The sequence below is a fragment of the Hymenobacter sp. genome (assembly GCF_036388155.1).
Taxonomy (GTDB): Bacteria; Bacteroidota; Bacteroidia; order Cytophagales; family Hymenobacteraceae; genus Hymenobacter.
On record NZ_DASVSI010000035.1, the window covers coordinates 1 to 57,671 of the forward strand.

Genomic DNA, 57,671 nt, shown 5'->3' on the forward strand with positions numbered 1-57,671 from the left:
ACTTTGCGAAACCTCTTTTCACTCCGCGAAACCTTGCGCGCTTATTTTATTTCCTCAAAGTCAACGTATTCACCACCTTTGAAGCTCTGTGGCTTCTCCTTTTCTGGAGCCGTGGGCGGAACATAGTCCACCCGGATTTCGCCGGGCGCCGGGGCCGGGCCGGGCTGCGGTACCACAAAGCCGCCGTTGCGCATCTGCTTGCGCACAAAGCCGGCCAGCACCAGCCGCAACACGATGGGCAGCACGTACCGCACCGCAAAAAAGAGAAGAATGAAGATGAGCCAGAAACGCATAAATTCTGAAACGTAAATGCCGCCGCAAGGTACAACCCGCACCAGTTGACGGTTGACCAAGCAACATGTTTCACCCCCGCTTTGGTGCCCTTGGCCCTTACGGCCGCTTGCCCGTGTTTGACCGGCGGCCGGGCTTGCGGCGCAGCTGCTTGGCTACGGCGCCCGCCACCAGTCCGCCCACCGTGTACCACGCCACGGTCATTAGCTTGGTTTGGGGGGTGCGGTTGCTGGGCCCTTCGCCCAAGCCCAGCGGGCCGGGCAGCAGCACGCCGCCCACCCCGGCCGCCATACCCAGCAGCAGCCCGCGCCGAATAGCGTCGCGCCCACTACCCACCAAACTGTAATACAACCCATTACTTATAATATCACCCACCATGGTCAGGCCATACAGCGTGTCATTATCGGGCTGCGGAGCGTCGGCTTTGCCCAGCAGTTTACGCAGGCCGCGCATGCCCAGCACGTCCATGCGCGGGGCATCCTTGGGGCGAAATTGGCGCACCGTTTCGTGAATAGCTGTCAGGGCCACGGAGCCAGCCAAACCGGCCATTAGGGCCTGTGGCACAGAGGTTTTTTTCTTTTTCATGTCCGGTGGTTAGGGTGCGGGGTAAGAAGCAAAACGCCAAAGCCGCAAGCAGGGTTGTTGGAGCCCGTTGCAAACGACGGCGTGTCAACTGGGCTTTCGAGGCAGCGGTTGCGTAAATGACATCAAGCGTTTAAATTGCGGTACCATGGCAGTTTCTCTGTTCCTCGCCCTCGTTCGGTTGGCGCTGGTTGGCGCGCTGTTGCTGCTGAATTTCTCCTGCCTCGCGCAGTGTTTGTGGCCGGCTTACGTGGTCATGCATTCCGGCGACAGCATCAACGGGGCCATTCGCCTGAGTCCAATGCACCAGCAGCAGGCTCGCATCAAGTTCGTGCCTCTGCCCGGAGCCACACAGCTGGTGCTCAGGCCAGAAGAAGTGCGGTCTTACGGCTACATTAAGGGCATCGACACCGTGCGGTACTTGGCGTGCAGCTTTCCCATGGGCACGGTATCGAGCTACACCAAGCTGGTAAACAGGCAGCACCAAGTAGTGAACGGCATGGCCAACCTGGTGATGCGATTGTTTCTTCGGCAGCTTGTGGCCGGCTCCGCGCAGCTCTACGAGCGCAACGTCGTGAACGGAGGCCAGGGCGCCTCCGCGAGCCGGCGCGAGTTGTTGCTCTCCCGCCGGGGCCAGCCAATAGTGAATACCTACTGGTGGAATTTTCCCAAAAACGCCGCTTCTTTCTATTGGCGACAACACTGCCCTAGCGGCCGACCTGCAGCGAGGCCGCTACCATTCGCGCGACCTGCCGCAGATAGTGCGACGCTACAACCGGGAAAAGCCCACCTCACCCACCTCCCCTCCGTAAACAGGAAAATGCGGCGAAAATGCCAACGGTTATTGCCCGCATTTTCAAATCCTGTTTATCTTTGCAGTCCCATCCAAAACGCTGGTCGGGAAACAAGCCGATTTAGCTCAGTTGGTAGAGCAGCTCATTCGTAATGAGCAGGTCGTTGGTTCGAGTCCAATAATCGGCTCAGATTAAGATAACCGGAGCACCCGGGAAACCGCTTCTCACGTCGTGAAAGCAGTTTTCCGGGTTTTTTGCGTCTGGGGGTCTCGGTTCTCCACGACGCGAAGCCGGGGGCTTCCTACGCGAGGAACGTCCCCATGTATGGTTGCCCAATTTATGTTGCGAAGCGACAAGAAAGCCATGGCCGGAAGGTGCCCGCTTGAAACGCGCCGACAAGCACGTAAGCCGGAATCTTGGAATACAGAACGGTAATGTAGCTTGCGGGGCCAACCGTCTATCCCGGCTGGCCTTGTTCTGTTCATGGCTTCCTTCTCCGCCGAATTGCAGGTGGCTGGCCAGCGCTACCCCGTGCGGCACTGCTCCTATGAATTTACTCAAGCCACCGGTGAGCGGGGCCGGGTGAGCGCCAAGGTGCGCCACGGCCTGGTGCGCCTGACCCTGGACGTGCCCCACGACGACGTGCTGCTGGGCTGGGCCGCCGCCCCGCACAAGCCCCTGGGCGGGCAGGTTGTGTTTTTTGACGGGAGAGGCGGGCCGGTGCTGGAAACGCTGGCCTGGGAAGCGGGCGAGTGTGTGGGCTACCGGGAGGACTTTGCCAGTGGCGAGGCCGACGCGGGGGCTTACGTCTGCCACCTGACCATTGCCGCCCCGCAGTTGAGCATGCGCCCCGGCGGGCCGGCCGCGTACGTGTCCCCGGCCCCTGGCGAGCACGGCGGCCCGCAACAAGGGCTGGTTGACCCGTTTGTGGTACCACTGCTGAATGCGACCCCAGCGGCCGAAGCGGTGGCGGAGGCGGTGGCCGAAACGGTAGCGGCCTCGCTCCTGGTGCCCATAGCACTGATACTGGCCCTGATACTGGGCAGCACCACCCCGGCCCAGGCGCCGGGCATTCCACAGCCGCACTTCCCACCCATTAACCCTGATGAGTTGCGCCTGCGCGAACTCGTGGCCAAACACGCGGCTGGCACGCTGGCCCCCGACGAGGAAGCCGAATTGATTGCCTTGCTTGGCAAGGTCAAGGGCATTCACATTCAGCGGTTAGAAAATTTGAACGCATCCGGCCCATTGCGGGGCAACGAGCAGCCGCTGCCAGGCTTCTACCTAACCGACTTAGCCTATACCAAGCGACCGCAGGCGGATGTGACCAAGTTGCGTAGTCAATTTGCTTCCGTGCGAAAGCAGTTCGTTAAAGACCTCGTCGCCGACCCAGCTAAGATTGCGCACCTCAAAAAGGTTGGAATGAATGATGCCGACCTTGAACTTATGGCCAAAGGTGGTGTGCCGAAATCGTACCGCGTGCATCACAAATTGCCACTCGACGACGGAGGCGACAACTCAGTTACCAACTTAATGCTTATTGAAGACGACCCTTGGCACTTGGCTATCACAAACCTCCAAAACGTAAACACGGTGGGGCTGCAACCGGGTCAAACTATTAACTTGAAGTGGCCGATGTACAACGGCGACATCTATCCCTAATTTCATGGAAGCGACTTTAGAAGCTCAACTTAATAGCATCCAGGCAATTCAGCAGGAGTTCGACCAGCAAATGGAATCGCCGGCTCCGGTAGACGAGATAGTCCGCCTGACGATTGCTGCCCGTCAGCAGCTTGAAGGCTACGACGTGCCCCAAGCCTACCTGAACGTATTAGCCGTCACCAACGGTGTCGAGTGGAACGGTTGCCAGCTTTACGCTAGTCGGGACCGAACATTTTTCAATGAAGCCGGCTGTGTTAAATACGCCGTGCGCGGATTAGTTGAGGCCAACGAAGCGTGGCGCATACTCGACTATAACCGCGGGTACGTGTACTACGGCGAGTCTGGCCTCGACTTGTACCGCCACAATCTGGCAACCGACGGGTTTGAAATCTGTACGCGGGTAGGTCTTACGGTAGTGGAAAGCTTTAACACAGCCGGAGAACTACTAACACGTGTGTTTGAATTAATGCTGGAATAATTCTTAACTATGAAGCTGTTTAAAAGTCGGTTCGCTGCTGTAGAGACGCATAGTTGCGTCTCGTCGTTGAATAACATCGGCGTTTTTGGTTCAACTAATAAGACGCAAATATGCGTCTCTACACCGTTCTTCTGACTTTCTAAACAGCTTCTATATGTTGGGCAATTACTCAAGGACGAACAAATAGCTTATGACCTTGCCTTAGCCACCGGCGAGCGGGGCTGAGGGTGGCCAAGGTGCGCCACGGCCTAGTGCAGCTAACCCTGGACGTACCCCACGACGGTGTTTTGCTGAGTTGGGCCGCCACACCGCACAAGCCGCTGGCCGGCCGCGTACGTGGCCCCCCGCCCGGGAACACGGCAGTCCGCCACAAGGGCTGGTTGACCCGTTTGTGGCGCCTCTACTCACGCCTGCGCCGGTGGCGGTCCCAGAGGCGGTGGCCGAAACGGTGGCGGCCTCGCTCCTGGTGCCCATAGCGCTGATATTGGCCCTGATACTGGGCAGCACCACCCCGGCCCAGGCGCCGGGCTTGCCGCCGGTGGACCGCGACGAGGCACGGCTCCGCTACCTAGTGGCGCAGCACGCCGCCGGCTCGCTCCGGGGGAAGAAGCCGAATTGATTGCCTTGCTGGCCAAAGTGAAAGGAATTCGGGTAAGCTCGCTGGCGGACCTGGATGTGATGGGTCGCTACAAAAAGCAGCCCCAGGCACTGCCCGGTTTTCACTTTGAGGAAATTACTTACACCAAACGCATGAAGGCGGACACCGACGCCTTGCGCCGCAAGTTTGACTCGAGCGTGCGGGCCAAGTTCATGAAGAAAATCAGTTCTGACCCGGCCTATGAGCGCCAACTACGGGCAGCTGGATTCGACGACCAAGCACTAAAAATAATGCAGGGCGGCCACGTTCCTACAGGTTGGCAAGTGCATCATAAGCTGCCGCTGGACGACGGGGGGGACAACAGTTTCGATAATTTGCTTTTGATTAAAAATACACCTTACCACAGTGTGGTGACAGGATACCAAAAGACTTATACCGGCAAGTTGCAGCCGGGTCAAACGGTGCAGGTTAAGTGGCCTTCCTATAGCCAGGGAATTGTTTATCCACCCCAAAAGCCCTGATTTTCATTCATGATTCTATCATTTGAAATCTTTACTCTGGTGAACACCGTGCTTGACCGGCTTAAACAGTACGAGGTCAAAAAGCAGCCACCGCTTTCCAAAAAATCCCAGGAGGTGTTCAGGCGGCGCGTAGCGGATACGCTGTCCTACGAGTTGCCACCGGTGTACCTTGGGCTTTTGGCTGTTGCAGACGGACTCGATTGGAACGGCATCGTGCTGTACGCCAGCGAAACGCGGCTGCGTGATGACGATGAGCTTGACGCTCAGGGCCTGTTGGAGGCCAATATTCAGCTTCGCCTCGCCCACACGCCCGATAAGGATTTTGTCTATTTTGCGGAATCCGGGATGGACGCCTACCGACACAACTTGGCGGCAAATAAATTTGAGGTTGCGGACCGGGTGGTGGGCGATTCCGTTTTCGAACCCTTCGACACGGCCGAAGAATTGTTTCAGCACTTGCTGACGAATATGCTGAACGCGGGCGACGATGACGAGTCAGACTTTTAGCCCGTGTATCGGCGCAGCACGGACAGTTTCCAAACTGACCCAGACAAAGCACAGCCCATCTGTGCCGCCGATAATTTCACGATGAAGAGTTGGCGCTGAGACGAGCAAATCAGGCGGCCTGTAGTTACTCTTCGCGGCAGCCCTAACAGCCGTTGTCGAGACAGCACACCTTGATGCGGTAGACCAGCCCAGTGGCGGGGTGACGCACTTGCAGCAGGGCGAGGGGAAGGTGAAACGCTGGGACGAAACGTGGTGGCTGGTGCCGGCTAATCCACCTTGCCAACCATGCCTTACAGGGTTCGGACGGGAGAACTGCTCATCAGGGCCGCTTGATTAGAGCGCCGCGTTGGCATTTTTGGGCGCTTTGCGTTGCTTCCGCTCGGCTTTCATGCGCGGACGCACGCCGTCGTCGACGCCGCGGCCGGTGGGCTGCGGCTGGTACAGGGAGCCCGGCGTGGCGGAGGCCGGGGGCGCGGTTTCCATCTGGTAGCGGTGGGCAATGTTGGCCGACAGGCGCTCGGTGAAGTGGGGTGCTATCTGCTTGGAGATGACCGCGCCGCGGGCCTTCCAGCCCACGGGCAACTCCTGCCGGGGCCGCACCGAGGAGCGCACCATGGCATTCACCACTTTGGAGGGCGGGTCCATGGCGGCCATGCGGGGCGTGCCGCCGCTGTAGTTGGCGGCGTGGCCCCAAAAGGGCGTGTCCACGGCCCAAGGCTCGACGGTTACCACTTCGATGTTCTTGTAGCCTTGCAGGCGCAGCTCATGGTTGAGGGCCTGGTCCAGGTTGCGGATGGCGCCTTTGGTGGAAGCGTACACCGCGTGGTAGGCCAGCGGCACGTGGCTTTCCACCGAACCCAGGTTCATGAGCGTGCCCTGCCCTTGGCGCTGGAACAGCTTCACGGCCACCTGGCTGCCGTAGATGATGCCTTTCAGGTTCACGTCAATTATCTGCGAATAGTCGGCCAGGGGAATGTCCCAAAACTTGCCGATGCCGCCCACGCCCACGTCGTTCACCCACACGTCCACGCGGCCAAACTGCTGCACGGCGGCCTCGGCGAGGCGCTGGACTTGCTCGGGCTTGCTGATGTCGGTGGTGACGACCAGGGCCTGGCCGCCGCCGGCCCGGACCTTGGTAGCCACTTCTTCCAGCACCTCGGTGCGGCGCGCGGCCAGTACCACGTTGGCCTTCATGGCGCCCAGCTGCTCGGCCATGCCCCGGCCAAAACCGCTCGACGCCCCGATGATGACGTAGGTTTTGCCCTGCACTTTGCGCTGCACCGCCGGGCCGGGCTTGGAAGTGGCGCAGCCGCTCAGCACCGCCACAACCAGCAGCCAGCCCATGAGCTGGCGGCCCAGACGGACAAAACACGGACGGAGGACCATTGCGGGTGAAATACTGTAGTTGGGGCTCATGGCAAGGGAAGAACGGGGTGAGTCAGCAGTACCGGTTCCTACCGCTTGCTTTGGCGTAAAGTTGCTACGGTTGAGGCGGCAAAACCTGGCTTCGCGGCAAGCTGTTGTGGATACGGTCGGGCTCGGTTTTCCCAGTTGCTGCCCGCTATTTGCCACGGTTTGAGTGCCGGAACGGTGGCAGGGTGCAGCTTCTCGGATTTCTTTGTGCTTTGCTTGCAAACCCACTCTTCACGCCCAAAAAAATTTATGCACGCACCCGGCCTCATCATTGGCGGCGGCATTGCCGGCCTTACCGCCGCCGTGGCGCTGCAGCAGCGGGGCATTGCCGTGAAAGTGTGCGAGGCCGCGCCCAAAATTCTGCCCCTGGGCGCAGGCATTTGGATGGCACCCAACGCCATGCAGGTGTTCCACCGGCTGGGCCTGGCCGAGAAAATCAACGCCGCTGGCGTCCCCCTGCGCGACATTCAGGTGGTGGACGGGCAGATGCGGCCCATTATGCGCACCAACCAAGACCGGATTCGCCAAAAATTCGGCTACACCACCACGGCCATCAAGCGCGCGGCTGCAAGAGCTGCTGCTGCAAGAGCTCGACCCGGCCCAGGTGCTGCTGGCCAAGGCCTACGTGTCGCTGCGCCAAGAGCCCACCGGCTTGGCCGTGAGCTTCGCCGATGGCAGCACCATCACGGCCGACTTCGTGATTGCCGCCGACGGCATCCACTCCCCCATCCGCACGCAGCTTTTTCCAAGTGTGCGCTTTGCGGGCACCGGGCACGTGGTATGGCGGGGCATGTCGGAGGTGCAGCTTGCCCCAAAGTACAAACAGGCCATCATGGAAGCCTGGGCCGATGGCGTGCGCTTCGGCTTCTCGGAAGTGGCCGATGGCGTAGTCGATTGGTTTGCGGTGGTGAAGCCGGGCCTCGTTGGCCCCGACCGCCACCAGCTGAAGGCTCAGCTGCAAGCCGTCTTTCAGAGCTTCGCCTACCCCATTCCCGCCATTTTGGCCAGCGCAGAGGAGGCCCGCATCATTCGCAACGACATCGCCGACTTCGACCCCATCCGGCAGTGGAGCCAGGGCAACGTCTGCCTGATTGGCGACGCCGCCCACGCCGCCACGCCGTACATGGGCCAGGGCGGCTGCCAGGCCGTGGAAGACGCCTACGTGCTGGCTCAGTGCCTCGCTCAGGAGGCTACCCCGGAGCTGGCCTTCGCCGCCATGCAGCGCCTGCGCCGTAAACGGGCGACGCACATCGTGCGCACCTCGCGCCTCATCGGCCGGGCGGGCTACCTGACCAGCGTGGCCGGCGCTTTCCGCAATTTTGTGATGCGTGCCGCCCCCGCCCGGCTGGTTGAGCAGCAATTCTTCCAGGTGTATTCGCTGAACTACTAAGCGGTGCCCCACAACCTGCGCAGCAGCGGCCAGAGCAGCGCGGTGCTGGCTGGCTACTGAAGCTGTTGGGCTACTGCTTGCGGGTGGGCCAGTTTTTTGAACGAAGCCACCACGCCCGCGGCCTGGGCCAAAAACTCCGGCTCGGCTTCGATGTGGTTGCCCACCACCACCACGTCGGCGCCAGCGGCCAGTGCGGCGTACACCTTCTCGCCCGAATTCAGCCCACCGCCCACGATGATGGGCGTGGCTACGGCCTCCCGCACGGCCGCAATCATGGCGCCCGACACGGGGTTCTGGGCGCCGCTGCCGCCGTCCAGGTACATAATTTTGAGACCTAACTGCTCACCAGCTAGGGCGGTGCAGGCGGCAATGCCCGGCTTGTCGTGCGGCAGGGGCGCGGTGTTGCTCACGTAGGAAGCGGTGGTGGGCCGGCCCGAATCGACGAGCATGTAGCCCGTGGGCAGCAGCTGCAGGCCGCTGGCGCGCAGGCGCGGCGCAGCCACCACGTGCTGCCCAATCAGGAAGTCGGGGTTGCGGCCCGAAATCAGGGAGAGCAGCAGGATGCCGTCGGCGGGACCGTCGAGGTGCAGGCTGTGGCTGGGAAACAGCAGCACCGGCACCGTGGAGTGCTCCTTTAGCAACGTAATGAGGGCAGCCTGGTGCGAACTAAGCACCAAGCTGCCCCCCACGAAAAAGTAGTCGACCGGATGCGCCTGGCTCAGGCGCAACAAGTGCAACAAGCTGGTTTCAGTTAGATTATCCGGGTCGAGCAACACCGCCAGCGCCTTGCGGCCACGCTGCCGACGGGTGCACAGCTCATCATATAGACTGGGAGTGGGTGGACGCATCCGGGGAATCGAGGGAAACAGATGAGGCAACCGGAGCCGCCGCCGAAACGGGAGAGAACCCAGTTTCGGCGGGAGCGTAGCCGGGTGAGGCCGCAAGGTCGGGATTTTTGTGCGCCGGGAAAAACTCGCTCACTTTTTTTGTCACCAGCGCGAGGCCCACGGCGGCCACCTGCCCCACCAGTACCTTGCCGGTATCGGTCTGCAAGAAAGCCTTCAGCACCGAGCCAATCATTTTGGAGCGGGAGTTGGAGTTGGCATTCGCCTGGCCGTCTTCGTTGTCGAAGGCGTGTGAGGCCGGCAGGCGGCGGCTGTCGTCGTAGGGCAAGTCCTGGAAAGGGTCGTCCTCGAAGTCCTCGGTGTCGAACGGCGAGGGTTCGCGGTGCTGGTCCTCGTCGTGGGCAGCGTCTGCGTGGTACGACTGCGCGGCGGGCCTATTGCCAAAGCCAAAGTCGTCGGACTCGTACTCTTGCTCGGGCTGGTCGTTGTGGTCCTGGTCTTGCTGCTCCTGAAACACGGCGGCCGAAGCAGCGGCCGACTTGTAGCTGGTCTTGCTCTTGTAGCGCTTGCCGTTGCCGGCCGTGAAATACTGCGCGCCGAATTCGCTGTCCTGGTCTTGGTCCTGGTCAGCGCCGTCGAAGTCCGGGGTGTCCTGGTCGTCGAAATCCGGGTCGTAGCTCGCGTACTTGTCGTCGCTCCGCTTGCCGTAGCGCTTGCGCTTTTTGCCGCTGAAGGCTTTGGTGATGAGCCAGATGCTGCCGGCCAGGCCGGCGCCCACCAAGGCGACTTTGCCCGCCTTCACCGACTGGTCCTTGATGTGGTCCACGTCGCCGCGCAGGGCACGCTCGTACTCTAACTTCTTGCGTTCGAGAAATTCCTTTTCTTCTTCAAACAGAGGGTTTTGCAAGTCACTCATGGCGGCTAATCTTGGCGTTTGTCAGATTTGTAGATGGTGTCCTTCAACAGTTTGTTGGCGAGGCCTTGGAAGGCGGCTTTGTCAACGCCCACCAGCACCAGTACGAGCAGCAGCAGGTAGAAACCGGCCACGATGCCAAACCCCCACACGTGGCTGTCGAGGGCCTCGTTCAGGGCCAGGCCCGCAAAAACACTGAGGAAGATGACGAACATCAGCGCCAGTATCGCCAGGGTGACGCCGTGCAGGGTACCCACCAAGATGGTGGAAGTTTTTTGCTGAACTTCGAGCCGCACCAAGTCGATGCGGGTGTCGAGGTAGCCGGTCAGGTTGCCAATCAGGCTGTCGTTGCGGGGCGTTTTGGAGGTGTCGTCGTCGAAGGCCATACGGCGAGAAGATAGGGTGGCACAAAAGAACAGGAAGCGTGTGGCGCCGGCCCCTTCCCGAAGAAAAAGGGGCAGACTGCGCCGGTTCTACGAAAAATTCCGGCGCGCGGCTGACTTTTGTGCGGTCCTTTGTGTTTGCTGTCCAGCTGTGAGTCAGAATCATTATCAAGTTCTTGGAGTTGCCGCCAACGCCGCGCCCGCCGACATCAAGCGGGCGTATCGGCAGTTGGTGGTGCGGTATCACCCGGACAAGCACGGCGGTGACGTCCGCTATGAGGACCAGTTCAAGGCCGTTGCCACGGCCTACCGCATCCTCAGCGACCCGGGCCGCCGCGCCACCTACGACTTCCAGTTGGCGCAGGCCGCCCGGCGGGCCGAGGAGCTGCGGCGCCAGCAGGCGCACCGGCCCGCCACCCAGCACGTGTACGGCGTGCCCATGCCGCCGCCCGCGCCGCTGCGCACCCGCCGCCCGGCCGGCAGCCACGAGCGGCACTACCAGCGCATTCCGCGCCACAAAGCGCGCTTCAACCGGCGCGACTGGCTGCTCACGGGCCTGCTGCTGGCGGGCATTCTGCTGTTTTCGCTGGCCGTGAAAGTGACCATGGACCGCGTGACGGCCACCACCAACTACGAAGACGGCCTCCGCGCCTACGGCCAGGGGCAGCTGGCGGCGGCTTACAGCTTCATGGAGGAAAGCCTGCACTTCCGGCCCGACTACGCGCCCGCCCTGCGCCGCCGTGGCGAGCTGGAGCTGCTGCTCAACCACGACGCCAACGCCGCCCGGGCCGACTTTCAGGCCGCCTTGCTGCAGCCCCAGCCCCGCCGCGTGGCCGCCGACCTGCTCTACCGCCTGGGCCGCTGCGAAACCGCCTTGGGCCGCCCCGCCGCCGCCGAGCTCAGCTACACCCGCGCCCTGAAACTCGACAGCACCTTGAGCGGCGCCTACCTGGCGCGGGGCCAGGCCCGCCTGCTCGACCTCAACCGCCCCGAGCTGGCGCTGGCCGACCTCACGCAGGGCATCAACCAGCGCCGACGCACGCAGGCCGGCACGCCCTGGCACTACGTGCAGGTGCGGGGCGTGGCCCTGACGGCGCTGGGCCGCTTCGACGACGCCCAGGCCGAATACTTCCAGGTGCTGCAAGCCCGCCCCAACGACGGCCGCACGCATTTCCTGCTGGGCCGGCTGGCCACCCGCACCGGCAAGCCCGAGGCCGCCTGCGAGTTTTACCGGCGGGCCCTGCGGCTGGGCTACGAATACGCCCGGGAGGCGGAGGCCGAGTGTAAGTGAGGAGACGCAGGGATAAATTAAGCTTAAACCGTCATGCAGAGCGCCGCGAAGCATCTCGCGTGTGGTAGTAATCCAATCATTGAAAAAGCTAGTGGTGGCACGCGAGATGCTTCGCGGCGCTCTGCATGACGGCCTTTTTACTGTTGACTGGGCTAGCTAGTTAACAAACGCAAAGAACCGCTGCTGGCACGGGGCCGGCAGCGGTTCTTTGCGTTTGTTAACTAGCTCAGAAAGTTAGTTAGGCATCAACACCGTGTTCACGACGTGGATAACGCCGTTGCTCTGGAGCACGTCGGCGATGGTCACGGTCGAAACGCCGCCTTTCTCGTCTTTCAGCTCGATGGTTTTGCCCTTGGCCGTGGCCGTCAGGGTGCCACCGCTTACCGTCTTGAGGGTAGCGGTGCCTTTGCCGGCTTTGATGGCCTTCGTCAGGTCGGCGGCGGTCATGCGACTGGCTACCACGTGGTAGGTCAGGATTTTGGTGAGGGTTTCCTTGCTCTCGGGCTTCACCAGGGTTTCTACTGTGCCGGCGGGCAGCTTGGCGAAGGCTTCGTTGGTGGGGGCAAATACGGTGAAGGGACCGGGGCCTTGCAGGGTTTCTACCAGGCCAGCGGCTTTCACGGCGGCCACCAGGGTGGTGTGGTCTTTCGAATTAACGGCGTTTTCCACGATGTTTTTCGTGGGGTACATGGGCGCGCCACCCACCATTACAGTCTTGGCGGCCTGGGCCGAAACGGTGGTGGCAGCACCAACGCTGAACATGGCAACTAGGGCGAGCGAAAACAAAGTCTTTTTCATCAGGATAAGCAGATGCTTGAATGTTGTGAATGATACCCCACTTACGCGCCGACTTGCGCCGATGGATTGCCTCGACTGTATCTTTCTTGACAATGGGCGCCATCCAAAGGAATTTTCCTTTGTGCAAATCGCCTAAACTGGAGAGTGCAAGGCCCCAAAAAAATGCAGCCCAATGCGCTATCCGCGATGATTACGTCTGAGGCTCCTGGCGTCCGCTGCTGCTATCACCAGCTGGCCAAGGCCCACCGCACACGCCTTCGAAACACCGCTTGCTCTTTTGAGTAACTGAGGAGTACTTCTTCCAACGGCCCTGAGGTACTGGCATCAAAAACTATTTCGATGCACTCGAACTCAGTGAACTTATATGATACTCCCATTGGAGTGGGAATCCATCTGATTTGAAAACAGAGGCGCCAGATTACCCGCTCTTCTTCAGGAGCTGTTGGGTTAGAAACTGAATCGATGCATGCCCAAGTCGGTAATTCGGCATAAGTGATTTCCGAATTTTCCCATCTGGCCCATTCTTCGGGCTTCTGCGTGGTTAGCTTTTCCGCATACCACCGCCGAAGGAGGGCCTGTTTTTGAGCAAGCGAAGCTGTCGGCGTTGGCCACAGCAGCATCCCAGCAAACTCGATTCGGCCGGTGCTGGCGTCACGGGGCCAACTCGGTATCTGTTGCGCAAAACATCCACTGGCCAGTACCAGCCATAGAAACAGAAAAGTGGCACCGCGAATCTGCAAACCCATGCGCTAAAGTATATCCTTTTGCAAAAGAAGCCCATAACTATTGGCTGAGCTTTGTGCTGAATAAATACCGCGCTTCCCCTGCATTGGTCTGCCTTTCCCTTTCTGCGAGAGAGTGGCAGCGCGGTTTGCTCTACCTGCTCAAAACATTTGCCCTGCCTCCTACTTGCTGCTACATGCGTCTTTTTACCCTCCTGCTTTTCCTGCTTGTTGCATTTGCCTCCCACGCCCAAAACGTAAGCACCGTGGCCGGTACCGTGCGCGACCGCGCCACCCAAGAGGTATTGCCCGGCGTCAGCATCACGCTGGAAGGCACGGAGTTCGGCACCGCCACCGACGCCGAGGGGCGCTACCGCCTCACGGGCGTGCCGGCCGGCGCCTACAACCTGCGCGCCACCTTCGTGGGCTACGACCCGCTCCTGCGCTCCAACATTGCCCTAAGCAGCGGCAACGTCAACACCCTCAACCTGGAGCTGAACACCGTGCCCCAGGCCCTGGGCGAAGTGACCGTGACGGCCAGCCGCGCCATTCGGGTGGCCACGCCCGAAACGCCCTTGAGCGTGCAGCGCCTCACCACCGAAGAAATCAAAAGCAACCCGGGCGGCAACTTCGACATTTCCAGGGTAGTGCAAAGCCTGCCGGGCGTGGGCGGCGGGGGCAGCGGCGGCACGGCCGGCTTCCGCAACGACATCATCATCCGGGGCGGGGCGCCGAACGAAAACGTGTATTACCTGGACGGCATTGAGGTGCCGGTCATCAACCACTTCCCCACCCAAGGCAGCGCGGGCGGCCCGGCCGGCATCCTCAACGTGAGCTTCATTGAGGACGTGACGCTGAGCAGCTCGGCGTTTAACGCACGGTACGACAACGCCCTGAGCTCGGTGCTGCAGTTCCGACAGCGCGACGGCAATTCCGAGCGCATTCAGGGCAACCTGCGGACGTCGGGCACCGAAGTGGCGGCTACGCTGGAAGGGCCGCTCACCTCCAACACCACGTTTCTGGCCTCGGCCCGGCGCAGCTATTTGCAGGTGCTGTTCAAGCTGATTGACTTGCCCATCCGGCCGGATTTCTACGACTTTCAATTCAAGACGACGACCAGGATTTCGCCCAAAACCACGCTCACTACCCTGGGCCTGGGCGCCATCGACCACTTTGAGGTAGTACCCCCCAAGGAAAGCTCGCCGTCCAAAGAATACATCCTGCGTTCCAACCCCACCATCGACCAGTGGAACTACACCGTGGGCCTGAACCTACGCCGGCTGGTAGACAACGGCTTCGTGAACGTGGCCCTGAGCCGCACCCAGCAGGCCAGCGACGCCAACGCCTTCGAGTACGGTTTTGAGGGCCAGGAAGCCTACCGCAAGCTGGGCGCCCGCACCGGCGAAACCGAAAACAAGCTGCGCGCCGACGTGAACAAGCGCGTGGGCCGCTGGCAGTACAGCTACGGCCTGGTGGGCCAGCTGCAGCACTACGACAACAACCTCGTGCAGCGCCTGCGCAGCGAAGTGCGCGACACCGCCACCGGCCAGCTCGTCAGTCCCGGCGTCACGGTGCGCTTCCAGACCGACCTGGACTTCGTTCGCTACGGCGCTTTTGCCCAGGCCACGCGCACTTATGGCGCCGAAAATCGCCTGACCGTGTCAGCCGGCATCCGGGCCGACGGCACTTCGGCCTTCACGGAAGGCTACCGCCTCGACCGCACGCTGTCGCCCCGCGCCTCGCTGAGCTACGCCCTGCTGCCCACGCTCAACCTGAACGCCTCGCTGGGGCGCTACTTCAAGATTCCGCCCAGCACCATTCTTGGTTTTACCAACGAAGCGGGCAGGCGCGTGAATGCCAACGGCCGCTACATCCGCTCCGACCACGCGGTGGCCGGGCTGGAGTGGCTGCCGGGCAAGGCCACCCGCTTCACGCTGGAAGGCTTTTATAAGAAGTACGCCAACTACCCGGTGTCGGTGCGCGACGGCATCAGCCTGGCCAACTTGGGCGGCGACTTCAATGCCATCGGCAACGAGGCCGTGACCAGCACGGGCAAGGGCCGCGCCTACGGGGCCGAAGCCTTTTTTCAGCAGAAGCTCAGCGGCAAGCTGTTCGCCATCGTGTCGGCCACCGGTTTTCGCTCGGAGTTTACGGGGCTGGATGGCATTTACAAGCCCTCGGCCTGGGACACGCGTTTCCTGGGTTCGGCGCTGCTGGGCTACCAGCTGGGCCGCGGCTGGGAGCTGGGCGCCAAGTACCGCGTGGGCGGCGGCGGGCCCTACACACCCTACGACGAAGAGGCCAGCCGCGCCAGCTACCAAGCCGTGGGCACCGGCATTTTGAACTACCGCCAGCTCAACACCCGGCGCCTCGCCGGCTTCCAGCAGCTGGACCTGCGCCTCGACAAGAAAATCAGCCTGCGCCGCCTGAGCTTCGATTTCTACGTCGACGTGCAGAACGCCCTGCTCACCAAGCCCGTCTCGGTGCCCACCTACACCTTTGAGCGCACTGCCGACAACGCCGGCTACACCACCACCGACGGCCAGCCCCTGCGCCCCGACGGCCGCAACGCCAACCCCATCCTGCTAGCCGATGATGATGCGCTGGTAGTGCCGACAATTGGGTTCATCGTGGAGTTCTAGGATACCCTACTAGGACTAGGTACTTGCGTTTAACACATTAAAATAGCTGGTCATGCTGAGCGCAGCCGAAGCATCTCGCCCGCTCCATCTGTCATGTTGAGCGTAGCGAAACATCTTCTCACGGCTTCTGGCTGGATAAGGTCCTTCGCTGTGCTCAGGATGACAAGAGGCGCGGGCGAAATGCTTCGACTCCGCTCAGCATGACCGGCTATTTTACTTAAGCGGCTACTTTACTTGAGGGGGAAATTGTGATTTAGCTACTGTTGACGACCTACTTACGCTTTCCCACGAAAAACCCCGACTGATTGGGCCAGCCGGGGTTGAGAGACATTTATACCACGGGGCTACTCGCCTATTGCACCACCACCTGGGTTTGCTGCACGAACCCCTCTTGGTGCATGCGCACGAGGTAGAGGCCGGGGGCCAGCGGGGCGCTGTTGAGCAGAATCGGGTTGCCGCCTTTTTGCAGGGAGGTGTGCTGGCTAAATACTTTGCGGCCCTGGCCGTCCATTACTACAATCTCGGCGGCGCCGGGGCGCTGGGCTTCCACGCGCAGGTTGAGGCGCTGGCCTTGGATGAGGGGGTTGGGGTAGGCTTGCAGCCAGAGCGGGGCGGCGCCGGTATTGCTTTTGGTAGCCAGGGCGGTGCGCACCAAGGTCCAACGCTGGGCGGGCTCAAAGCCGTTGTCTTCCCAGACGTTGGCGCGGTAGCCCGGCGCGGGGCTGGCGTTGCCAATTTCCAGCACCTGCGACACGCCGGCCGCGTTGGCCGAGTTTTTCAGGGTGAATTTGTAGCGGCCGTTGCCGTTGGGGTCGGTGATGAGCCAGCGCTGGGCGTCGTCGCCGGTGGCCAGCAAGACGTTCTGTTCCAGCAGCGCGCCAATGGTTTTGCTGAGGCCCACGGTTTGCACGTACATCACCGTGCCCAGGTGGCGCAGCTTGAAGGAGCCGTCGGTTTGCAGCTCGAAGACGTAGCGCTGGGCGTTGATGCCGTTGTCGCCCCACTGCGCCACGGCGGCTCCGGCCGTGGCCAGGTCCCGGTCTATGTCCAGGCACAGGGCGGTGCCCGCCGGCACGCCAAAGGCCGCGGCCGAGCCGTCGGCCACCGTTCCGTAGCGGGTGATTTTGTAGATGCCGCCGTTGGTGAGGGGGCCCTGCGCTGAAGCAACATGGCCAGCGCCCAGCAAAGCAAGCGTAGCCAGTGCGCTAAAGAGTACCGTTTTTCTCATAAGTGTTGGGGTGGGTTTTTGTGAAGAAAAATCAAACGATTTCAGAAAAGCAGGACGCAGATAATGCGCGCTACAGATTTCTAGCAGGTTTGGGAGAAGACAAGTATATGGATTTATTTTCGTTTTTACACAATCGTTTGTGTAAAAACGAAAATTTCTCACTTCCTAGGTGTATAGTCCCAGGGTGAGGTGGTGTATTTTCCGGTTCAGAATTTCGCACAATGCTATGGGACAGATACTCCACGGGTGCGCCCGCACAACTCAGGCAGTACGGGGTGCTATCCAACGTAGTCAGGAAAGCCTACAAGCGCTAGCCGCCCGCCACGGCGTCAACCCGAAAACCGTCGCCAAATGGGGCAAACGCCCCACGGTTCAAGACGCCCGGATGGGCCCCACACCGGCTTCAACGGTGCTCACGGCCGAGCAAGAGGCCGTGGCTGTCGCTTTTCGCCGCCACACGTTGCTGGCCCTCAACGACTGCCTCTACGCCTGGCAAGCCACGATTCCGCACCTTTCGCGTTCGGCCCGGCACCGTTGCTTTCAGCGCCACGGCGTCAGCTGCCTGCCCTTGACGGAAGATGGGCTGCGCGTGCCCAGAAACAAGTTTAAGGACTGCCCCATCGGCTACCTGCACGTCGGTTTTGCGGAAGTGCAATCCGAAGAAGGCCGCCAACATCTGTTCGTGGCCATTGACCGCACCAGCAAAGTGGCCTTTGCCGAGCTGCAGCCGCAGGCCACCAAAAGGGCCGCCGCCGACTTTTTGCGCCGGGTGCTGGCCAAGCTGCCGTACCGGCGGGTGCATGCGGTGCGGACCGACAACGGCGTCCCGTTCGGCAACATGCGCCACCAGCCTTGGGCCTTTCGCCACATCTTCGACCGCGTCTGCGCCGAGCACGGCATCGAGCACCGCTTCACTAAGCCGGGCCATCCCTGGACCAACGGCCAGCTCGAGCGCATGAACCGCACGAGTAAAGAAGCGACGGTCCAGCGCTACCATTACCAGACCACGGCCGAGTTAAACGAGCACCTGCAGGCCTTTTTGCTGGCCTATAACCACGCCAAACGATTGAAGACCTTGCGCGGCCTCACTCCGCACGAATTCGTGTGCGCCCAGTGGCAGAAAAATCCCGTTAATTTTAACCACGACCCGACCCACCTCACGCTGGGACTATACACCTAAACAACCCCGTCACGCCGAAAGCCCGTCATGTAGAGCGCAGCGAAGCATCTCGTGTGCAGTAGCAATTCAATCGATTGGTTTACTACCTCACGCGAGATGCTTCGCTGCGCTCTGCATGACGGATAATTCAGTTCGGCGCTGAAGCACTTTCAGCCCAACAATAACCTACTGCGCCGCTAACTTGTAGCCGCATTAATCTACCCTTCGTGACCTACCCCGACTTCGCCGCCCGCTGGCGCAACTCCGGCGGCGCCGAGCGCGCCAACTACGGCCTCTTCCTGCAAGACCTCTGCGACCTGCTGGGCGTGCCGAAGCCGGCCCCGACCACTGACACTGCCTCCCAGGACCAGTACGTGCTGGAGCGCGCCGTCACCTTCCACGACGGGCCCAAGAAGAGCACCGGCCGCATCGACTTATACAAGCGCGTTATACAAGTGCGGCTGCTTTATATTGGAGACAAAACAGGGCGTAGGCAGTAATTTTACTGGCTTAGATTCCGAAGCACCGGACAAGGACAGGCGTGAACTGGGCCTCAGCCCTGAGAAGCGCCGTTACGGCCACGCCACCCGCGGCACGATAAAATGGGAGCAGATGATGCAGGCCGCCCGCCAGCAGGCCCTGGGCTACGTGCGCGCCCTGCCGCCCGACGAGCCCCGGCCCCTGTTTGTGCTGGTGGTGGACGTGAGCTACTGCATCGACGTGTACGCGAACTTTGCCGGCGTCGGCGATTCCTTCGTGCCCTTTCCCGACCAGGCCCGGTTCCGGCTGCCGCTCTCGGCGCTGGCCGACGAGGGCACCCGCGCGCTGCTGCGCCAGGTGTGGGAGACGCCCCGCGAGCTGGACCCCAGCCGCCGCGCCGCCCGCGTCACGCGGGAGCTGGCCGGCTACCTGGCCGGCGTGAGTGCCCAGCTAGAGCGGGCCGGGCACGCGCCCGAAGTGGTGGCCCAGTTCCTGATGCGCTGCCTGTTCACGATGTTCTCGGAGGACGTGGGGCTGATTCCCAAAACCAGCTTCACGGGCATGCTGCGCACCTACTCCACGCCGAAGCTGCGCGAGTTTCTGCCCGATGCCCTGCGCGGCCTGTGGGCCACCATGGACACCGGCGGCTTCTCGCCCGACCTCAAGGCCCGCCTGCGCCGCTTCAACGGCAAGCTCTTCCACGACGCCACCGCCCTGCCCCTCACCCCCGACCAGATGGCCCTGTTGCTCAAAGCCGCCGAAGCCGACTGGACCGAGGTGGAGCCCGCCATCTTCGGCACCCTGCTCGAACGCGCCCTCGACCCCAAGGAGCGCCACAGCCTGGGCGCCCACTACACCCCGCGCCGCTACGTAGAGCGCCTGGTGCTGCCCACCGTGCTCGAACCCCTACGCCGGGAGTGGACCGCCGCCCAGGCCGCCAGCGCCCGCCGCCTCGACGAAGGCCAGCCCCGCGAGGCCCGCCAGGAGCTGGTGCGCTTCCTCACCCGCCTCACCTCGCTGCGCATCCTGGACCCGGCCTGCGGCTCCGGCAACTTTCTCTACGTCACGCTGGAGCACCTCAAGCGGCTGGAAGGCGAGGTGCTGGCCGCCATCAACGCCTTCGGCCAAACTGGCCTGCTCGACCTCGGCGGGGGCACCACCGTGTCGCCCCGGCAGCTGCTGGGCCTGGAGCTGAACCCGCGCGCCGCCGCCATTGCCGACGTGGTGCTGCGCATCGGCTACCTGCAGTGGCACCTGCGCACCCACGGCATCACCCAGCTGGCCGAGCCCCTGCTTGATGAGTACCAGAACATCCGCCAGCAGGACGCGGTGCTGCGCCACGACGCGCCCACGCCCCGCCGCGACGCCCACGGCCAGCCCGTGACCCGCTGGGACGGGTTTACAATGAAAATCAATCCCGTCACGAATGCCGAAGTGCCTGATGAAAAGGCACAGGTTACGGTTTTAGATTATCCTAAACCTGAACCCGCTAAGTGGCCAGATGCTGATTTTATTATTGGGAATCCGCCGTTTGTGGGCATGAAAAGAATGCGACTTGCGCTAGGTGACGGTTACGCCGAAGCACTTCGCAAAGCTTACAAAGGTGTAGTGCCTGACTCCGCCGATTTGGTTATGTATTGGTGGTACAATGCTGCCAAACTGTTGCAAGCCGGAAAAGTCGAACGCCTCGGATTTATTACCACCAACTCCATCACAATGATTTTTAATCGTCGTATGATAGAGCAATTTCTGACTGATGAAAAGTCTCCTATTTCGCTTGACTTTGTAATCCCAGACCATCCTTGGGTAGACGGGGCAGAAGGTGCGGCTGTTCGCATTGCTATGACCGTAGCGCAACGTGGTTCCTCAACTGGAAGACTGCTAACCGTAATTAATGAGCGTGCAACATCTGATGAAACTGTTGAAGTTGATTTTGCCGAGCAAGAAGGCGTAATCAATTCTGATTTGTCAGTTGGCGCAGATGTTACAATCACTAGAATTTTAGAATCAAATTCTGGCCTCTGCTTTTTGGGCGTAAAGTTCTACGGCCAGGGCTTTGTCATTGACAATCTGACAACTAAAGCGTTAGAGTCAACAAGTAGCCGGAATCTAATCAAAAGATTTATCGGTGGACAAGACTTGGTTAAATCTCCTCGTGGGCTGCATGTTATTGATGCGACTGGATATACGACCGATGAATTAACACAGCAATTCCCTGACGCATACCAACGGCTTTTAATGCACGTTAAACCTGAGCGAGACCATAACCCACGCGAATCAAAGCGTCAAAAGTGGTGGCTATTCGGGGAGAACCAGCCTTCAATGAGGGCGGCAGTAAAAGGTCTGAGCCAGTACATCGTGTCGGCCGAAACCGTAAAGCATCGCACCTTCACATTCGTTCCAGGAGATTGGGTAGCGGAAGGCACAGCAGTCGTAATAGCTTCTGATGATGCATTCACGTTAGGTGTTTTGTCAAGTCGAATTCATATGGTTTTTGCATTGGCATCCGGTGGCGATTTGGGCGGTAATACGCCACGCTACAACAAATCCCGCTGCTTCGACCCATTCCCTTTCCCCGCCGCCACGCCAACGCAGCAGGCCCGCATCCGCGAGCTGGCCGAACAGCTCGACGCCCACCGCAAGCGCCAGCAGGCTCTGCATCCCAGCCTCACCCTCACCGACCTCTACAACGTGGTGGAGAAGCTGCGCGCCGCCCAGCCCTTGTCGGCCAAAGACCAGACCGTGAACCAGCAGGGCCTCGCTTCCGTGGTCCTCAGCCTGCACCAGCAGCTCGACAACGCCGTAGCCGACGCCTACGCCTGGCCCGCCCCCTTGCCAGAGGCCGAGATTCTCACGCGCCTCGTGCGCCTCAACCACGAGCGCGCCCGTGAGGAAGCCGGCGGGCACGTCCGCTACCTGCGCCCGGCCTACCAGGGGCAAGGGGATAAGGAAAAAGGGATAGGGAATACGGGCACTAGCCAGCCCGCCCTTGCGCTCGCCGTATCCCCTGTCCCCTCTTCCCCTATTCCCTTCCCCACCGAGCTGGCCCAGCAGATGCAGGCCCTGCGCGACGCCCTCCAGCAAGCCGCCCAGCCGCTGAGCGCCGCCCAGGTAGCCGCCGGCTTCAAGCGCCTGAAACCCGAGAAAGTGGAGCCGCTGCTGGCCACGCTGGCCGCTTTAGCTTTGGTGCGGCAGACGCCGGAAGGGGCTTACGTGGCGTAGCCGCCGGCCCTGGCGCATGTGCCCCGCCGCCCTTGGGCAGTAGCGCGACCGTGCCCAGCGGGTACGCTGACCACGGAGCTGCGCTATCGTAGTGGCACAGAAGCAGGCACACAGCGGACCGAGCCGCCGGTCCGACCGCCCTAGGCGGTCCGACCGGTCATTGTTGCCCTGATGTGGCGCGCCCTTCAACCGGTCGGACCGCCTAGGGCGGTCGGACCGGACAATACGCCTACTGCGGCCCCGGCCAAACGCTCAGGCTGGGCGGCCGGGGGCTTGCGCGGCCGTCGCGGGGTCTTCGGGGCGCTGGGCAAAAATTCGTTCCCGCAGGGCCTGAGCCAGGGCCTGGTTGTTCCAGTACTGGCCGTGCGCGGCCAGCGGGGTGCGGGCGTCCTCGTCGATGCGGTTGTCCACGGCCTGGTAGCCCGGTATCTGGTCGGCCGGCGCCGCGTCGTAGTAGTCCAGCTTGCCGCTGATGATGTCGTTGGGCGAGTGAATGTTAATCCACGTCACGTAGTGGCGCGCCCGCCACGCGCGCAGCAGCGGCTGCACCGAGGCCGTGAGCGGCGGGCGCACCGACGTGGCGTTGGTTTGGGTGTGGAAGATGTAGGCCGTTTTGTCGAGGGGCGAGCCGAAGGTGATGAGGCCGCCGGTGCGGGCATCGGCGTGCAGCGGGTGCCCCATGCTCTCGTCGAGGTGCAGCGTGGCGTTGAGCGCGTCGTAGGCCACCACCGAGCCGAGCGAATGCCCCGCCAGCACAATCCGGTCGTAGGCCAAGGGCAAGGGCGCGCGGGGGTCGTCGCTGGCCCCTTGGCGGGCCCCGTAGAGCGCGCAGGCCGTTTGGTAGGCTTGGCGCCTTACCTCCTTGCGCACCCGATGAAACCGGTCCACCTTGTAGGCGTCGAGATAGATGGCCACGTCGCCCATGTACTGCACCAAAAAGCTTCGCAGGTACAAGCTGATGCCCACCGTGGCGCCCCACACCGCCCCAATGAACCCCCGGCGCACAATGGCGGCCCAGTTGGGCGTTTTAAGTTCTTCGGGCAGGGCGCCGAGCCAGCCGGGCAGGAGCCCTTGGATGCCGCTGAGCACCACGCTGGGGTTGGGCTCGCCGGGAGCCAGCGCGTGGTCGATGGTGAAGTAGTGCCACGCCGTCACGAACGTGGCCACCACCAGGGCCACGCCGGCCACCACCAGCAGCGTCCAGGTGAGACCCCGCACCAAATTCACGATTCGCAGGGCGGCCAGCTGCCGGGCTTCCCGGGGGCTGAGTGGCAGCCGGCTGCTCGCCTTGCGCTTCAGCTTGCCAAGCTTTAGCATAACTTTTTGGCTGAGCCACAGGCCGGTACCAGCCAGCAGGGCCGGCCCCAGCAAAATCAGCAGGTCCAGGGTGAGGTAGTCCACCAGCTTGGCCGGCATTTCCGACAGCTTCGAGAACCCCAGCAGGTTGGCGCCCGCCACCAGCGTCAGCAGGGTGTTCACGACCACCAGCGACACCACCAGCAGCAGGGCCGCCAGCAGGCCCCACATGGTTTGGTTGGGGATGGCAAATTCCCGTATCCCGCCGAACAGCCACCGCCGGAAGGTTTTGGCTTTCTCGCCTCGCCGGGGGCGCAGCCGCAGCCCCCGCCACCCCGCCGAGGCCATGAACCGCACCACTTCCGACAGCGAGATGTTGCCTTCCGTGAGGGGCGCCCAGTAGGTCTCGTACACGTGCACCGTGCGAGCGGCCTGCCCGTCGAGGCTGGCCACTTGCAGCTCGGCCCGGGGCAGCCAGGTTTCGCGCCGGCGGTCGGGGTCCAGAAATCGGACGTGGGTCACGACTGGGGCGCCCGGCGGCTGGGGGCCCTGCAACAGCTCCACCACGGCGGCCAGGGTGGCAAACGGCACCTGCTGGCCCATGCCGTGGGTCACGAGCAAGGCCACGGGTTTTTGGGGGTCTTCGGTTTCGGCGCCCGACACGGGCCGGGTCAGCGAGGTGGTTGCGATGTGGGAAGCAGCCAACTCCACTGCCCGCCCGGGCTGCTTTTCTTCTTGCTTCATCTCTGGTAGAATTGACTTGGCTCGCTAAATATAGGGGCCCGAGGTAAGCTGGCCGGCCCAAAAATTTGTTGTTGCGGCACCGGAGCGGCCGTGCCAGCGGCAGTTACTCCGGGCCGCACGCCTCAGGTATCAGCCCGGCCCAACGCCGCGGCAAGCTCCTACGTTAGCCCTGGCATGACGAAAGCTGTTTTCATTGCCACCGCCGAGCCCTACAGCGGCAAGTCCCTGGTGGCGCTGGGGCTGGTGAACATGCTGCTGGGCCAGGCCCGCAAAGTCGGCTACTTCAAGCCCCTCATCGACCACGACCCCGCCCAGCAGCCCGACGCGCACATCGGCACGGTGGCGGCCCACTTCAAGCTGCCGCTGCCCCCCGCCGACACCTACGCCTACACCCGCGCCGAGGCCCTGCGCCTGCTCGAAGCCGGCGCTCAGGGCGAGCTGATTGACCACATCATCCGCAAGTTCAAGCAGTGGGAAGACGCCCACGACTTCACCGTGGTGGAGGGCAGCGACTTTGTGGGCGCGGGCACGGCCATTGAGTTCGACGCCAACGTGTCCATTGCCAAAAACCTGGGCGTGCCGGTCATCCTGGTGGTGTCGGGCGCCAGTAAAGGCACGGCAGAAACCATCAGCGCGGTGCTCACGCTCATGCAGGGCTTTGAGGCTCGCGAGGTGCCGGTGCTGCTGGTAGTGGCTAACCGCGTGGCGCCCGCCCAAGCCGACGATGTCCGCCAGCTCTTGCGCAGCCAGCTGCCGGCCGAGGTGCTACTGGCCGTCATCCCCGACGACCCCAACCTGCTCCACCCCACCATGCGAGAAATTCACGCCGGGCTGGACGGCAAATTGCTCTTCGGCGAAGACCAGCTGGGCGCGCAGGTCGACAACTACATCATCGGGGCTATGCAAGTGCCCCAGTTCCTGAACTACCTCAAAGACAACGTACTGATTGTGACGCCCGGCGACCGGGGCGACATCATCGTGGCCGCATTGCAGGCCAACATGTCGGCCAACTACCCGCGGGTGGCGGGCCTCGTGCTCACGGCCGGCTCCGAGCCCGACGAGCCCATCCTGCGCCTGTTGAAAGGCCTGCCCAACGTGGTGCCCATCCTGGCCGTGCCCACCGGCACTTTCGAAACCACCACGCGCGTGGCCGCCATCCGCTCGCGCCTCACGCCCGACAATCCCAAGAAAATTCAGCTGGCCATCAGCGCCTTCCAGCGGTACGTGGACGTGCAGGCGCTGGAGGAGAAGCTCGTCAGCTTCCAGTCCGAAGGCCTCACGCCGCACATGTTTCAGTACCGGCTGCTGCAGTGGGCCAAGCGCTCGCGGCGCCACATTGTGCTGCCCGAAGGCAACGACGACCGCATCCTGCGGGCCGCCGCGCAGCTGCTCCACCAAGACATCGTGGACCTCACCATTCTTGGCGACCCCGGCGAGGTAGCCGCCTCGGCCAAACGTCTGGGCCTGAACCTGCCCGCCGGCCACCTGCGCATCATCGACCCGGTGCAGTCGGAGCACTACGCCGACTACGTGGAGACGTTTTATGAGCTGCGCAAGGACAAGGGCGTGAACCACGACATGGCCCGCGACCTGCTGCGCGACGTGTCGTATTTCGGCTCGATGATGGTGCACAAGGGCCACGCCGACGGCATGGTGTCGGGGGCGGTGCATACCACGCAGCACACCATCCGGCCGGCCCTGCAGTTCATCAAAACAAAGCCCGGCGTGTCGGTGGTGTCGTCGGTGTTTTTCATGTGCCTGCCCGACCGAGTGGCCGTGTTCGGCGACTGCGCCGTGAACCCCAACCCCACCGCCGAGCAGCTAGCCGAAATCGCCATTTCCTCCGCCGATAGCAGCCTGGCTTTCGGCATCGAGCCACGGGTGGCCATGCTTTCCTACTCCTCGGGCACCTCTGGCGCCGGGGCCGACGTGGAAAAGGTGCGACTAGCTACCGAGCTGGTCCGCCAGAAACGCCCCGACCTGAAAGTGGATGGCCCCATTCAGTATGACGCCGCCGTGGACCCGCTGGTAGGCCGTCAGAAGCTACCCGACTCGGAAGTAGCCGGCCAAGCCAGCGTCCTCATTTTCCCCGACCTAAACACCGGCAACAACACCTACAAAGCCGTGCAGCGCGAAACCGGCGCCCTGGCCATTGGTCCCGTGCTGCAAGGCCTGAACAAGCCCGTAAACGACCTAAGCCGCGGCTGCACGGTGGACGATGTATTCAATACGGTAGTCATCACCGCCATCCAAAGCCAGCAGGGGTAAAACCGTAGCTTGGCTCTTCTTTCGTAACCCCACCCCGGCCCCTCCCCACCGGGGAGGGGCCGGGGTGGGGTTACGCGAGATGCTTCGCTGCGCTCTGCATGACGTTCTGATACACCGTTGTTGAAATTCCTCCTATGAACATCTTCGTCGTCAATTCCGGCAGCAGCTCCATCAAGTATCAACTGTTTCGCTGGCCCGCGGAGCAGCCCGTCTGCAGCGGCTTGGCCGAGCGGGTTGGGCTTGATAACGCCAGCATCACCCACAAGGCTTTCAGCAACGGGCAAGAACGAGTCAGTAAGCAAACGCTCACGCTTACCGACCACGAAGCGGGTCTGCGGGCCGTGGTCGCCTTGCTCACGGACCCAGCCGAGGGCGCTTTGCGCGACCCCAGCGAAATCGACGTCGTCGGCCACCGGGTAGTGCACGGAGGCGAAACCTTTGCCGCCACCACGCTCATTGATGAAGCAGTAAAAGCTGCCATTCGCGAGTTGTTTGCGCTAGCTCCATTGCATAATCCCGCCAACTACCAGGGCATCGAAGTAGCCGAGCGCCTGTTTCCGCAAGCGCGGCAAGTAGCGGTGTTCGATACAGCTTTCCACCAAACCCTGCCCGAATACGCCTTCCGCTACGCGCTACCTCAGCGACTCTACACCGAGCATCGGCTGCGCGTGTACGGCTTCCATGGGACCAGCCACCAGTACGTGGCTGCGCAGGCCGCCGCACACTTGGGTAACCCCGCCGCCCGGCTCATCACCATTCACCTTGGCAACGGGTGCAGCATGGCGGCCGTGCGCGACGGGCAGTGCCTTGATACCAGCATGGGCTTCAGTCCCTTGGGTGGCTTGGTGATGGGCACCCGCTCCGGCGACCTCGACCCCGCCGTGGTGCTCTACCTGCAAACCCAGCTGGGCTACACTACCGACCACGTAAACACTTTGCTGAACAAGCAGAGCGGCATGCTGGGTCTCACCGGTTTCAGCGACATGCGCGACGTGCAGCAAGCCGTTGAGCAAGGTGACCCGGCCGCCAAGCTGGCGTACGACCTGTATGCCTACCGCATTCGCAAGTACATCGGGGCGTATGCGGCGGTGCTCAACGGGCTCGATGCGCTGGTGTTCACGGCCGGGGTGGGCGAAAACGATGCGCTGGTTCGCCGACTCGCTTGCCAGCAACTCGATTTTTTCGGCATTGCGCTGGATGAGGCCAAAAACCAAACGCGCACCCCGGGCATTCGCGACATCAGCCAGCCAGAATCCAGGGCCCGGGTGTTGGTTATTCCGACCAACGAGGAGCTGGAAATTGCCCGGCAGTGCGCCGAATTACTGCAGTGAGGAGTGGCTAAGCCCGGCTACGCCAGCGTGCCGCCGCAGCTGGAGCCGGCCCCGGCCGTGCAGCCGTAGCAGTGCTGGTTCACCACCACGGCCCGTTGGCTCAGCGCGGCGGCGTCGAAGTCGCGGATGTGCTGCACCGGGCTGGCCACGTGCAAGTCCAGCATTTGGTTGAAGTCGCAGTCGTAGAGCCCGCCGTCCCAGCCCACCGAAATGGTGTTGCGGCACATCACCCCGGCCGCGGCCGCGGGGTTGAAGGCGTTCACCAGCTTCTCCATGTAGCCCGCGTAGTTGCCCGAGCTAATCAGGTAGTCGAGGTAGCGGCTCACCGGAATGTTGGTGATGGCAAATAATTCGTTGAACACGATGCCAAAATCCTTCAGTAACACGCGCTTGAACTGGTCTTGCAGGCCCTTCTGCCCACCGGGCAAGAAGGCCCCGGCCGGGTTGTACACCAGGTTCAGTACCAAGCCCGAATTGGGCTGCCCGTAGCCCACGGCGTTCAGCATCTTAAGCGCCCGAACGGAATCTTCGAACACACCGTCGCCGCGCTGCCGGTCGGTCTTGTCGGCCGTGTAAAAAGGCAGGGAGCTAGCCACTTCCACCCCGTGCTGCTTGAAAAACTCGGGCAGGTCGTGGTACTTCTTGTTAGCCACGATGATGGTCAGATTGCAGCGCACCAGCACCTTGCGGCCCAGCTTGCTGATTTCTGCCACAAACCAGCGGAAGTCCGGATTCATTTCGGGGGCACCGCCCGTGATGTCCACCGTGGGAATGTCGCTTTGGGCCAGCGCGTCGAGGCAGAGCTGCATGGTTTCGCGCGTCATGATTTCCTTGCGGTCGGGGCCCGCGTCGACGTGGCAATGGCGGCACACCTGGTTGCACATCTTACCCACGTTGATTTGCAGCACGGCCGGCGCCACCGGCGCCAGCGGAAACAGCCCCGCGCCGCGCAGCTTCTCGTGGAACAACGGCAGGTGCAGCGTTTCGGCCGCTTCCCGGCGCAGCACCGTGAGCTGAAAGGCCGAGTCCGCCAAGTCGTGGCCGGTGGCCTTGAGGGATTTTGTCATGTGGTAGATGAAAATCAAAGATACCCAGGAGTAACCTGGCCGGTAGAACTCCGGCCAGCCCGGCTTCCGTTCCGCTATGTCGCACCGGCGGGGATGTACGAGGAAAAGCTGCGGGGCCGATTTATTCGCCGGCCTTATTCGTAGAAATGCCGAAGCCGGCGAAGGGTGGTCAGCACAATCCAGTCGCCGAGCCGGGACAGGTAGGTGTGCACCAGCACAAGGAGCCGGCCCAGCGCGGAGATGACCGTGCGCTGCCGCCGCCGCCGAATTGGCTTACCACGTGTGTGCCTACCGCGTCCGCAAACACATTGAGGCCTACGCCGCCGTGCTCAACGGCCTCGAGGCGGTGATTTTCACGGCCGGCGTGGGCGAGAACAACGCACTGGTGCGCCGCCTGGCCTGCCAGGACCTCGACTTTTTCGGCATTGCGCTCGACGAGGCCAAAAACCAAACGCGCACGCCGGGCATTCGTGACCTCAGCCAGCCCACGTGCCGGACCCGAATATTGGTTGTCCCAACCAACGAAGAGCTGAAAATTGCCCGGCAGTGCGCCGAATTGCTGAAATAAAACGGGCCCGTTAGCCGCTGTGGCCGAGAAGACAGTCGCTCAGAATTTCTGCTTGCAGAGTGAATGGCGCGGCCGGGTTTTCCAACAGTTGAGGCCACTAACCCGCTGTGGTTAGTGGCCTAAGTAAAAGTTTTGCGCATTGAATTCGCATATTATTATTATTCCCCATATATTTGACGGATATAGAATTAATGTTAGTTAGTAATGGATAAATGATATTGCTAACACACTATGCATCCTTTTCCATCTCCTGCGTCATGCCATTACCACCAACCATCCTGTGGCCTAGGGTGAAAGCCATCATTTTTGACGTCGATGGCACGCTGTACACGCAGTCGCGGATGCGCACCCAGATGTTGCTCGACTTGCTGGGGTACTACGCCCTGCGGCCCTGGCGCCTGCAAGAGTTGCTGATGCTGCGACGGTTTCGGGCCGAGCGGGAAAAGCGCCCCGGCGCCGTGGGGCCTGATTTGGAAAATGCCCAGTACGAGTGGTGCGCCGACAACGGGCGCTACCCCGTGGCCAAGCTCAAGCAAGTGGTGGAGCGTTGGATGTTCATTCACCCCAACCAATACCTGCCCGGCTGCATCTACCCCGGCACGCAGTCCTTCTTCGCGGCTCTTCGGCGGCAAGGCATCAAAATCGGCATTTATTCCGACTACAAAGCCCACGACAAGCTAGCCGCCCTCGGGCTGAGCGCCGACGTGGTGGTGAGTTCCACCGACCCCGAAATAGACCGCTTGAAACCCGCCCCAAAGGGCTTGCTCTACGTCGCCGCGGCCTTGGGGCTGGCGCCCGACGAGTGCGTTTTCATCGGCGACCGGCCCGAACTCGACGGGGCCTGCGCCGAACAAGCCGGCATGCCCTGCCTCATCGTGGACAAGCAGCCCTTCGACCGGTTCACTTTCTATACAAGCCTGGAACACCAATTAGCCACCGCCCTAACCCCCGTTACGTTATGAGCAACTCTACGCCTTCCCTGCCGGCCACCAACGCGGGGGCCGATGTCACCCTGATTCCGGCGGGCCTGAAAGACTACGTCGCCATTGCCCGGCCCGACAACTGGGCCAAAAACGTGTTCATGATGCCCGGCGTTCTGTTCGCCTTCATCGTGTACCACACGCCGCTCGACGCCGCCCTCTTCGCCAAGCTGGTGCTGGGCGTGATGAGCACGTGCTTAGTGGCCTCGGCCAACTACGTCATCAACGAGTACCTGGACGCCGAGTTCGACAAGTACCACCCCCTCAAAAAGCAGCGCACCTCGGTGGTGCGCGTGGTCAATCCGGCGCTAGTGTACACCGAGTGGTTTGTGCTGGCGGTCGTGGGCTTTTTCCTGGCGTATCAGGTCAGCCTGCAATTCCTCATCCTGTCCGTGTTTTTGCTGTTCATGGGCGTGATGTACAACGTGCGGCCGTTCCGCACCAAGGAGCGCGTGTACCTCGATGTGCTGTCGGAGTCGGTCAACAACCCCATTCGGTTTGCACTGGGCTGGTTCATTGTGGCCCCGGCCTTGTCGGGGAGCACCTTCAGCGGGTTGTCGTTTGTCAACAGCCTGCCCCCTTCCAGCATCATCGTGGCGTATTGGATGGGCGGGGCCTACCTCATGGCCACCAAGCGCTTCGCCGAATACCGCCTCATCAACAACCCCAAACTGGCCGGCTTGTACCGCCGCTCTTTCCAGTTCTACACGGAGCACAGCCTGCTGATTTCCATGTTTTTCTACGCCCTAACGTCGGCGTTTTTTCTGGGCATCTTTCTCATTAAAAACCGCATTGAACTGCTGGTTAGCTTCCCTTTCTTCGCCCTGCTGTTTGCCTGGTATTTGAAAATCGGCCTGCTGGACAACTCGCCGGTGCAAGGCTCCGAAAAGCTGTACACCCACAAATGGTTTATGCTGTACGTGGTGCTGTTCTGCGGCTTGCTGATGACCCTGATGTTCGTTGACCTGCCGTTCCTGCGCACCCTGCTGGAAGACCCTTATACCCTGAACAAGCAATAGCCTGCGGGCCCAGGACCAATGCGTGAAGCCCTGCAAGCAGGCCATTTCGCCTTGTTCATACCCATTCAAATCCGTTCATTCCAGCCGCCAGCCGCTGTCGCAACGCGGCTGGCGCCATGGCTTGCGTAGCACGCGGAGTTAGGCTGTGCTGGTTGACGGCAGCACTGCGCCTACTGGGTGCTTTGGAGCTAGTCAATTGCCCGCGGCGCAGTTCGCAAGCCGAGCAATGGGTTCCGCAGCGAAGACGCTGCCAATTAAAAGGCAAACCCAATCAAAATCTTACTATCTGCTACCGGGCTCATCTGCGTCCGCTTTTTACGGCCTGCAACCACACCTTCCTATGTTCCGGTATTTCTGCTTAGCCCTTGGGGTGGTTGTGCTTGTTGTTTCCGCCTTCTACGTTTTCCCGCTGCCGGCGCACGACGCCATTTTTTTCATGCCCGCGGCGTGGTTCTACGCCAACGGCAAAGGATTTATCAACCCGCTCGTGGACCTGGCGTGCCAAACCGACCCCCAGGGCCTGTGCCGGTACTGCTTCCACCTGCCGCTGTTTCCTTGGCTCGTGGGCACCATGGCCAAGATTCACCCCACGGTGCGCAGCTTGTTTTTGGCGGCTAGCATTTTCTCCATCGTCAAGCTGTTTCTCTTCGACAAACTGCTGGCCCACCACCTGCGCACCAGCCAAAACCGCTACCTCATCTACGCGCTTTCGCTCGCGCTGCTGGTGGCGTACTCCCTCCCCATTGAAGGACGGCCCGAACTCTTGTCCAGCTTACTCATCCTATACGTGTACTTTTTGCTGTCGCAAGCCGATAGTAAGCTGCCGCTCACCGCGTCCACCGTTATTCCGCTGGTCATTGCGCTGGGCTTGCTCCTGTCGTGCCACCTCACCGGCTACTTTTTCACCATCATCTTGGTGAGCGTGGCCCTGGTTTTAAGCACTACCACCCTCAAGTACAAGTTGCTGGCGGTCACGGCCATCGCGTCGGCGTCCATGCTGGTGGGGTTGGCCGTAATTTGGCTGAACCCAAACGGGCTGGACACCATCCGCGGCATCGTGAACCACAGCCCCCTGAGCCGGCGCGATGAGGTAACGCTGGTGGCCGAAATATCGGCGTGGCTGCTGTTTGGGACTGCCCCGGGCATTGGCTTGTTCATTGCCATCGGCGCAATTCTTTACGGCCAGCGCGTGCGCGACAAAATTCTAGAAATCAACGGCTCACTCGATAGAACGCTGGCCGTGGCCGTGGTCACGGCAGCCACCGCGCTGGTGCTGGTCGGGGTCTACAAATTCATCGTCGTGACCCCCGCCCGGATGTACGACATGGCGCATTTTTTTCCCGTGCTGCTTATCTACATCTTGTCGAAACTGGACTTTAGCCGCCCCATGCTCCGCCTGGCTCTCATCAGCACGTTGGGCTTCGCGTTGATTCTGCCCATCCGAAACACGGTCCTGTTCTTCGACTACTTAGCCGATGGCAAAACCTACGGCAACGCGCTGACCGTGATGCAGGAACGCGCCGGCAAAGAAGAGAAAATAGTTGGTAGCCACGACATGTGGGTACTGTGCGACGACCTGTCCAAGTTCCGGGAGTGGCAAGAGGATACCACGGCCGCGCCCCTATTCATTCAGCAGTCGAGGCGTCCCTTATCGGACCTGTTGAAGAACGAGGGCGTGCTCGTGTACGACTGGCGCACCACCGACATCCGGCGCGTCGCGTCCATACGCCTCACGAACCGGCCGCAGGGCTACAGCTTCTCGGTGTGGCAGTTGCGCTTGCAAATGCCCCCACGGCTCGCCCCACCCAACCGCCGCGCCGAGCTAAAGCCGTCGGCCACCGCGCACACCGTTGAGGTACAGCAGTAAGCAGCACAGCAGGAACCCGCCCGGAGTTGGGCCCGGCGGCTACCGGTTCGGCTCGATGCGGCCGTAGGCAGCAGTGGCCGGCCCGGGTCGCAGCATGCTCGCCGCCAAGCTGATGCCACCCAACAGCGCCACCAGCAGCGTTTGCGAGCCGTGCGCAGCCAGAGCGTACGCAATGCCCGCTTCGGCCGAGATGCCGTACGCCAACAGCGCGCTTTGCACCAGCACGTGGTAAGTCCCGATGCCGCCCGAAACGGGGGCGGCCATCCCCACCGTTCCAAACGCCAACACCGCCAGCCCGGCGCCTGGGGTCAGGTGCCGCGTTTCGGGAAAGGCCAGGAAGGCCATATAAGCCATCAAGCAATACATCAGCCAAATGAAGCCGGTGTGCAACAGAAACACCCCTTTGTTTTTGAGCCGCCAGATGCTCAGCATTCCCGCCAGCAGCCCTTTGGCCAACTGGCTAAGTTTGTCGAAGAAAACCAGTTGGCGGATACGCGCCCGGTTGTGCCAAACGGCCCACGCTCGGTAAATATGACGCGAAAACGAGCCGCTATTACTTCAATGTTGGCTACCAGAAAATAACCAAGCTCAGCGACTCCTCTACTAATCATGGGAGCCTCACAGAAATCGATGGGTGGGTCCAGCCCGGTACTTCCACTGCTGCGGCAGTAAACAGGGCAACGCAGGAGTAGAAGGACCCTGCTTGTAATCAACGATAGTATTTTCAGCCTGATTCCTTGTTGAAACAACTCTGGACATTTGCGTTTGGCTTGCTGCTCCTGCTGGGCCTGAGTGCTTGCGGCGGGGCCAAAGTGACTTCTGCGGCCGCCCCTGCTGCTGCACGGCCGGCGCCGGTGGGCTGGGGCTGGGCCAAAAACAACGTCAACGGCGCCGTATTCCGCAAAAACTCCGTGGCCAGCCTGGGCCGCACCCAGTACGTCGCCTACTACGACTCGCTGGGCTTTATTACGCTGGGCAAGCGCCAGCTGCCCACCGGCACGTGGCGGGTGCAGCGCACCCAGTACCAAGGGAAAGTGAGCGACGCCCACAACGTCATCAGCCTGATGGTGGACGGGCAGGGCTACCTGCACCTGGCCTTCGACCACCACGGCAGCCCGCTGCGCTACTGCCGCAGCACGCGGCCCGGCGCGCTCACGCTAACTGAGTTGCTGCCCATGACGGGCCAGCAGGAAAGCAACGTCACCTACCCCGAGTTCAGCCGTTTTCCCAGCGGCGGCCTGCTGTTCGCCTACCGCGACGGCAGCTCCGGCAACGGCAACCTAGTGCTGAACCGCTACGACGCGAAAGCCCAACAATGGACCCGCCTGCACACCGTGCTGCTTGACGGCGAAGGCCAGCGCAACGCCTACTGGCAAATGAGCCTGGACGGCCGGGGCACCATTCACCTCTCCTGGGTGTGGCGCGAAGCGCCGGACGTGGCCTCCAACCACGACCTGGCCTACGCCTGCTCGCGCGACGAAGGCCGCACCTGGCAGAAAAGCACCGGCGAGCCCTACCGCCTGCCCATCACCCAGGCCACGGCCGAATACGCCTGCCGCATCCCGCAGCGCAGCGAGCTCATCAACCAAACCGCCATGGCGGCCGATGCGCAAGGCACTCCGTACATCGCCACGTACTGGCGCCCGGCCGGCACCACCGTGCCGCAGTACCAGCTGGTGTACTTAGCGGGCGGCACTTGGCGCACGGCGCAGGTGTCGCAGCGCACTACCCCGTTCAGCCTGAGCGGCGCCGGCACCAAGAAAGTCCCCATTTCCCGGCCGCAGGTGGTGGTGCAAACGCAGCAGGGCCGGCCACTGGTGGCCGTCATTTTTCGCGACGTAGAGCGCCAGGACCGCGTGTCCGTGACGCAATGTGCCGACTTGCAGGCCAATCAATGGACAACTACCGACTTGACAACCATCGGGGTAGGCAATTGGGAGCCCAGCTACGACACCGAGCGCTGGAAGCAAGCCGGTGTGCTCGACCTCTTCGTGCAACGCACCGGCCAGGGCGACGGCGAGACGCTGGAAAACCTGCCGCCGCAGCCCGTGTACGTGCTCAGCTGGCAGCCTTGAGGAAGCGGTTTGGGTTAGCTAGAACGAGTACCCCGAACTTTCATTTCGGCCCGATAGAACATTTTTCGTTCACGCGGGCCGAAATGAAAGTTCGGGGGGCAGGTAGGCAGCCGTACAGAAGTAAACGAGAAAAACGGCTAACCCGGCAAAGAGTACGGTTACTTGTCCACGACTACTCCAGCCCAATAGCTTCCAAAGAATTACGCAAGCCGTCTTTACGGATTTTTGATGGCCCGCATCAAGTTGGCCAGCGCTGGGGCGGGGTAAGCTTTGCCGCGCGACACCACGGCGTCAATCTTCTTGACGTTGGCGATGTTTTCCAGTGGGTTGGCCGTGAGCAGCAGCAAGTCGGCGTCCTTGCCCAGGGCAATGGTGCCGGTGCGGCCGGCCACGCCCATAAACTTAGCGCCGTTGATGGTGGCCGCCTGCAGGGCTTGCAGCGGCGTGAGGCCGGCTTCCACCAGCATCAGCAGCTCGTCTTGCAGCGAGGCGCCGGGGTAAATGAAGGAGTTGAACGGCCCGCTGTCGGAACCCGCCAGAATGGGCACTCCCGCTGCTTGCATCTCGGGCACCATGCTGAAGAATTTGGTTTCCAGCTTCTTGCTGAAAGCCCGCGCCGCGGCCGACTGCTGCCGGGCGCTGGCCAGCCGGCGCGTGTAAGTGGCCTGAATCTTCGGGTCGATGTAGGCGCGGAGGGTGTCGCGGGCGTGGTCGTTTTCCGACAACTCGGCCAAGGTTTTGCCGATGTGGAGCGTGGGCACGGCCGCCGTTTTGCGCTTGGCCATCTGCTTGTAGATGGTGGCCGCCGCGGCGGGGCTGTACGTGTCGTACACAGCCGGCAGCACGGCAAATAGCCCCAGCGGCTTGTCGGTCTTCAGGCTGTTGCGGACCAGCGCCGTCAAGCTGTCTTCCTTGCTGGAACAGGCCTTGAATACATAATAGAGGTGCTCTGTGGCATCTAGCCCGCGCTTCACGGCTTCGCCCAAGGTAACGGAGTAGGGCATATGGCCGGTGGTTTTCATACCCCGGCGCTGAGCCTGCGAAATGGTGTTCAGAAACGCCTCGCCCGAGATTTTGCTTTCGTAAATCTTCACATAATCCACCCGCAGCCGTTGTAGCGAGTCCAGCGCCTTGCCGATTTGGGCCGGGGTTTCCACTTCCAGTGAGCCGGGCCAATAGGCTTTCGGGCCATCAATCTTGGGACCGGAGGTGAAGATGCGCGGGCCGGGGTACTGACCCGCTTCCATTTCGTTGCGCCACTGCATCACGCTGGGCGTGAGGTCGCCGCCGGCGTCGCGCACCGTGGTGATGCCGTGGGCCAAAAAGAGCGTCAGGCTTTTTTTGTTGGCCGCCACCAAGCTGTCGCCGCCCCGGAAATGCACGTGCATGTCCCACAGGCCGGGCAGCAGGAAGCGGCCGTTGCCGTTCACGTACTGCTTGGCGGCGTAGCTGTCCTTATCGGCTTCTTCCAGCCGCACAATTTTGCCCTTCGACACCGCCACCACCCGGTTGGGGGTTAGCTGCCCCGTCACCACGTCCACCACCGTTACGTGGTTGATAACCACGTCGTAAATCTCCAGCTTGGTGGGCCGGTTGGCGCAGCCCGCGAGTAGCGCAGCCACGCTCAGGCCCAAATAGTATCGAGTTAATTTCATGCGGACAAAGGGCGCGGAAGCAGCGGGCGTCCCGCAAAGCTAAGCCGGCAAGCGCACCGTAAATTCGGTGAACTCGCCCTCCCGCGTTTCCATGGTCAAGGTACCCAAATGTCCTTTGGTGATGATGTCGTAAGCCAGCGAGAGGCCCAGGCCCGTGCCTTCGCCCAGCGGCTTGGTGGTGAAAAAAGGCTGAAACACCTGCTTAGCCACCGTGTCCGACATGCCCACGCCGTTGTCGCGCACTTGAATTTCCACCGTTTCGCCCACCCACCGGGTGCACACGCTCACCTGCGGTCGGTAGTCGGGGCCCGCCGCGCGCTGGCGGTGCTGCACGGCGTAGAAGGCATTGGTAAACAGGTTCAACAAGGCCCGGCCCAACTCCTGCGGCACCGTGCTCACCAGCCCAATGCTGGGGGCCAGCTCGGTGCGCAGCTCGACTTCGGCGAGCGCAGCGGCTTGCGCGGGCTTTTGCGCCGCCAGGCGCAGGTTGTCGCTGACCAAGGCATTGAGGTCGGTGGGTTGGCGCTGGCTGGTGTGGGCGCGGGCGTGGGCCAGCATGTCGCTGATGATGGCCGAAGCGCGCTGCCCGTGCTGGCTGATTTCGTGCAGGTTTTGCCGCAGGCCGGCCATGATTTCCCGTTCCAGCCCGCCGGGCGGAGCAGCGCCCGGTTGGTCTTGCCCGAGCAGGGCCGCGCTCACGCTGGCAAAGTTGCGCATGTACGCCAGCGGGTTTTGCAGCTCGTGGGCAATGCCCGCCGACAACTCCCCGGCGAAAGCCCATTTCTCGGCCGCCACCAGCTGCGCCTGGGCCGTGCGCAGCTCCGCCAACGCCTGGCTCAGCTCGTTGCGCTGGGTTTCTATCTGGGCGTTGCGCTCGTTGAGCAGCTGGTTGGCGCGGCGCTGCTGGCGCGTGATGCGCAGCAGGAGCAGGGCAATAATCACGAAAAAAACCACTGCCGCCGCCAATGCGCCCTGCTGGTACCGCGCGGTTTGCAGTTCGTGCTCCTCGCGCTGCTGCAGCTGCCGCTGCTGCTCCGTGAAGGCCAGCAACTGCAGCTGCCGGAACTTCTCGGGGCCGAACAGGCTGTCTTGCGCGGCCACGGCCACTGCCTGGTAGCGGAAGGCGCTGTCCACGTTCTGGCGGGCCTGATGCAGCCGGGCCAGCAGGCCGCTGGCTTCCATCACCGTGAGGCGGTACGACACGGCCTGGGCCGTGCGCAGCGCCTGCCGAGCGTAATAAAGGCTCGAATCGGGCTGGAGCAGCTTGTCGAAAAGCCGGGCCACGTGGTACTGGGCCATGGCGCGGTTACGGAGGTCGTTGCTGACGTAGGTTTCCTGCAGGCCGCGCCGGTAGTAGGCAAAAGCCTCGGCGTGGTGGCCCAGACGGGCCTGCACGTCGCCCATATTGCGCAGGGCCAAGGCCGCCGCCACCCGGGGCTGCGGAAAACGGGCAATGAGGGCTTCGGCCTGCTGCTGGTACACCAGCGCCGAGTCGAGCCAGTTTATCTTTTCGTAGCAGCTGCCAATGTTGGTGAGCGTGCCCGCTGTCCAGTGGGGCAGGTTGAGCTGTTGGTAGCGGCGGCGCGACTGCTGGTAGTAGGCAATGGCCCGCCGGTATTGGCGCAAGTCGAGGCTGATGTTGCCCAGCGAATTCAGGCTTATGGCTTCGCCTTCCAGGTCGCTGCTTTCGCGGCTGATTTGCAATGCGATGAGCTGGTTGGCGAAGGCTTTGGGTAGTTCGCCCCGTTCCCGCAGCACCGAGCCGATGAAGCTTTGGGCTCGCCCCCGGCCCTTGTCGAACTCCGCTTGGCGGGCCAGTTGCCAGGCGCGCTGGGCCAGATACATGGCCGAGTCGGGTTTCGACGCCCGGAAGGTGCGGGCCAGCTTCAGCAGCAGCAGCACTCGGGCGGAGTCGGGCGGCGTGCGCGCCAATAGGTAGCGCAGGCTGTTGGTGGAGGAATTTTGCGCGCGGACCTCAGGAGCCAAGCCGCCCAGCAGCAAGCCCCCACACAGCAACAGTCGCACAACAGTTGGAACGGACACGGCGGGATTAACAGAAGAATAAGGGGATTTGTGCCGAGGCCCGTGGAAGTATTTTCGGCCGAAAAGCCTGCTCAGTATTTTGCTCTACGGCCTTTGAATGATGGCCGTATTGCGGTTGCGCATTCAGTGCGCAAGTTGCTCCAACTCGGCGGTCAAAGCGGCATTTACATTAAAATAGTCGAATGGCTAAATGATGCCTCATCGCCAACGCACTTTCGCGCCGGCTTTGCCGGCGTGCAGCCGGGCCGGCACGCTCGCCAGTATCAAGTCGCGCAGCGCAGTGAGCAGGGTGGTGCGCACGAAGCCGTGGTGCACCACCAAGCTCACTTCGCGCACCGGCGCGGGCGCCACGAAGCGCTTGACAAGTGGGTTGGATTCTACTTCGTCCAGCACGGCCAGCTCGGGCACCAGCGTGTAGCCGTGGTGCCGGCGCACCAGCTCCTTGAGCGTTTCAATGGAGCCACTTTCGTAGGTAATGGTGCCGGTGGGCGAGGAAGGGCTGCACAGGTTCAGCACTTGGTTGCGGAAGCAGTGGCCCTGCTGCAGCAGCCACAGGCCCGGCTGCTGTAAGTCGGTGGGTTGCACGGTGGCCTGGGCGGCCAGCGGGTGCGTTTCGGAGCTTAGCAGCAGAAACGGCTCGTCCAGCAGGGGCAGCTCGTGCAGCTGCCGGTCGTCGAGCGGCGTCACCAGCAGGCCCACGTCGAGGCGGTGGTCTTTGAGCTGCTGCATGATTTCTTCCGAGCGCAGTTCTTCCACCCGAATGCGCAAGTCGGGGTACGCCGTGGTGAGGCCCACCAAGAAGCGCGGCACCAGGTAGGGCGCCAGCGTGGGAATCACGCCAAGGCGCAGCTCGCCCACCACTTCCCCTTTCTCTATCTGCACCAGCTCGCGCAGGTGCTGGGCTTCGCGCAGCACCTGCCGCGCCTGGGCAATGACTTTGATACCCACGGCCGTGGGCTCGGCGCCGCGCTGGCTGCGGTCGAAAAGCAGCACGCCCAGCTCCTCTTCCAGCTTTTGCACCTGCACGCTCAACGCGGGCTGGCTGACGCAGCTTTTTTCGGCCGCGAGGCCGAATTGGCGGTGCGTGTCCAGGGCCACGACGTAAGCAAGCTGCTGCAAATTCATGCTGCAAAGATAACCTAAGGCTATAAAAACACTTGTGTGATACGCTTAGGTTATGGAATGAGTTCTTATCTCGATTCTTACTGCTTGCCAGCACCGGTGCATGTTGTCTCGGCCGCTCAAGCGGCGCGGACGCGGAGACGAAAAGTGTTGTGTCTCGGCCTCATTCCATTCAAGTCAGACAGCCTCTTCGCAATCCCGCAGGTTGCAGAATAGCCAGAGCCGTAGGTTTACTTTTGCACGCAGCAGTCATTAATTCAATTGCCTATGTTCGGCCTGAGCTACGCCAAGTTTGATTCCATGACCTACGTCATGCAGTACCGCAACGGCCGGCTGGTGCGCGAGGGGCGCGGGCTGGCGTTTTTCTACGTCACGCTGGGCAGCTCCATTGCCGCCGTGCCGCTGGGCTCGAACGACTTGCCGTTCATCTTCAACGAAACCACGGCCGACTACCAGAGCATCAGCATCCAGGGCCAGCTCACCTATCGCATCACGCAACCCAAGCAGCTGGCCGAACTGCTCGACTTCACGGTGAACAGCGCGGGCATTTATAAGAAGAACGAGCTGGAAAAGCTGAACCAGCGCCTCGTGAACGAGGCGCAAACCGCCACGTCGGCCTTTGTGCACAGCCTGGGCCTGAAGGACTCGGTGCGCTCAAACAAGGCCATTGAGGCGCAGATTGTGGCCGGTTTGCAAGCCTCACCGGCCGTGGCGCTGCTCGGCATTGAGGTGCTGGGCGTGAACATCTTGGCGGTGCGGGCCACGCCCGAAATGGAACGCGCCCTGGAGGCCGAAACCCGTGAACGCCTCCAGCAGGAAGCCGACCAGGCCGTGTACGAGCGCCGTAACTTTGCCGTGGAGCAGGAGCGCCGCATCAAGGAGAGTGAGCTAAACACGGACATCGCCGTGGAGGAAAAGCGCAAGCAGATTGACGAGAAGCGCAGCGAAACCCAGCTGCAACGCGCCGCCAATGAACGCAAGCTCCGCGAGCTGCAAGTGCAGGCCGACATTGCGGTGGAAGCCAGCCGCGCCCAGCTGCTGGAGCAACAAACCGCCAACGAGCGCCTCGCCGCCGACGCCCAGGGCTACGTGACCGAAACCACCCTGCGGCCCTTCCGCGACCTGGACTGGCGCACCCTCACCGCCCTGCAAAACAACCCCGACCCGCGCCTGAACATCGCCCTGGCCTTCCGCGAAATGGCCGAAAACGCCAGCAAAATCGGCACCCTCAACATCACCCCCGATTTGCTGGAGGGCTTGCTGGACAAAGACGGCAATGGCGGCAGGTTCAACGGCACCGCGCCGGGCAACGACGAGCCCACCCGCAGCACTCCCAGCCCAACCCCGCCTAAGAACGGCCGCCGCTAAATGAGCACCCGGCTTGAATACGCCATCGTCATCAAAAGCAAAACCCGCTACGAAATGCTCCTGGAGCGTTTCAATACGGCAGGCCAAGCCAAGTTTTACCTCAAGCGCAAAGCCGGCAAGGAAGATGACAGCGAAGCCGAGTTTGAGGAGTACGCTCAGGAGCACGCCCGCATTGAAGCCGCCGTGGCGCAGGTGCAGCGCGAGCTAACCGGTGTGGTGAAAAGCAAAATCGTGGAGCGCGAGTTTCTGCCCTCGTTCCTGTTTGCCGACAACCAACTAGTGATTGTGGTGGGGCAGGACGGCCTGGTAGCCAACGCCGCCAAGTACGTGCGCGGCCGCCCGCTGGTCGCCGTCAACCCCGACCCGACGCGCTACGACGGCGTGCTCTTGCCCTTCCGGCCCGAGACCTGTCGCGCCGCCGTCCAGCGCGTGGTGGCGGATAAAGCCCCGATTCGCGTGCACCAACTGGCCGAGGCCAACCTGAACGATGGGCAGCGCTTGCTGGCTTTTAATGACTTGTTCATCGGGGCCGCCTCGCACGTTTCGGCTCGCTACAAAATCAGCTTTGATTCCACAACGGAGGAGCATTCTTCCTCGGGCATCATCGTGGCCACGCCCGCGGGCAGCACGGGTTGGCTGAGCTCGGTGTTCAACATGACCGCTGCCGTGGAGGATTTCGCCGGTGGCCGGGGCCAGCGGAAAACGTACCCGAAACCGGCCGGCAATGAGTTGCTGTTTGTGGTGCGCGAGCCTTTTCTGAGCAAGCGTACCCAGTGTGGCCTCGTGGCCGGGCGCGTATCGGCCAGCCAGCCGCTGCGCCTGGAGTCGTTGATGCCGACCGGTGGCGTAATATTTTCCGACGGCGTGGAAGCGGACTTTCTCCGATTCAATGCCGGAGCCGTGGCCACCATCGGCCCCGCCGCCGAAGTAGCCAGGCTGGTGCAGCCGGGGTAGGGCATCCAAGCTAGCGCAGACCGGAGCAGCGTAACAAAAACGTCATGCAGCGCGCAGCGCAGCATCTCGCCTACCACCAGTAAACCAATCGACAGGATTAGTGACTGCAGGCAAGATGCTTCGCTGCGCGCTGCATGACGTTCTCACTATCAGTCTGATGAACCTGAGAGTGCTATTGGCCTACAGCGGCTTTTTGCGCTCGTTTTGGAATTTCTTGAGCTGCGGGTCGATTACTTTTTTGTCGCCCACCACCACAATGGTCATGGCCTCGGGCCGCACGTATTTGCGGGCCGTCTCGCTCACTTGCTGCGGCGTCACGGCGTTTATGTTTTTCACCTGCTCGGTGAGGTAGGTTTCGGGCAGGCCGTGCAAGTCAAGCGAGTTGAGCTGGCCGATGATGCCGCCGGGGTTGGAGTTGCGCAGCACAAACATGCCCGTCTCGTAGTTCTGAATGCCCTTCAACTCGTCGGCCGACGGCGGCGTTTTTTGCAGGCGCTCAATTTCGTTCATGATTTCGCGCAGCGAATTGTAGGTGTCGGCCGTGGTCACGTCGGCGTTCTGCGTCCAGTTGCCGGTCCGGTAGTGCGTCTCGATAAAGCTGTACGGTGAATACGTGTAGCCCTTGTCTTCCCGAATGTTGCGGGTGATGCGCGAGCCAAACGAGCCGCCCAGCAGCGAATTCATCACCCGCATTTTGATGTAGTCCGGGTGGCTAGGGTCGACCACCGGCAGGCCCACCACTAGCGTGGACTGTGGGGCATTGGGCCGGTCCAGGCTGAGCAGGTCGCCTTTGGTCAGCGGTTTGGCCACCTCGATGGTGGGCGCCGGCCCCTTCGGCATCCCCGCCCACGCTGTGGTAATGGCCTGGCGCAGGGCCGGCGCGTCGAACCGCCCCGCCACGTACACGCTGGTGCGCTGGCCTCCGTACTGCGTCTTGTAGAAGTTTTGCACCTGCTCCAACGTCAGCGCGTCGAGTTGGGCATCGGTTGGCAGTGGTCGGCCATACGGGTGGTTGCCATAGACGGCAGACGAAAATTTTTGGCGAGCCTGCACGCCGGGCTGGGCCCGCATCAGGGCCATTTGCCGCTTCAAGTCTGCTTTGAGGCGGGGCAGCTCGGCGGCGGGCAGGGCCGGATGCAGCACCACATCGGCCAGTAGGCCGGCTAGCTCCGGAGCGTATTCGCTCAGGCAGGAGGCCCAGACGCTGGTTTGGTCGGCGCCCACCGAAATGCTGAGCGAGCCGCCCATGCGCGCCACGCGTTCCGCCAGCTGCGTGGCCGATACCGTGGCGGTGCCCTCTTGCATCAGCTTGCCCAGCAAGTCGGCCACGGCCACTTGGTCGGGTGCTTCGTGCACGTTGCCGGCCTGAATGGCCACCATCATCGTCACCTTGGGCACCTGGCCATAAGGCACCAGGCGGGCCCGCAGGCCGTTTTCCAGGGCAAAGTCTTCTTTGGCAGGCAGGGCAAAGTCGCGCGGTTTGCCACCTTCGGGTGGGGCCTGCTTGGCCGTGGCGGGCGCTTTGGTGGCGGCCACTGCTTTGGCTACGCCCGCCGCGCGGGTGTTGGTCGGTTTGGCTTTGGTGGGAGCTTTCTGAGCATGCGCCTGGGCCGTAATCAAGGCTGCGCTGAGGAATCCAATAACTAGCTTGTTCATGGCGATAGAAGTAAGCTAGCTTTTGGCCAGCGGGTTAACGGTGATGATGGTGCGGTTGGTGGGGCGCAGGAACTCGCGAATGGTTTTCTGCATCAGTTCCGGCGTCACGTTCCGGAACTCGCTCTCCAGCCGGTTGATGCGGCTCGGGTCGTTGTCGAACAGCGCGAAGGAGGCCAGCAAGTCGGCCCGCCCAAAGTTGTCGGAGCCGCTCACCTGGTCATACAGCGCCGAGCGGATTTTTACCATCGCCAAATCGAGCGTGGCTTGGTCAATGCCTTTGGTGGCCAGTTGGTTGATTTCCTGGTCGAGCACCCGCACCACCGAGTCGGCCTGCACGGTGGGGTCGTACACCAGGTCGCCCATCCACAGCATCGGGCCGTTGTAGTTGAACTGGTTGCCGAGGTAGTTGATGCCGCCGCGCACGGCATCGGAGTAGCCGCGCTTCTGCACCAGCGCCTGGTAGAGGCGGCTGTCGTTGCCCTGCAGCAAAATCTGGTCGAGCATCACCAAGGCGTAGTACTCGGGCGTGTTGCGCTCGGGCATGTGGTAGGCGAAGGCCAGCGCCGGCTTGGTGGCCAGCTTGTCGTCCTGCGAAAACCGCTGCTCCTTTTCTTGGCGCGGCTCGGTGAGGTCGGGCTTGGGCGGCTGCGGGGCGCTGGGAATGTTGCCGTAGTACTTCTGCACCCAGGCTTTGGCCTCGGCAGGGTCGAAGTCGCCCACCACGGCCAGCACGGCGTTGTTGGGCGCGTAGTAGGTCTTGAAAAACGCCTTGACGTCCGATAGGTTGGCGGCGTCGAGGTCGGCCAGGTCGCCGTAGAAGTTGTGGGCGTTGTTCCAGTTTTTGTTGGCCTTCATCGGCATGTCAATCCACGGGAAGCTGCCGTAGGGCTGGTTGAGCACGTTCACCCGCACCTCGCTTTTCACCACGCCCTGCTGGTTGGTCAGGTTGGCTTGCGTGATGGCCAAGCCGCGCATTCGGTCGGCCTCGGCCCACAAAATGGTTTCCAGCTTGTGCGCCGGCACCACCTCGTAGTAGTTGGTGAAATCGAAGCGAGTCGAGCCGTTCAGCGCGCCGCCGTTCTTCTGAATCAACCCAATAAATTCATTCTTCCCCAGGTTCTGCGAGCCCTGAAACATCAGGTGTTCAAACAAATGCGCGAAACCGGTGCGGTTGCGCGGCTCCGTGCGAAAGCCCACTGCGTAGTAAGCCGCCACCGTGGCCGTGGGGGCTGTGTGGTCGGGTGAGAGCACCACGCGCAGCCCGTTGGGCAAGGTGTAATACTCCACTGGAATTTGAAAAGCAGGCGCGGCCGGCACGGGCTTGGGTGCTGCGGCGGCCGTGGTGGCCGCACCGGTAGTAACCGGCGCCGTTACCACCGATGTGGCTTGGGCTACAGGCGGCCGCGGCCAGCGCAACCAAAGGCGCCCACCGCAAACCAGGGCCAAGCAAGGAAAATCGTCTCATAGGAAAAAGGTGTGAAGTGAAAGAAGAAATCAAGCTCTATTTACAGATATTTTTGAACAATGCCACGTTTTCTGATACTTACCGGTGTCTGTAAAAGACTCAGCCTCTGCGGCAGCGCTGCATGGTTTCAGTCAGTCATACCGCACTTTCCTATTGGTCCCCGACCTTTGCCGCGTGTTCACGTTCACTTCTCTGCCGGCCTTATTGGGCGGCCACCTGCTGCAGGCTCCCCACGACCCGGCCACGCCCGTGCGTCACCTATTGCTGGACAGCCGCCGCGTGGGGCAGCCGGCCGGCGCCGTGTTCTTCGCCCTGCGCGGCCCCAGCCACGACGGCCACCGCTACCTGCCCGAACTATACGCCAAGGGCGTGCGGCTTTTCATCGTGGAGCAAGGACGCGAGTTAGCAAATGGCCTCGGGGCGTATGCGGGGGCGGGCATCATCAGCGTGCCCAGCCCGCTCACCGCTTTGCAAACCCTGGCCGCGGCGCACCGTGCTGAATTTACCGGCCCGGTGCTAGCCATTACGGGTTCCAATGGCAAAACCATTGTGAAGGAATGGCTAGCTCAGCTGCTGAGCCCCGATGAGGACATCTGTCGCTCGCCCCGTTCCTACAACTCACAAGTAGGCGTGCCGCTGAGCGTGTGGGAGCTGAACCCCGCGCGCCACACCCTGGGCCTGTTCGAAGCGGGCATATCGGAGGTGGACGAAATGGCGCGGCTCGAAGCCATCATTCGGCCCACCGAGGGCATTTTTACCACCCTCGGCACGGCGCACAACGCGGGTTTCTCCTCAGAGGAAGAAAAGCTTCGGGAGAAGCTACGGCTCTTCAGCGGGCTTCAGTTTCGGCGCTTATTCTATTGCCTCGACCACGCCGCGGTGCACGCAGCCGTTGAGGAACAGCGCCTTCCGTCCTTTCGCTGGACGCGCCGCGCCGATGCCGCCGCCGATGTGCACTTCGCCCTCGACCCCAGCGCTGGCAGCCAAACGCATCTGCTGGCCGAGTACCCCAGCGCCGGCATTGCGGCAGCCTTCACGCTGCCCTTTGCCGACGAGCCTTCGCTGGAAAACGCGCTGCATTGCCTGGCCGTGATGCTATTCCTGCAGATAGAGCCGGCCGAAATTCAGCGTCGCCTCACGCGCCTGCATCCCGTAGCCATGCGCTTGGAAATCAAGCTCGGCCGCCACGACTCCTACCTGCTCGACGACACCTATAACAACGACCTTGCAGGCCTAGCGCTGGCGCTCAATACGCTGAGCCGACAGTCGCGTCCCGGCCGCCGCACCCTCATTTTGAGTGAAGTGCTGGAGTCAGGACTGAGCGGTGAAGAACTGTACGCCCGGGTAGCGGCCCTGCTGCCCGCGGCGGGCGTCACCCGCCTCGTGGGCATTGGGGAAGCGTTGGCGCAGCAGCGGGCCGCATTTCCAGCCTCGCTGACAGCTGAGTATTACGCCAGTACAGAAGAGTTTTTAGCGGCTCTCGACCCCGCGGCCTTTGCCCGCGAAGTGGTGCTTATCAAGGGTGCCAGGCGCTTCGGGTTCGAGCGCATCGTGGCCGCGTTGCAGGCCCAGCAGCACGGCACGGTGCTCGAAGTGAACCTCGACGCCCTCAGCCACAACTTGCAGCACTACCGCCGCCAGCTGCAGCCCGGCACCAAGCTCATGGTGATGGTGAAGGCCTTTGCCTACGGCGCGGGCTCCTACGAAGTGGCCAGCTTGCTGGAGTTTCAGCGGGCCGACTACCTCGCCGTGGCCTACGCCGACGAAGGCACGGCCCTGCGCGAAGCGGGCATCAGCCTGCCCATCATGGTGATGAACCCCGCGCCGGACTCGTTCGAAACCCTGCGCCACTACCGCCTTGAACCGGAAATCTACTCGTTCGAGATGCTGGCCGAGTACCTGACCACATTCAGCTCCACCGACGCTGCCCCGCCCAAAATCCACCTCAAGCTCGACACCGGCATGCGCCGGCTGGGCTTCGACGAGGCCGAATTGCCCCAACTAACCGCCCAACTGCGCGAGCACGCTGCCCGCTTGCCCGTGGCCAGCCTGATGACGCACCTCGCCGCCGCCGACGACCCCGCCCACGACGACTTCACCCGCGAGCAGTTGGCCGCCTTCCGCCGCATGGCCGCCGTGCTGGAAGTAGCCCTGGGCTACTCCGTGCTCAAGCACGCCCTGAATTCGGCCGGTATCCTGCGCTTTCCTGAAGCCCATTTTGACATGGTGCGCCTGGGCATCGGCCTCTACGGCGTGGATGCCAGCGGGGGCGACGCCACCGCCTTACGGCCGGTGAGCCAGCTGCGAACCACCATTTCGCAAATCAAAACCTTGCCCGCTGGGCACACCGTGGGCTATGGCCGCCGGGGCGAGGCCGCCCCAATCGAGCGCCGCATTGCCACCCTGGCCATTGGCTACGCCGACGGCTACGACCGGCGCTTCGGCAACGGCGTCGGCTTGGTCCTCGTGCGCGGGCAGTCCGCGCCGCTGGTGGGCTCGGTGTGCATGGACATGTGCATGGCCGACGTCACCCACATACCCGGGGCCCAAGCCGGCGACGTCGCGCTGCTATTCGGCGAAGGCCTGACGTTGCCGGACCTGGCCAGCCGCATTGGTACCATTCCTTACGAATTGCTCACCAACGTGAGCGAGCGCGTGAAACGGGTGTTCGTCATGGAATAACCACTTGTTGTCGGGCTGTTGCTGTTTAGCAGCGTGTCCATTTCGGCGGCGTTTGGACGTGTGCGGCCACTCGGGTAGGGGAGCGTGAGACCAAGCGCGCGTTGCGTAACGGTGCGGCTTCGTGCGGGCACGATTCACCCCGCCCCTATTTCTATTCGCTGTGTCCTTTTGGGAGTTCAGCGGCCAAATTCTGGAATGTAGCGAAAGACGAATAAAAGAATAGAGCTCCGTGGAGTGCTTTGCACCCCAATCAAGGTCCGGTTTTTATTCTTTTATAGTTTTTTAATGAAGTCAACTTTACTCCCCATCGTACTCGCCGTGTTGCTGTGCTGTGGAGCCCCAGCCAAAAGCTGGGCCCAAGTCACGTCCACCGCTGCCATAGGCGGTACAATTGGCACCGACAAAGGCGCTGCTTTGGTGGGCGCCTCGCTTACGGTGCTGCACTTGCCCACGGGCATCAGCCGGGTCGCTACGACCGATACGACGGGCCACTTCGACATGAACACCATGCTCACGGGTGGCCCTTACATATTGCGCATCAGCCAGCCCGGTTTCCGCTCGCAGGTAATCAATGACGTGTATTTGAAGCCGGACGCGCCGGTGAACCTGACGTTGACCCTGGTGCCCGACGTGGTGGCCGTGGGCACGCGCCGCACCGACCGCAGCGCGGCCGACGCCGTGGACCCGGTTGACGTAATCGACATGCGCGACTTGGCCCTGACGGCCCCGCGCACCGACGTCGGTCAGATTCTCAATTACGTGGTGCCCTCCTTCAACTCGACCCGGCAAACCGTGTCCGACGTGTCGGACCATGCGGACCCCAGTTCGTTGCGGGGCCTGGGCGTCGACCAAATGCTGGTGCTCGTAAACGGCAAGCGCTTCCACAGCCAAGCGGCCCTGAACCTGCTGGGCACGCGCGGCGTGGGCAGCTCGGGTACCGACGTGAACGTGCTGTCGGCCAATGCCCTCGACCGGGTGGAGGTGCTGCGCGACGGCGCGGCGGCCCAGTACGGCTCCGACGCCATTGCCGGCGTGATGAACTTCGCCCTCAAGACCGACAATCGCGGCGGCAACGTGCTGGTGAACACCGGCCTGCACCAAGCCGGCGACGGCCTCAACACCACGCTGAGCCTGAACAAAGGCTTCAAGCTGGGCGACAAAGGCTTTGCCAACCTGACCGGTGAGGCCGACTATCGCGGCTACACGTCGCGCGCCATCACCCGCGACGTAGAATCGCACCCGGTGTTCTCGACCAGCCCCGCCGAGGAAGCCGCAAAAATGAAAGGCCGCGAGGACGAGTTTGCCCAGCGCAACGGCGACGCCCGGAGCATCAACTACCGCTTGCTGTACAACGCTGGCGTGCAGGTATCCGGCAAAAGCCGTTTTTACACCTTTGGCACCTACAACCGCCGCAACGGCGAGTCCCGCCAACCGTGGGTGCTGGGCCTCGCTTCGCCCGCCGACGTGGTGCCCGGCTTAACCTCGCCGCTCGGCTACCAGCCTCGGCAAACCAACACCCAGGACGACGCTTCGCTGGCCTTGGGTTTCACCACCGAGCTGGGCAAATGGACGCTTGACCTGAGCAACGTGGCGGGCTACAACCGCATGCAGGCCGACCTGAGCGAGTCGGTGAACCCCCAGCTGGGAACCACGTCGCCTACTTCCTTCCGCACCGGCCAGGTGTCGTTCTTGCAAAACGTGAGCAACGCCACGGTCAGCCGCTTGTTTGACAAGGTGCTGGCCGGAACCAACGTGGCCTTCGGGGGCGAAGTGCGCAACGACACCTTCACCAAAACGAAAGGCGACCTGGCCGGCTATACGGCCGGAACCAAAGGCACGACTGGCGCCGACGCGGGCGCGCAAGGCCTCCTCAGCTTCGACTCGGGCCTCGACGTGAGCCGGCAGAACTACGGCGGCTTCCTCGACATCGAAGCCGACGTGCTGAAGAACTGGAGCCTGGGCACGGCCATTCGCTACGAGAAATACTCCGACAACAAGGAATCAGACTTCATTTATAAGGTGTCGAGCCGCCTGCGCGTGAGCCCGTGGCTGGCCCTGCGCGGCGGTTTCAACACCAGCTTCCGGGCGCCGTCCATCCAGCAGCAGTCTTATTCCCAAACCACGGTGTTCCATGCGCCCGACGGCAACATCAACGCCCTGCTCATTCCCAACACCAGCGCCATCCGGCAGCAGCTGGGCTTCGCGGCCCTGCGCCCGGAGACTTCGCGCAACTTCCGCGCCGGCCTGGTGCTCACGCCCACCCCGGCCCTGACTTTCACGGCCGACGCCTACAGCATTGCGGTGGACAACATCATCCTGCTGTCGGGCTTGTTCTCGGCCGAGGCATTTCCCTCGGCTGGTTACGCGCAGTACCTGAAGGACAACAACGCCTCGGTGGGGCAGTTCTTCACCAACGCGGCCGACACCCGCACGCAAGGCGTTGACGTGGTGGCCCGCTATGCGCACGCGGTGGGCCGCGGCAACCTCTCGTTGAGCCTGGCCGCCAACTTCAACCGCGTCACCGTGGATGCCGAGGTGCCCGAGAAATTCGCGGAAATTCAGGACGACGACGATTACGACGTGAACTACATTGACCAGCGGCCGCTGTCCATGCTGGAAACGGGCAGCCCCGCTTCCAAGGTGTTTACCTCGGCGTCGTTCGAAATGGGCCGCTTCGCCATCCAGTCGCGCCTCACCCGCTTCGGCGAGGTTGCTTACTACGATTACAACTTCGCCCTGATTGACGAAGGCTCGTATTTCCTGCGCTTCACCCCCAAGTACGTCACCGACCTCATGGTATCATGCCGGCCCACCAAGTCCGTGACGTTCACCCTTGGCGCCAATAACTTGTTCAACGTGCTGCCCGACAGCAAAAAGCAAGCCGCCGCCAACGGTCACCTCCCCGAAGAGGCTTACGGCGAAGGCAAGTCGGTAGCAGAGTTTGAGCGGGATTTCCGCGCCGCTCACGGCTCGTTGTTCCTGCCCTACGACTTCGACACCGTGCCGCACGAAGCGGTGCAAATGGGCGCGAACGGCGCATTTTTCTACCTGAAGGCCGCTTATACACTGGGCCTGTAAACGCAGCGAATTCAGGGTCTTTTTAGCAAATTTTTATACCTGCTTCCCGTTGGGAGCAGGTATTTTTTGTGTAAGTCGACAAATAATACAAGGTTGGCAAGGTATTTATTTTGCTATTTTACAGTTGGGGCAACGCGTCCATAATAACTTTGGGGTGCTATAGTCCTTCGTGAAGCTTTTTTTAGGATATGACCATCACTACTTTTCGTTTACCGTTCCTTCTGGGCGCGCTTTTATTCTGCATCCAATTCGTGGCGCCCGTGCAGGCACGCCCTGGTTCTGCGCCGCTGGCCGTGGCCGATGTGCCTCCCCTCGACGGACTCTGGAAAGGCCAATTGAAAGTGCCCGGCGGCCAGCTCGAAGTCATCTTTCGCTTCGTGAAACTCACCGGCGGCGAGTATTTCTGCACGCTCGATGTGCCCCTGCAAAAGGTGAGCCGCATGAACGTGAAGACCGAGGTGAAAGCCGATACCGTGCGGCTCTTCGCCGAAGAAGCCAATAGCCGCTTCGTGGGCAAGGTAACGGCCGACGGCAAGCAAATGACGGGCACCTGGCAGCAGCCAGGCTTCAAAGTGCCCATGACGCTGACCTTCAGCCCTCTGCCGGCTATGAATGCTAAGAACGTGCGCCTCACCCCGCCTTACCGCGAGGAAGAAGCCACTTTTAGCAACTTGGCCGTCAACGCCCGGCTGGGGGGCATGCTGACCATTCCGGCGGGACCGGGGCCGTTTCCGGCCGTGGTGCTGCTCAGCGACGTAGGCCCACAGGACCGCGACGGCACCGTGGGCGACTTTGCGCCGCTGGGCATGCTGGCCGACTACCTCACCCGGCGCGGCATTGCCGTGCTACGCTTCGACGACCGGGGCGTGGGCAAGTCGGGCGGCACCCCGGCCGTAACTACCGCCGACCTGGTGAGCGACGCCCAAGCGGGCCTGAACTACCTGCGTACCCGGCCCGAAATAGACCTTTCGCACCTGGGTTTGGTTGGGCACGGCGAAGGCGGCAACGTTGCCTTGTTGGCCGCTGCGCAGCCGCTGCCGCCCGCGTTTGTGGTGGCCCTGGCGGCGTACGGCCTACCCGGCCGCGACATTGTGGTGCAGCAGCAGGCCACCACCTTGCGCACGCTCGGCACCGAGTCGGCTCAGATTGAAGCTGCTACCAAGCGCCAGCTGGCCATGCTGGAAATCATCCGCCAGACCACCGACAACGCCCAGGCGCAAGCCATTGTGGCCAACATGCTGAAGCAGAACAACGCCGCCATCGACAACGCCACTGCCCAGTCGAGCGCCGCCGAAATGACCTCGCCCCGCTACCGCTACTTCTTGGCCTTCAACCCCGTGGAGAAGCTGCCGGCCGTGAACTGCCCCGTGCTGCTGCTCAACGGAACTTCCGACCTCACCATCAACGCCGACGCCAACCTGAAAGCCCTCGGCGCCGGCCTGAGCAAAAACAAGAACGTGACGTCTAAAAAGCTGGCCGGTGTCAACCACATGTTTCAACCCGACGCGACTAAGTGGCCCATCGTGAATGGCCAACCCCAGCCGAACTTCTCGCCCGAGGCCCAGGAGACCATTCGGGAATGGATTGTGACCCAAGCCAAAAAATAGGACCGCAGATTTTCGCGGATTTAACCGATTGCGCGGATTCTGGCGGCCTGATACGGCGCGAGAACCCTCCGCCAAGCAAGACAAGACTTATGGCCAACAGAAAAGGCCCCGCGCTGGCGGGGCCTTTTCTAATTTACAAAATAGGAACAACTCAACGCCGCCAGAATCCGCGCAATCCGTTGAATCCGCGAAAATCTGCGGTCCTTATTTAATCATGTCTACCTCGGCCTTAATCATGGCGTTGTAGCGACGGCCCTGGCCGTTGGCCAAGGTCAGTAGGTTCCAGCCTTTGCCGATGGTGTAGCTCCAGGTGCGGCTCTCCTTGTATTCGAAAGTGGGGCGCATAATCTGGCCGTAGGGCGTGTAGTTGTCCATGAAGTTGGTGGTGTAGAACTTGTCGCCGCCCACAATCCACTCCATGGCCACAAAAAAGCCTTCCTCGGGCGCGGGGATGTTGTAGGTGCTCAAGTCAATGGTGTACCATTCGCCGCCGCGCGAAGCTGACACCACAACGTTTTCGGTGAGCAGGTCGGTGTTGGGGGCGTTGTAGTTGCCGTCGGCCTTGTACAAGCGCACGCGGAAAGGCTCGCGCGGGAAGCCGTTCTCGCCGATGTAGAACGAGACCGTGCGCACGTTGCCCAGCTTCTTTTGCTTGTCGTTTTTGACGAAGAAGGCGTACTGGCTGCCGGGCAGGCCCTGAATCATCCCCTCGCCCGGGTTATTGGACTTCGAGCCCAGCTCTAGATTCTTGAGCTTGCCGCCTTTCACCACCACGCCTCCGCTCGTGCCCAAGTCAACAAAGCGCTTTTTCAGTTCCACAATAAGGTCTTCGGTGCTGCCGCGCTTGATGAAAACGGCGCTGTGCTCGTAACCCAACGTCATAACAATCAGAGAATCCTGACTGGTTTTTTCCAGGCCGGCTAATTGAAAATAACCATACTCGTTGGTGAGCGCGCCGGTGCCTTCTTCGCGCAACCCAATGGATGCAAAAGGCACGGGGTCTTTGGTTTTCGCGTCAACGACGCGACCCGTAATGCGGTTTTCCTGTGCCCAGCTTAGTGCTGGCAATAGCAATAGAACCCAAAAAGCAAGAAAAGGTAGGCGTTTCTTCATTGCCAAGAATAATTATAATGGATGTAAGACTGGCAAATTTACAAATTCTCTGCCATTATACCGTCATTGCTGGTCATTGAGAGCAACAAAGGTTTTTGTGAATGCAAATTTTGCTACTTACGATGTTGCTCTTAATGCAGATTTTTTAATATTAAAGTAAGCTAAATACTGCCGCCTGCCTCCAAAATGGCCTTTGCAGGCCGATTGAGCAAGCCAGTTTTTCTAAAAAGAATAACATAGTTGAGCTGAGTGCGTATCGACAAAAAATCATTCTCACCTTCTTTTCTTCTCACATGAAGACTACTTTTTTGACTTTGCTGGCCGCCACGGTTCTGCTTGCCAGCTGCGAAACCAAACGCTCGGAAACCAAAGACCAACTAGCAGAAGCAGGTCAGGATACCGCCGTGATGACGCGCGACGGCCAAACGGCGGGCGACGTAGCCGCCAGCGCCGCCAATTCGGTAGACAATGCCTGGGACATGACCAAGGCGAAACTGGCCGACGTGAAATTCAAAGAAATTAACTTGCCGGGAGTCAGCGTGCGGGGAGACAGCACCTACAACGTGTATAGCGTGGACGAAACCGTGCTCTTCGATACCGATAAGTCGGAAATTAAATCGACGGCCGCGGCTACGCTGCAGCAAATCACGGGCTCCATTGGCCAGCGCTACAGCAACGGCCAGGTGCGCGTGATGGGCTTTGCCGACTCGCGCGGCGATAAAAACTACAACCGCGAATTGAGCGAGAAGCGCGCCGAAGCCGTGAAAAAGTACCTCGTGTCAAACGGCAAGATTGACGCCAGCCGGGTGAGCGTGGAGCCCATGGGCGAGAGCAACCCGGCCGCCACGAACGCCACCCCTGAAGGCCGGCAGGAAAACCGCCGCGTGGAAATAGCCGTGCGTACCAAGTAAGCATTGCCAATAGGCAGATGGCAAGGCCCGTGCGCTCATGCGTGCGGGCCTTTTCTGTGCAATGCTCACTGCATAAGCACCTCGGCGGCTGGCTTGCCCTGAACAAGGTGGCTTTGGGTGTTCGGGAGAAACACTGCGCCTGGTCTTAGAGTTGTTTTAGGGCGTGTGACTGCTGGCAAATTCGTCCGGGGCCGGGCAGTCATTTTTACTATACACGCTAGTCTTCTGCTTATCTTTCGGGTCTTTTATATTGCTTTAAGAATTTTTCAAAATGGTTAGGTGCTTGATTTGGGTGCTTGTGCTACTATGTACGCCAAGTGCCGGGGAATTGTGGGTCGCTGCCAGCACGCTGGCCGCCGAGCCGCTGCCTCTGGGAGGATTATGGAAAGGTAAATTATCGGTGCTGGGTGGGCAGCTCGACCTCACCATCAGCATAGTGCCCCTGGCCAACGGCAAGTATTTTGGGGCGTTGGATGTGCCGGCTCAAAAACTAACCCGGGTACCCACCGAAGTCACCGTGCGCGGCGATTCGGTGTTGTTGTCGATGCCGGGCGCGGGCAGCCGCTACGCCGCCCGGTTCGACGCGGCGAAGAAAGAGTTGAATGGGATTTGGAACCAGACGGGCGTGAAGTCGGCCGTGGTGCTGCGCTATTCGCCCATGCCTGCCGTCAACGGCCCCGGCACGCGCCTGGCTCCGCCCTACCGCGAAGAAGACGTGGTGTTCAACAACCCCGTGTCGCGGCTCAACCTGGCGGGCACGTTGACGGTGCCCGCGGGGCCCGGCCCTTTCCCCGCCGTGGTACTGGTCAGCGACCTCGGGCCACAGGACCGGGACGGCACCGTGGGCGACTACCACCTGATGGGGTCGCTGGCCGACTACCTTACCCGGCGCGGCATTGCCGTGCTGCGCTACGACGACCGCGGCGTGGGTCAGTCGGGCGGCAGCACCACCACGGCCACCACGGCCATGCTGGTGAGCGACGTGCAAGCCGCCATCAATTTTCTGCGCGCCCGATTGGAAGTTAACATCAACCGCATCGGGGCCGTGGGCCACGGCGAGGGGGCCAATGTGGCCTTGCTGGCTGCTGGCCAGCCGCTGCCGCCCGCGTTTGTGGTGTCGCTGGCCGGCTACGGCCTGACCGGAGAGCAGACGCTGTTGCAGCAACAGGTGGCGCTGCAGCGCTCCAAAAAGCTCGACCCCGCGCTGGTGCAAGCGGCTTATGAGCGGCAGCGCACCATGTACGACATCATCCGGCAGACCAACCCGCCTCAGACCCAGGCCATTGTGAGCAACATGCTGCGCCAAGACCAACCCGGCCTCGACCCCAAAGAGGCGCAGACTGCCGCTGCACAGCTGCTTACCCCGTGGCGCCGTTATTTCCTAGGCTTCGACCCGTTGGAAGAGCTCGACCAGGTGCAGTGCCCCGTGCTGCTGCTTACCGGCATGGATGACCTGGAGTCGCCCGCCGACTTGCACCAAGCCGCCCTGGAAAAAGAGCTCAAAAGCATTAACCGCAATACCGTGGCCAAGCGCTTGCCCGGCGTCAACCACCTGTTTCAGCCCGCTAAAACAGAGTGGACCCTGATGAACGGAGAGATGAAGCCTCTCTTGTCGACCGTGGCGCAGGAAACCATTCGGGAATGGATAGTTGGGCTAAGCCCTGGGGCTAAGAGCCTACCCAAATAAATGGACAGCAAAGTGCTGTCATGCATACCCGGCGCCCGTCTAGCCGAACCCAAAGCGCTTCTGTTTGAGCAGGTTGTTTGGCTTTAACAGCCGCGCTGTGCTATTTAATCATGTCTACCTCGGCCTTAATCATGGCGTTGTAGCGCAGGCCTTGGCCGTTGGCGGCCGTAATCAAGCTCCAGCCCTTGCCGATGGAGTAGTTCCAGGTGCGGCTTTCTTTGAACTCAAAGGTGGGGCGCATAATCTGGCCGTAGGGCGTGTAGTCGTCCATGAAGTTGGTGGCGAAGAACTTATCGCCGCTCACCACCCACTCCATGGCCACAAAAAAGCCTTCCTCGGGTGCGGTGATGTTGTAGGGGGTCAGGTCGACGGTGTACCACTGGCCACCCTGGGGGGCCGAGACGACCACGTTTTCGGTGAGCAGGTCGGTGTTGGGGGCGTTGTAGTTGCCGTCGGCCTTGTACAAGCGCACGCGGAAGGGCTCGCGGGGGAAACCGTTCTCGCCAATGTAGAACGACACGGTCCGCACGTTGCCCAGCTTTTTCTTCTTGTCGTTCTTCACAAAGAAGGCGTACTGGCTGCCGGGCAAGCCCTGAATCATGCCCTCGCCGGGGTTATCGGATTTAGCGCCGAGGCCCAGGTTTTTTACTTTCCCAGCTTTCACCACCACGTTGCCAAGTTGCACGGCTCGCTTGGGCACTTCGATGGTGAGATTGGGCACTGCTACCCCGCGCTTGACCAGCACAGCCCGCCGGCCGTAACCCAGCGCCACGACTACCAGAGAGTCGTCGGCGCCTTTGGTGGGAGCAGGTACAATGAACTGGCCGTGCTCGTTGCTCAAGGCGCCAATCTGCTCATTCTTAAGGCCGATGGAAGTGAAAGGCAAAGGCTCTTTGGTGTCTTTATCGACAATAACTCCCTTGATTTGCACTTGTTGGGCCCAACCTGGAGCTGTAGCGCTGGCTAAAAATAATGATAAAAAAAGTAGGCGTAGGGACATATAATAAGAGGTAGAACGAACAAAATTACAAATTCGAGGCAGAAAGTTATTGCTAAATATTAGCAGATACAACTTTCCCAAGAAATGTAGGACAAACCATGGGCAAGCCAGAGTAAATGAACTAGATGTTTTTAGTCCTTGGAAAAACTATAAGCAGTTTGAAAGCGTTTGTGAACGTACCTTTGTTTGTATTCTT

At 61.6% G+C, this 57,671-nt stretch carries 44 protein-coding genes, 1 tRNA gene and 1 pseudogene; 27 read left to right on the forward strand and 19 right to left on the reverse strand.

Features of this window, described 5'->3' with window-relative positions:
* Positions 1-41 precede the first annotated feature (41 nt).
* Both VF629_RS05035 and VF629_RS05040 read right to left on the reverse strand, forming a co-directional pair.
* Positions 42-293 (reverse strand): hypothetical protein, encoded by a 252-nt coding sequence (locus tag VF629_RS05035; protein ID WP_331057363.1) that lies wholly within the window; start codon positions 291-293, stop codon positions 42-44.
* A gap of 97 nt (positions 294-390) precedes the next feature.
* Positions 391-876 carry a hypothetical protein gene (locus tag VF629_RS05040; protein ID WP_331057364.1) on the reverse strand — a complete coding sequence of 162 codons (486 nt, stop codon included), beginning with the start codon at positions 874-876 and terminating at the stop codon, positions 391-393.
* Between the two features lie 905 nt (positions 877-1,781).
* Between VF629_RS05040 and VF629_RS05045 the strand changes: the two genes are divergently transcribed.
* The 6 genes from VF629_RS05045 to VF629_RS05070 all read left to right on the forward strand — a co-directional run bounded on the left by VF629_RS05045 (position 1,782) and on the right by VF629_RS05070 (position 5,433).
* Positions 1,782-1,854, forward strand: a tRNA-Thr gene (locus VF629_RS05045).
* A 296-nt stretch (positions 1,855-2,150) separates the two neighbouring features.
* Positions 2,151-3,329, forward strand: a complete 1,179-nt coding sequence (gene tssD, locus VF629_RS05050) for a type VI secretion system tube protein TssD (protein ID WP_331057365.1) — start codon at positions 2,151-2,153, stop codon at positions 3,327-3,329.
* A 4-nt stretch (positions 3,330-3,333) separates the two neighbouring features.
* Positions 3,334-3,807 (forward strand): YrhA family protein, encoded by a 474-nt coding sequence (locus VF629_RS05055; RefSeq protein ID WP_331057366.1) that lies wholly within the window; start codon positions 3,334-3,336, stop codon positions 3,805-3,807.
* 391 nt (positions 3,808-4,198) lie between these two features.
* Positions 4,199-4,426: a hypothetical protein gene (locus VF629_RS05060; RefSeq protein ID WP_331057367.1), complete on the forward strand. Its 228-nt coding sequence runs from the start codon at positions 4,199-4,201 to the stop codon at positions 4,424-4,426.
* Positions 4,423-4,926: an HNH endonuclease signature motif containing protein gene (locus tag VF629_RS05065; RefSeq protein WP_331057368.1), complete on the forward strand. Its 504-nt coding sequence runs from the start codon at positions 4,423-4,425 to the stop codon at positions 4,924-4,926. Before VF629_RS05060 ends, VF629_RS05065 begins: the two co-directional genes overlap by 4 nt.
* Before the next feature lie 9 nt (positions 4,927-4,935).
* Positions 4,936-5,433, forward strand: coding sequence for a YrhA family protein (locus tag VF629_RS05070; protein WP_331057369.1), 498 nt, complete (start codon positions 4,936-4,938; stop codon positions 5,431-5,433).
* A gap of 333 nt (positions 5,434-5,766) precedes the next feature.
* Here VF629_RS05070 and VF629_RS05075 read toward each other — a convergent pair whose 3' ends face one another.
* Entirely contained in the window at positions 5,767-6,849 is a 1,083-nt protein-coding gene (locus tag VF629_RS05075; protein WP_331057370.1) for an SDR family NAD(P)-dependent oxidoreductase, read from the reverse strand.
* 246 nt (positions 6,850-7,095) lie between these two features.
* On the opposite strand from VF629_RS05075, the pseudogene VF629_RS25770 reads away from it, so the two are divergent.
* Both VF629_RS25770 and VF629_RS05085 read left to right on the forward strand, forming a co-directional pair.
* A pseudogene (locus tag VF629_RS25770) lies at positions 7,096-7,356 on the forward strand (FAD-dependent monooxygenase); the annotation flags it as partial.
* Between the two features lie 70 nt (positions 7,357-7,426).
* The gene (locus VF629_RS05085) at positions 7,427-8,236 is read left to right on the forward strand and encodes an FAD-dependent monooxygenase (protein ID WP_331057454.1); all 810 of its coding nucleotides are present in this window, start codon (positions 7,427-7,429) and stop codon (positions 8,234-8,236) included.
* Between the two features lie 53 nt (positions 8,237-8,289).
* On the opposite strand, the gene VF629_RS05090 is transcribed toward VF629_RS05085, so the two are convergent.
* From VF629_RS05090 to VF629_RS05100, 3 genes are read right to left on the reverse strand one after another with little or no spacing between them, the layout of a single operon-like run.
* On the reverse strand, positions 8,290-9,084 hold the full coding sequence (locus VF629_RS05090; protein WP_331057372.1) for a geranylgeranylglyceryl/heptaprenylglyceryl phosphate synthase: 795 nt from the start codon (positions 9,082-9,084) through the stop codon (positions 8,290-8,292).
* Positions 9,056-9,997, reverse strand: coding sequence for a hypothetical protein (locus tag VF629_RS05095; RefSeq protein ID WP_331057373.1), 942 nt, complete (start codon positions 9,995-9,997; stop codon positions 9,056-9,058). Before VF629_RS05095 ends, VF629_RS05090 begins: the two co-directional genes overlap by 29 nt.
* A 5-nt stretch (positions 9,998-10,002) precedes the next feature.
* The gene (locus VF629_RS05100) at positions 10,003-10,380 is read right to left on the reverse strand and encodes a phage holin family protein (protein ID WP_331057374.1); all 378 of its coding nucleotides are present in this window, start codon (positions 10,378-10,380) and stop codon (positions 10,003-10,005) included.
* Between the two features lie 148 nt (positions 10,381-10,528).
* Here VF629_RS05100 and VF629_RS05105 point away from each other — a divergent pair, with 148 nt between their 5' ends.
* Positions 10,529-11,668, forward strand: coding sequence for a DnaJ domain-containing protein (locus tag VF629_RS05105; RefSeq protein WP_331057375.1), 1,140 nt, complete (start codon positions 10,529-10,531; stop codon positions 11,666-11,668).
* A 234-nt stretch (positions 11,669-11,902) separates the two neighbouring features.
* On the opposite strand, the gene VF629_RS05110 is transcribed toward VF629_RS05105, so the two are convergent.
* Positions 11,903-12,466, reverse strand: a complete 564-nt coding sequence (locus tag VF629_RS05110) for a fasciclin domain-containing protein (RefSeq protein ID WP_331057376.1) — start codon at positions 12,464-12,466, stop codon at positions 11,903-11,905.
* Positions 12,467-12,690: 224 nt separating this feature from the next.
* Positions 12,691-13,212 carry a hypothetical protein gene (locus VF629_RS05115; RefSeq protein ID WP_331057377.1) on the reverse strand — a complete coding sequence of 174 codons (522 nt, stop codon included), beginning with the start codon at positions 13,210-13,212 and terminating at the stop codon, positions 12,691-12,693.
* A 173-nt stretch (positions 13,213-13,385) separates the two neighbouring features.
* Between VF629_RS05115 and VF629_RS05120 the strand changes: the two genes are divergently transcribed.
* The gene (locus VF629_RS05120; RefSeq protein WP_331057378.1) at positions 13,386-15,830 is read left to right on the forward strand and encodes a TonB-dependent receptor; all 2,445 of its coding nucleotides are present in this window, start codon (positions 13,386-13,388) and stop codon (positions 15,828-15,830) included.
* A gap of 352 nt (positions 15,831-16,182) precedes the next feature.
* On the opposite strand, the gene VF629_RS05125 is transcribed toward VF629_RS05120, so the two are convergent.
* Positions 16,183-17,058, reverse strand: a complete 876-nt coding sequence (locus tag VF629_RS05125; protein WP_331057379.1) for an RICIN domain-containing protein — start codon at positions 17,056-17,058, stop codon at positions 16,183-16,185.
* A gap of 226 nt (positions 17,059-17,284) precedes the next feature.
* On the opposite strand from VF629_RS05125, the gene VF629_RS05130 reads away from it, so the two are divergent.
* The 3 genes from VF629_RS05130 (at position 17,285) to VF629_RS05140 (ending at position 21,919) form a co-directional block, all read left to right on the forward strand.
* Positions 17,285-18,238, forward strand: coding sequence for an IS481 family transposase (locus tag VF629_RS05130; RefSeq protein ID WP_331057380.1), 954 nt, complete (start codon positions 17,285-17,287; stop codon positions 18,236-18,238).
* Between the two features lie 206 nt (positions 18,239-18,444).
* Entirely contained in the window at positions 18,445-18,717 is a 273-nt protein-coding gene (locus VF629_RS05135) for a type IIL restriction-modification enzyme MmeI (RefSeq protein WP_331057381.1), read from the forward strand.
* Positions 18,689-21,919 (forward strand): class I SAM-dependent DNA methyltransferase, encoded by a 3,231-nt coding sequence (locus tag VF629_RS05140; protein WP_331057382.1) that lies wholly within the window; start codon positions 18,689-18,691, stop codon positions 21,917-21,919. Before VF629_RS05135 ends, VF629_RS05140 begins: the two co-directional genes overlap by 29 nt.
* A 252-nt stretch (positions 21,920-22,171) precedes the next feature.
* Here VF629_RS05140 and VF629_RS05145 read toward each other — a convergent pair whose 3' ends face one another.
* Positions 22,172-23,959, reverse strand: a complete 1,788-nt coding sequence (locus VF629_RS05145; RefSeq protein WP_331057383.1) for a hypothetical protein — start codon at positions 23,957-23,959, stop codon at positions 22,172-22,174.
* Positions 23,960-24,133: 174 nt separating this feature from the next.
* Between VF629_RS05145 and pta the strand changes: the two genes are divergently transcribed.
* Both pta and VF629_RS05155 read left to right on the forward strand, forming a co-directional pair.
* Entirely contained in the window at positions 24,134-26,227 is a 2,094-nt protein-coding gene (gene pta, locus VF629_RS05150; RefSeq protein ID WP_331057384.1) for a phosphate acetyltransferase, read from the forward strand.
* Between the two features lie 134 nt (positions 26,228-26,361).
* Positions 26,362-27,558 (forward strand): acetate kinase, encoded by a 1,197-nt coding sequence (locus tag VF629_RS05155; protein ID WP_331057385.1) that lies wholly within the window; start codon positions 26,362-26,364, stop codon positions 27,556-27,558.
* Between the two features lie 17 nt (positions 27,559-27,575).
* Here VF629_RS05155 and arsS read toward each other — a convergent pair whose 3' ends face one another.
* On the reverse strand, positions 27,576-28,625 hold the full coding sequence (gene arsS, locus VF629_RS05160) for an arsenosugar biosynthesis radical SAM (seleno)protein ArsS (RefSeq protein WP_331057386.1): 1,050 nt from the start codon (positions 28,623-28,625) through the stop codon (positions 27,576-27,578).
* A gap of 280 nt (positions 28,626-28,905) precedes the next feature.
* Here arsS and VF629_RS05165 point away from each other — a divergent pair, with 280 nt between their 5' ends.
* The 4 genes from VF629_RS05165 to VF629_RS05180 all read left to right on the forward strand — a co-directional run bounded on the left by VF629_RS05165 (position 28,906) and on the right by VF629_RS05180 (position 33,059).
* Entirely contained in the window at positions 28,906-29,193 is a 288-nt protein-coding gene (locus VF629_RS05165) for a hypothetical protein (RefSeq protein ID WP_331057387.1), read from the forward strand.
* A 257-nt stretch (positions 29,194-29,450) separates the two neighbouring features.
* Positions 29,451-30,155, forward strand: coding sequence for an HAD family hydrolase (locus tag VF629_RS05170; protein ID WP_331057388.1), 705 nt, complete (start codon positions 29,451-29,453; stop codon positions 30,153-30,155).
* Positions 30,152-31,192: a UbiA family prenyltransferase gene (locus tag VF629_RS05175; protein WP_331057389.1), complete on the forward strand. Its 1,041-nt coding sequence runs from the start codon at positions 30,152-30,154 to the stop codon at positions 31,190-31,192. Before VF629_RS05170 ends, VF629_RS05175 begins: the two co-directional genes overlap by 4 nt.
* Before the next feature lie 376 nt (positions 31,193-31,568).
* Positions 31,569-33,059: a hypothetical protein gene (locus tag VF629_RS05180; RefSeq protein ID WP_331057390.1), complete on the forward strand. Its 1,491-nt coding sequence runs from the start codon at positions 31,569-31,571 to the stop codon at positions 33,057-33,059.
* 39 nt (positions 33,060-33,098) lie between these two features.
* Here the strand turns inward: VF629_RS05180 and VF629_RS05185 are convergent, their stop codons facing one another.
* Entirely contained in the window at positions 33,099-33,590 is a 492-nt protein-coding gene (locus VF629_RS05185) for a lysylphosphatidylglycerol synthase domain-containing protein (protein WP_331057455.1), read from the reverse strand.
* A 206-nt stretch (positions 33,591-33,796) separates the two neighbouring features.
* On the opposite strand from VF629_RS05185, the gene VF629_RS05190 reads away from it, so the two are divergent.
* The gene (locus VF629_RS05190) at positions 33,797-35,134 is read left to right on the forward strand and encodes a BNR repeat-containing protein (RefSeq protein WP_331057391.1); all 1,338 of its coding nucleotides are present in this window, start codon (positions 33,797-33,799) and stop codon (positions 35,132-35,134) included.
* 215 nt (positions 35,135-35,349) lie between these two features.
* Here the strand turns inward: VF629_RS05190 and VF629_RS05195 are convergent, their stop codons facing one another.
* The 3 genes from VF629_RS05195 to VF629_RS05205 form a co-directional block, all read right to left on the reverse strand.
* The gene (locus VF629_RS05195) at positions 35,350-36,789 is read right to left on the reverse strand and encodes an amidohydrolase family protein (protein WP_331057392.1); all 1,440 of its coding nucleotides are present in this window, start codon (positions 36,787-36,789) and stop codon (positions 35,350-35,352) included.
* Between the two features lie 39 nt (positions 36,790-36,828).
* Positions 36,829-38,832, reverse strand: coding sequence for a tetratricopeptide repeat-containing sensor histidine kinase (locus tag VF629_RS05200; RefSeq protein ID WP_331057393.1), 2,004 nt, complete (start codon positions 38,830-38,832; stop codon positions 36,829-36,831).
* Between the two features lie 198 nt (positions 38,833-39,030).
* Complete coding sequence (locus VF629_RS05205; protein ID WP_331057394.1) at positions 39,031-39,957, reverse strand: hydrogen peroxide-inducible genes activator; 927 nt, start codon at positions 39,955-39,957, stop codon at positions 39,031-39,033.
* 264 nt (positions 39,958-40,221) lie between these two features.
* On the opposite strand from VF629_RS05205, the gene VF629_RS05210 reads away from it, so the two are divergent.
* Entirely contained in the window at positions 40,222-41,322 is a 1,101-nt protein-coding gene (locus VF629_RS05210; RefSeq protein WP_331057395.1) for an SPFH domain-containing protein, read from the forward strand.
* Complete coding sequence (locus tag VF629_RS05215) at positions 41,323-42,276, forward strand: sugar kinase (protein WP_331057396.1); 954 nt, start codon at positions 41,323-41,325, stop codon at positions 42,274-42,276.
* A gap of 180 nt (positions 42,277-42,456) precedes the next feature.
* On the opposite strand, the gene VF629_RS05220 is transcribed toward VF629_RS05215, so the two are convergent.
* Together VF629_RS05220 and VF629_RS05225 are read right to left on the reverse strand one after the other, a co-directional pair.
* Entirely contained in the window at positions 42,457-43,932 is a 1,476-nt protein-coding gene (locus VF629_RS05220; RefSeq protein WP_331057397.1) for a pitrilysin family protein, read from the reverse strand.
* Positions 43,933-43,947: 15 nt separating this feature from the next.
* On the reverse strand, positions 43,948-45,378 hold the full coding sequence (locus VF629_RS05225; protein ID WP_331057398.1) for a pitrilysin family protein: 1,431 nt from the start codon (positions 45,376-45,378) through the stop codon (positions 43,948-43,950).
* A 193-nt stretch (positions 45,379-45,571) separates the two neighbouring features.
* Between VF629_RS05225 and VF629_RS05230 the strand changes: the two genes are divergently transcribed.
* From VF629_RS05230 to VF629_RS05240, 3 genes are all read left to right on the forward strand, one after another.
* A complete protein-coding gene (locus VF629_RS05230; RefSeq protein WP_331057399.1) occupies positions 45,572-48,079 on the forward strand; it encodes a bifunctional UDP-N-acetylmuramoyl-tripeptide:D-alanyl-D-alanine ligase/alanine racemase in 2,508 nt (835 codons plus the stop codon).
* 285 nt (positions 48,080-48,364) lie between these two features.
* Entirely contained in the window at positions 48,365-51,157 is a 2,793-nt protein-coding gene (locus VF629_RS05235; RefSeq protein ID WP_331057400.1) for a TonB-dependent receptor, read from the forward strand.
* A 188-nt stretch (positions 51,158-51,345) separates the two neighbouring features.
* On the forward strand, positions 51,346-52,764 hold the full coding sequence (locus VF629_RS05240) for an alpha/beta hydrolase family protein (protein ID WP_331057401.1): 1,419 nt from the start codon (positions 51,346-51,348) through the stop codon (positions 52,762-52,764).
* A gap of 204 nt (positions 52,765-52,968) precedes the next feature.
* On the opposite strand, the gene VF629_RS05245 is transcribed toward VF629_RS05240, so the two are convergent.
* Entirely contained in the window at positions 52,969-53,877 is a 909-nt protein-coding gene (locus VF629_RS05245) for a carboxypeptidase-like regulatory domain-containing protein (protein ID WP_331057402.1), read from the reverse strand.
* A 293-nt stretch (positions 53,878-54,170) separates the two neighbouring features.
* Between VF629_RS05245 and VF629_RS05250 the strand changes: the two genes are divergently transcribed.
* Together VF629_RS05250 and VF629_RS05255 are read left to right on the forward strand one after the other, a co-directional pair.
* On the forward strand, positions 54,171-54,788 hold the full coding sequence (locus tag VF629_RS05250; RefSeq protein WP_331057403.1) for an OmpA family protein: 618 nt from the start codon (positions 54,171-54,173) through the stop codon (positions 54,786-54,788).
* A 328-nt stretch (positions 54,789-55,116) separates the two neighbouring features.
* The gene (locus tag VF629_RS05255; protein ID WP_331057404.1) at positions 55,117-56,475 is read left to right on the forward strand and encodes an alpha/beta hydrolase family protein; all 1,359 of its coding nucleotides are present in this window, start codon (positions 55,117-55,119) and stop codon (positions 56,473-56,475) included.
* Positions 56,476-56,575: 100 nt separating this feature from the next.
* Here the strand turns inward: VF629_RS05255 and VF629_RS05260 are convergent, their stop codons facing one another.
* Entirely contained in the window at positions 56,576-57,475 is a 900-nt protein-coding gene (locus tag VF629_RS05260) for a carboxypeptidase-like regulatory domain-containing protein (RefSeq protein WP_331057405.1), read from the reverse strand.
* Positions 57,476-57,671 lie beyond the last annotated feature (196 nt).

What these genes read in the sequence shown, in the direction of transcription:
- VF629_RS05035 (WP_331057363.1), bottom strand. Translation starts at nt 293, where the DNA reads ATGCGTTTCTGGCTCATCTTCATTCTTCTCTTTTTTGCGGTGCGGTAC.
- VF629_RS05040 (WP_331057364.1), bottom strand. Translation starts at nt 876, where the DNA reads ATGAAAAAGAAAAAAACCTCTGTGCCACAGGCCCTAATGGCCGGTTTG.
- tssD (WP_331057365.1), top strand. Translation starts at nt 2,151, where the DNA reads ATGGCTTCCTTCTCCGCCGAATTGCAGGTGGCTGGCCAGCGCTACCCC.
- VF629_RS05055 (WP_331057366.1), top strand. Translation starts at nt 3,334, where the DNA reads ATGGAAGCGACTTTAGAAGCTCAACTTAATAGCATCCAGGCAATTCAG.
- VF629_RS05070 (WP_331057369.1), top strand. Translation starts at nt 4,936, where the DNA reads ATGATTCTATCATTTGAAATCTTTACTCTGGTGAACACCGTGCTTGAC.
- VF629_RS05075 (WP_331057370.1), bottom strand. Translation starts at nt 6,849, where the DNA reads ATGAGCCCCAACTACAGTATTTCACCCGCAATGGTCCTCCGTCCGTGT.
- VF629_RS05090 (WP_331057372.1), bottom strand. Translation starts at nt 9,084, where the DNA reads ATGCGTCCACCCACTCCCAGTCTATATGATGAGCTGTGCACCCGTCGG.
- VF629_RS05095 (WP_331057373.1), bottom strand. Translation starts at nt 9,997, where the DNA reads ATGAGTGACTTGCAAAACCCTCTGTTTGAAGAAGAAAAGGAATTTCTC.
- VF629_RS05100 (WP_331057374.1), bottom strand. Translation starts at nt 10,380, where the DNA reads ATGGCCTTCGACGACGACACCTCCAAAACGCCCCGCAACGACAGCCTG.
- VF629_RS05110 (WP_331057376.1), bottom strand. Translation starts at nt 12,466, where the DNA reads ATGAAAAAGACTTTGTTTTCGCTCGCCCTAGTTGCCATGTTCAGCGTT.
- VF629_RS05115 (WP_331057377.1), bottom strand. Translation starts at nt 13,212, where the DNA reads ATGGGTTTGCAGATTCGCGGTGCCACTTTTCTGTTTCTATGGCTGGTA.
- VF629_RS05120 (WP_331057378.1), top strand. Translation starts at nt 13,386, where the DNA reads ATGCGTCTTTTTACCCTCCTGCTTTTCCTGCTTGTTGCATTTGCCTCC.
- VF629_RS05125 (WP_331057379.1), bottom strand. Translation starts at nt 17,058, where the DNA reads ATGAGAAAAACGGTACTCTTTAGCGCACTGGCTACGCTTGCTTTGCTG.
- VF629_RS05130 (WP_331057380.1), top strand. Translation starts at nt 17,285, where the DNA reads ATGGGACAGATACTCCACGGGTGCGCCCGCACAACTCAGGCAGTACGG.
- VF629_RS05145 (WP_331057383.1), bottom strand. Translation starts at nt 23,959, where the DNA reads ATGAAGCAAGAAGAAAAGCAGCCCGGGCGGGCAGTGGAGTTGGCTGCT.
- pta (WP_331057384.1), top strand. Translation starts at nt 24,134, where the DNA reads ATGACGAAAGCTGTTTTCATTGCCACCGCCGAGCCCTACAGCGGCAAG.
- VF629_RS05155 (WP_331057385.1), top strand. Translation starts at nt 26,362, where the DNA reads ATGAACATCTTCGTCGTCAATTCCGGCAGCAGCTCCATCAAGTATCAA.
- arsS (WP_331057386.1), bottom strand. Translation starts at nt 28,625, where the DNA reads ATGACAAAATCCCTCAAGGCCACCGGCCACGACTTGGCGGACTCGGCC.
- VF629_RS05170 (WP_331057388.1), top strand. Translation starts at nt 29,451, where the DNA reads ATGCCATTACCACCAACCATCCTGTGGCCTAGGGTGAAAGCCATCATT.
- VF629_RS05175 (WP_331057389.1), top strand. Translation starts at nt 30,152, where the DNA reads ATGAGCAACTCTACGCCTTCCCTGCCGGCCACCAACGCGGGGGCCGAT.
- VF629_RS05195 (WP_331057392.1), bottom strand. Translation starts at nt 36,789, where the DNA reads ATGAAATTAACTCGATACTATTTGGGCCTGAGCGTGGCTGCGCTACTC.
- VF629_RS05205 (WP_331057394.1), bottom strand. Translation starts at nt 39,957, where the DNA reads ATGAATTTGCAGCAGCTTGCTTACGTCGTGGCCCTGGACACGCACCGC.
- VF629_RS05210 (WP_331057395.1), top strand. Translation starts at nt 40,222, where the DNA reads ATGTTCGGCCTGAGCTACGCCAAGTTTGATTCCATGACCTACGTCATG.
- VF629_RS05215 (WP_331057396.1), top strand. Translation starts at nt 41,323, where the DNA reads ATGAGCACCCGGCTTGAATACGCCATCGTCATCAAAAGCAAAACCCGC.
- VF629_RS05220 (WP_331057397.1), bottom strand. Translation starts at nt 43,932, where the DNA reads ATGAACAAGCTAGTTATTGGATTCCTCAGCGCAGCCTTGATTACGGCC.
- VF629_RS05235 (WP_331057400.1), top strand. Translation starts at nt 48,365, where the DNA reads ATGAAGTCAACTTTACTCCCCATCGTACTCGCCGTGTTGCTGTGCTGT.
- VF629_RS05240 (WP_331057401.1), top strand. Translation starts at nt 51,346, where the DNA reads ATGACCATCACTACTTTTCGTTTACCGTTCCTTCTGGGCGCGCTTTTA.
- VF629_RS05245 (WP_331057402.1), bottom strand. Translation starts at nt 53,877, where the DNA reads ATGAAGAAACGCCTACCTTTTCTTGCTTTTTGGGTTCTATTGCTATTG.
- VF629_RS05250 (WP_331057403.1), top strand. Translation starts at nt 54,171, where the DNA reads ATGAAGACTACTTTTTTGACTTTGCTGGCCGCCACGGTTCTGCTTGCC.
- VF629_RS05260 (WP_331057405.1), bottom strand. Translation starts at nt 57,475, where the DNA reads ATGTCCCTACGCCTACTTTTTTTATCATTATTTTTAGCCAGCGCTACA.